This is a genomic window from Pedobacter sp. Leaf170 (assembly GCF_920984665.1).
In the GTDB taxonomy this organism is placed as follows: domain Bacteria; phylum Bacteroidota; class Bacteroidia; order Sphingobacteriales; family Sphingobacteriaceae; genus Pedobacter.
The window spans coordinates 57,672-115,342 of sequence record NZ_CAKLBP010000006.1; the positions used below are offsets into that span (position 1 = coordinate 57,672).

Below are 57,671 nucleotides of genomic sequence, written 5' to 3' on the forward strand. Positions count from 1 at the left end.
CCGAAACGGATTGACGATAAGCGACATCTGATAAATTTGCGTATTCCTCGCCTCCAGCGGCAATATTGTCTTTATGAAATTGAGCATCAAATTTATCGCATTGCGATACAATATTTTTATACTTAGCATTTGCAATATCCAGCTGTTTTTCAATGTTTTGATTGCCATCATTATTCCACCACGATTTTAAATTTTTTCCAAAATACTGAATGGCATCGCCTTGGTCGTAAGCCAGTAAAATATTATTTTCTGTTGAAGTATTGCTAATGTTTTTAAAGGTTAATATTGTAGCTAAACTTAATTTTTTACCCCTTTGATTCGTTGCTGTCGAAGTCTTTCCGTTTATAAAAGATTTTATGGCCTCTTGCTCATTCGCAATAAATTGATTGGCATTTGTTTTATTAGCTGCCACATAAACATGACCCCAATCTATCCGTAAATCATCTCCGCTTTTTTTAAGAACAGGTTGCTCAACGGTACCAGCTTTTAGAACGCTAAGATTCCCACTGACCATTTTTTCGGCTTTAACTTCCTGAGCGCTTGTATTTACAGCCAAATCAGTAGAAGTTCCGAAGAAGACTTCTGCTTTATGTTGTTTGCCATCATTACTTTTTAGCTTAAAGGTAACGTAAGAAACCGGCCTCGAAAGTAAGTCTAAATCGTTCATCAATAACGGAGAAAGGAAATCTACATCAAGATTTACCGGACCACACTGAAATTTATATTTGGTTTGCGTAGCCGTTATATCTACAGTAGTTTGCTTTGCCGGAAGGATTCCCTGAAACTCAGTAATTTGTTTTTCGTTTACTAAACCTGCATCTAACCATTGGCCACCGACAGTATTTTTAACATGGATTGCTAATACGTTTTTGCCTTTATTTAATTTAATTTTTGAATTGTTTAAAGGAATGTAAATGTATTTGCCGGTCCAGCATTGGCAAGCATACACCTGAACACCATTTAAATACACCTCTACATTATCATCATGATTAAGTTTTAAATTTAAATTCTGAAACTGAGTTTGCTCCAGATTAAAAGTTCTTCTCACCCATAAATCTTTACTTTTCCATTTGGTTTTCGCCTCACCATCTCCAAATGCGCCTTTACCAGATTTCCAGCCCTTATCGTTAAAATTATTTAATTGCCAGCCATTTGAAGGGCTTTCTTCGGTGTATTGAGCATCATATTCTTTTTCATCAGCAGCTGGTAAAATGGTTTCGAAACTTTTATCAGGGCTACCTAAAAAACGATAGACTTTACCATCAATTTTGGCAAAACCAGTTAACGATTGGCTGGTTCCGGTCCAATGTTTTGTTGGCGATGTATTCAACTCATCCGTAAAAGACCAGATACTGAAATAAGGGTCTTGAGTAATTAAAGGATACGCAGGCGCTTTTCTGGTTTGAGCAAAACCATTTACAAGGGCAAAAGATAGAAATAAAAAGGACAGGACTTTTTTCATAAAATGTGTTTAATTGGGAAAAAGCCATCCGGATATTTGATTATTTCGCAACCGCTAAATCTGCAAAATACCCGTAATACCGGATGGCCTAAAGAGGAAAACTAATAGGTTAATTTAGAGACGGGTGTAAATATTAAATCTTCTACGCCTGCAATTTTTACACCTATGCGGGCAAAAACGTAATTCTGTGTAGGCACAATGCTTGGTATATTAACAACCATATTTAGGTTATTTAAATCGGCTATTGCAGCGCCACTAATAGTTTGTGTTGCAAGGTTATTAGAACCATCTACAAACTGCGTTTTATTTACATAAAGGCTAACACTTTCAATATTTTTAGCGTTTGCATCAGTAATAATTTTCTCGAGTTTGCAACTTGCATTTACTTTACCGGCAGCAGCAGTTATAACGCCATTTCTAATCATATAATAAGGTACAATTTCAATATCCATTGTTTTACTACCGTTCAAATTTAGCTGTATGGTATCTTGTCTGCCAGCTACATTTTTAGGCCATAAAAAAGGACCTTGATTTGCGGAAAAAACAAGTTTGTAATTACCATTAAACAATTTTGCAGAGAAACCACCTTCCTGATTTACATTTACGTTAATTGCTCCGTTATTACCAAAACCTGGTTGCCACAATTCAAAATTAACGTTACCATATTGTACATTGATGGATTCGCCTTTATACACAAGCCTGCCATTAAAATCAACCTCAGGTGCATCGTAATTATCCTTTTTGCAAGAGCTAACAAACACTGCAACCATTAGTGCTATGGCTAAAAAATATCTGGTTTTCATATCTATATATCTTGTTAACATATTATTGATTTGGGTTTCTAACAATCTTTGGATTTCTGTTGATAATATCCTGATTGATAAATGAATAGTAATTGCCTAAACGGAAACGGTGAGCTGCCGTAACACGACTAGGTTTTACGACTTTAAAAATGTATTTATTGTGATTCGGATCGCCTGGATTATAATATTTGTAAGGCCATAAGCCATAAACCTGTGTGCTCTGTTTTGTTGATGAACCGATATTTGATGCATTGGTAAAATCGGCAGTGCTCATCGAATTTCCATTCCAAACTTTATCGGCTAATCTCCATCTTTTCATATCCCAAAGCTCATGTCCTTCAAAAGCCAATTCAACTTTGCGCTCATGTACAATACGATCGAAAGTAATTTGAGTTCCTGTAAGCGCTGTGGTTAAACCAGCACGATCTCTAACCGGTTTTAAATATGAAGCTGCACCTGCGGCATCGCCCATTTCAAAACTTGCCTCTGCAGCGTTTAATAAAACTTCCGCATAGCGATAACGCACCCACCAAACTTCACTTCGTGTACCTATCTGACCCGAACCTGCTGCAGGATCTAAAAATTTACGAATGTAAAAACCAGATTGAGCGCTAAACTCAAGTCCATCAACCGGACCATCGCCACCAACAACCTGTACCGCACCTGTATTACCGGGTAAAACATTAGTTTTAATCTGGCCGAAATTATCGCCAGTAACTGTGGCACCACCGGCAAGCTGGTAACCTGCCCAAATATCAACTGTTTTACCCTTAAATTGCGAACCAGGCAAAATAACCGTTCCAGCTAATCTTGCATCTCTCCCGGTAAAAATATCGCCGATATTGGTATAATAAAGTGTATTTCCGGCAGCATCAACATTAGGTAAAGAAGCGAAAGTATTATCTAATTTTTCAAAAGATTGAACCAGATTTAAAGATGGGTTTAACCTTCCACCCTGTTGCTCCTCTGCTGATGAGCGTGGTTGATTTTCAATGGTAAAACCATGCGCCTTATTGGTTTTAAGTTTAAAATCTTTCACAAAAATCATTTCAGTATTATTGCCTTTATCCGTAAATAATGAGGCAAAATTTTCGGATAAATTAGGGTTTTTGTTATACAAAGTGTATTTACCATCTGCAATAATTTCTTTCGCAGCATCAAGAGATTTTTTATAATAAGCCTGCGCCATTGTTGCCGGTATGCCTACCTCGCCACCCGCTAAAGATACTGATGGTGTTGAAGCGCCATACTTTGCAATAGATGCTGCATAAAGTGCTGCTCTTGATTCCATTGCTAATGCGGCGGCTTTACTTGCACGACTTTGTACATTCGCTGCATTTGGCAATATGCCTTTAACAGCTTCCAGCTCAGAAATTATAAAATCATAAACTTCTGATTCTTTTGCACGGGCACGTTGTAAATAGGTTGGGTCGCCACTATAATCATATTCTAAAACCTCAGTTATAATGGGTACACCACCCATTCTTTTAACCATTTCAAAATAAACACCAGCACGGATAAACCTTGCTTCGGCAATAAATCTGTTTTTATCGGCAGCCGATAAACTGGTTGATTCTTCACCACGTTTAATAAATAAATTGATATCTCGGATGTAACCATAATCCCAATAATTCCACGAATCATAATTATACTCTATGTTTTGATGGCGAAAATAATCGCCTCCGGCAGATGCAAAACCCTCATCAAAATCGGTATACAACCACCATGATTCTACCCTTTGGAAATCTGGAAAACGATCATATAAATCGCCCATTACCGAAAGCACCAGATTGGCATCTTTCCAGGTTGCATCTACACTTAAGGTATTTGTAGGTTGCTTATTTAAAAATTCTGAGTCTTTTTTACACGATTGCGAAAAGGATAACAGCGCAACTGCAGATAATGTATATATAAATTTTTTCATTGTATTCGATTTGAAGTTTATAGCGATAATTTAAAACCCACGTTAACAAACTTATTCTGTGGATATTGCAAACCATTATCATCAGCAATTTCAGGATCTACACCATAACTTTTTAGATTATCTAAAGAGAACAGGTTATATCCGTTTACATAAACTCTGGCATTTTGAATTTTAATTTTCTCCGACCATTTCTTTGGAATAGTGTAACCCAATTCGATGGTACGAGCCCTTAAATAGGTTACATTGTGCAACCAAAACGTAGAGTTTTTATTGTAGTTACTCAATGAGTTATCGTTATATCGCATGGCCGGATATTTTCCAGGAAGCCATTGACTGTTTAAATCGTAAGGATTTGCCCTGTGCCAGCTATCATCGGCAAAGTTTTGCAGCAATGCACCACCATTTTGGAATGGCCATCTTTGCTCCCAGTTTTGGTTCCATGAGTACATCGAACCACCAGAAAAATCTGCAACAAAATCAAATCCCTTGTAAGATAAACCGATAGAGAAACCAAACATTAAATTCGGCTGACCGGTTGTTGTGTAACCAATTGGCCTTTCATCCAAGCCATCTATTACACCATCACCATTCTGATCTTTGTAAATCAAATCTCCCGAAAGCAACGTACGGTTACCACGTCCATCCATATTTATTTTGGAATTATTAATTTCCTCAACACTTTGAAATTGGCCCGTAACTTCATAACCCCAGAAAATGCTATTATATCTGTTTTCTCTAGAATTACGATACTGATCTATAGAGTTATTGAAACGTGGTTTATATGAATCTAAAAATTTACTTCTAGAAAGTGATGCGTTACCGCTAACATTATAATTAAGCTCACCAACCTTATTTCGATAGCTAAGCATAAACTCACCCCCATATTGTGCATCGCTGTTTATGTTTTCATCGCTTAAATTATAACCAAGTTCTGCAGGAACTAAAATATCATTTTTAGTACCTCTTAAACCAGTACGTTTACGATAGAAATAATCTGCAGAACCACTTAGTTTTCCATCGAATAAAGAGAAATCTGCACCTATATCAGCGATTTTACTTTTAAACCAGCTTAAATTGTTAATAATTGGTCCTTTATCTCTAGAGGTAACGATAGTTTGCCCATCCAGAATAGCAGTACCAACATTATAAGTATAGCCTGGTAAATAGGCAAATGGATCGATATTAATGTTATCATCACCCAAAACACCATAAGAACCTCTGAATTTGAAATCAGTTAAGATGCTGTTTTCACCAAGCAATTTCTTCATAAAGCCTTCCTGGCTAATTCTCCAGCCAACAGATGCCGAAGGGAAATAGCCTACGCGACGATCGGGAGAAAATTTCCATGATGCATCTCTTCTTCCAGAAAATTCGAAATAATATTTATTGTCGAAATTATAATTTAAACGCGTTACGTAACCAATACGGGCTTCTTCCTGCTGTTGGTCGGTGTAGTCTTGTCCATCTAAATCTGCAAATTGCAATACAGGTAAAACATTTGTTTTTGGTACCGCATGTTGGAAGGTATAAGTACGGAAACGATCTAACCTTTCTGCCAACAACAATGCACCAAGCGTATGCTTACCAAATGTACGGTTGTAATTAGCATGTAACTGGTAAGTATTGGTAATAACTTTTTCGTTTCTTCTTTCGCGATAAGGATTCGAACTACCAACTTTCTTTTCGTAAATCCCGGTTTCAGGGCGATACGTATAAACATCATAAGTATACTCGTGGCCGTTGATTACGTTATCTGCGATGTAGTAAGAGTATAAACCTTTTAAACTTAAACCTTTAATAGGCGTATCATAATCGGCAGTTAAATTGGTTTGTAAAACTCTCCAGTCCGAGCGCCAATAGCCGGTTAAGGCTTTGCTTTGTACAGCAAAATTTTCGGTATTGTGCCCAATATCATTTGGATAAAGTGGATTACCATTTGCATAGGCTTGCTCTGTTGGGCGGTTACGTAGCAGCGCAAATCTTGCAGCAAAATAATCATCTCCACCCGGTACACCCGGTTGGTCGCGGGTTTCAATCCTACCGTTTAATAACATGCTTACCTTAAAGCGGTCGGTAATTTTTGCAGAAACATTACTTTGAATATTGGTTCTGTTAAATTCAAATTCTCTTGCTGTACCGTAAACGCCTTTTTGGTCTAAACGCGTTGCCGAGATGTAATACGTTAATTTATCTGTACCACCAGATGCATTTAGGTTAACAGAATACTGTGGTGCGTTTGGTGCAATAATTAAATCTCTCCAATTTTGGCTTTGATAACCATACTCAGTGCCGGCCCTCCATTTATCAAGCTCTGCCTGGGTAATCGCGGTTGTTCCGGTTCCGTTTAATTCTGCCGTTGCTTTACCTAACATGTAAGTGTAAGCATCGGTAGTTTCAGGAAAACGAACCCAATTTTGCCAGCCTGTGTAAGCATCAACACTAAAAGTATTCCTGGTGCTGTTGGCACCACGTTTTGTGGTTACAATGATAACACCATTTGCCGAGCGACTACCATAAATGGCCGCTGAAGCATCTTTTAATACGGTTATACTTTCGATGTCATTAGGCGAAATGTTATTAAACTGACCAGCATCCTGCTGAATACCATCAATAACATAAAGCGGATCGCCCATGTTTCTGATTTGAATATTTGCGCTAGCACCTGGTCTGCCATCAGGCATACGGAAAGAAACACCTGGAAGCTTACCCGCCAAACCTGTACTTACCGTTGCACCACCGTGTACACGCTCAAAATCTTTACTAGTGATGGTTGCAACCGCCCCGGTGATGGATTCTCTCTTTTGTGTACCATAACCCACAACAATTACATCATTTAAATCGCTTGTAGATGGGACCAATCTGATTCGAATATTTGACGAACCATTTAAAGGATATTCTAACGAGTTATAACCCACAAAAGCAACAACTAAAGTTGCATTTTTATCTTGAACGGTAATTTTAAAATCTCCTGAATCGTTTGTGCTGGTAATAGTTGTAGCACCTTTTACCTTAACGCTAGCGCCTGCAATTTTCTCCCCTTTTTCATCAGCTACAGTTCCGGTAATAACGGTTTGGGCAAATGCTTGAAAATTTGTAGATAACAATAAAAATAAGAGGCAACTTCCAATAAGGGAAAAATTATACTTCTTAAAACCGTTTTTTTGAGGCGAAAGCCACGAGTAATTCATAGCCCCTCCTCCGGAAGAGGATAAAGTTTTTTTCATAAAATAGTTTATTTTGGTTAGTTACTAATCGGGAAGTTTTTTACCGCCCGAATTATTATATTTCAAATATGAACGATTTCAGGTGTGACTATTCTATCAATTTGTATCAATATTTCTTCAATTTGTTTCTATTTCTCAGTAAAATATTATCTATCTTCACTCAGATACTAAAACGTTTTAAAATGTTCCAAATCAATTATTATTAAAATTGTATCATCAATTCTACATATAATTTCAAAAATGATTTCGTATTATTAATAAGCCTTGTGCAGTATCTTAATTAGCCAAATGTTTACCACTTGAAAAAGTTATTTTTTTTTACCCTGATATTGCTTCTGGCGGAAATTTCTTCTGCTCAGCCTTACTATTTCCGGCACTACCAGGTTGAGAATGGCTTATCAAACAATACTGTTTTTTGTACTGCGCAAGATGAAAATGGCTTTATGTGGTTTGGTACTAAAGATGGCCTAAACAGGTTTGATGGTTATCAATTTAAAACTTACCGACATGATGAAGATCAGGCAGGTAGCCTGGGTAACGATTTAGTTTACGATTTGCACAAAGATTCGGATAACAGACTCTGGATAGGTACAAATAATGGTGTTTACCAATTCATCCCACAAACCGAACAATTTGTAATTATAAAGGGTACAGAAAATTTCAGGATAAATGATTTAAACTCCGATAAGCAAGGTAATCTGTGGATTATTTCTTTATCACGAGTGTACATTTACAATACCAGGCTAAAAAAATTGTATGCTTTTGGCAAAAACGCTCCATTTGATGCAAATTCTGTTTCGGTGATGCATGATGGTGGTATTTGGATTAGTACCATGCAAGGCACTATTGAAGAGTATAATCCAGCGAAAAAGGATTTTAAATCTCACTTTGTGATGAGTAAAACAAACCCTCAGGAAAGTAGTTGGGCAAACCGAACACTTGATGTTGGTAACCAGAAAATTCTAATTGGAACGGCAAACCAAGGGATTAAATTATTTGATAGAACAACCGGTTTAATTAAAGATATTTTAACTTTTAATGATGACAAAACATCTATCTATGTTAGAGATATTATACAAGCCGGCCCGGACGAATTCTGGGTGGCGACCGAATCGGGCATCTACATTTACTCAAGTAAAAAAGTTATCCGATTAAAAAAACAGTACAGCAACCTGTATTCGCTTACAGATAACGCCATTTACACCGTTTTTAAAGATCGCGAAAACGGCATTTGGGCAGGCACCTATTTTGGCGGTGTAAATTATTATTCAAGTCAGTATTCAATATTTACAAAGTATTTTCCGCAAAGAGATAACAAAGCCATCAGCGGTAGCGATGTTAGGGAAATCTGTAAAGATGCTAACGGTAATTTATGGATTGGTACTGAAGACGCCGGACTAAATATGCTCGATGTGAAAACCGGATTATTCTCAAATTTTCTTCCGAATGGAAAGCCAACAAGTATTTCTTATTATAACATCCATGGCTTATTGGTTGATGGAAATAAGCTCTGGATTGGAACTTTTGAACATGGACTGGATATCTTAGACATTAAAACAAAGAAAGTTATCAAACATTATTCTGCTGGTAAAGGCAATAAATTACGTACAAATTTTATCGTTAGTTTTTATAAAACCCGCAAAGGCGAAATTCTGGTTGCAACCATTTCCGGATTGTACCGCTACGACAGGAAAAATGATGATTTTGAGTTGGTGGACAATATACCGGTTGTATTTTATGAGGTTATAACCGAAGATAGCGATGGGCATATTTGGGCCGGAACTTTTAACGATGGAATAATTTGTTTTAGATTGGATAGAAATGATGTTTCCCAATATAAAAACGACCCGAAAAACATCAAAAGCCTAAGCCACAACACCATAAACGGCGTTTTACAAGATAGCAAGAAGAACATTTGGATAAGCACAGATGGTGGTGGACTAAATCTTTATAATCCAAAAGAAAATAACTTTACCCGCATTACCAGCAAGGATGGGTTGCCAAGTAATTTTCTTTTCAGAATTATTGAAGATGAATATAAAAAATTGTGGATTGGTAGCACACGAGGCTTAATAAATTATAATCCGGCAGATAAATCGGTAAAAGTTTATTCCCGTTCAAACGGTTTGCTTACCGATCAGTTTAATTATAACTCAGGTTTTAAAGATGATGACGGACGAATTTATTTTGGTAGTGTAAGGGGTTTAATCAGTTTCAAACCAGAAGATTTAAAAAATTATGCAGTTACGCCATCAATTAAGTTAACCGGTTTCCAGATTGACAATGAAGAAAGTAAAATTTCCAGCCAGGATTCGGTACTAAATAAATCAATTTTATATACAGATAATATAAAGCTTAATGATTCACAATCTTCATTCAGTATTGATTTTGCAGCCTTAAGTTACGTATCGCCAGATATGACCCAGTATGCTTACCGAATGGAAGGTTTGAGCAATAAATGGATTTATTTAAAAACCAACAGGAAAGTATATTTCACAAAATTAGCTGCCGGAAACTATGTTTTTGAAGTTAAAGCTTTAATAAATGGCGCCGGAAACTGGAGTGAGCACAACCCCCGGGTTGCAATAACAATCCTCCCACCCTTTTACGAAAGTAATTTAGCTTATTTAATTTACGCTATACTATTAATCGGCATTGCTTATTTTACCATTCGGGGCTACCATTTAAAAATGGAAGCCAGAACAAACCGAAGGATAGAACTTTTTGAGAACAAAAAGGAAAAAGAAATATATCAGGCTAAAATAGAATTTTTTACCAACATTGCCCACGAGATAAGAACGCCATTAACCTTAATTAAAGGGCCAATGGAAAAAGTAATTAAGCAAGCCGCAACCGTTCCTTTCATTGAGAAAAACCTAAGGGTTATGAATCGGAATACCGACCGATTGTTGAAGCTGACTAATCAGTTATTAGATTTTAGAAAAACAGAAGTAAACGGCTTCTCGCTAAACTTTGTAAAGGCAAACATTTCAGAATTTCTGAAAGAAATAAACCTGATTTTTCAGCCAATGGCTGAAGAAAAAAATCTTATCTTTTTACTTACAATGCCCGAAGCGCCATTTTTTGCTTATGTTGATACCGAGGCATTTTACAAAATTATTAGTAACCTAACGGATAATGCAATTAAATACGGCGAAAAACTGACAGAAATAAAATTGGTGATTGAGGATGAAAATGCAGATTTATTTAAAATTGAAGTCGTAAACGATGGGCCAACCATTGCGGCAGATTTAAGAAATAAAATATTTGAACCTTTTTTCAGGGCAACCGAACAGCAAATTAAGCAAGGCACAGGAATAGGCCTTTCAATTTCAAAATCACTGGCAGAATTGCATGACGGGAATTTATTTGCTACAACAAATAAGCTCGGTCAAAACATATTCGTGCTCGAACTCCCGATACATCAACTTATCGAATTTAACTTGAAAGGACAATGGAAAAAACAATAGCGAACAACCTAATCAGCAAAGAAGATAAAGCAGAAAAATTTGTGGTTTTACTGGTTGATGATGAAGAAGAAATTCTGAATTTTATAGCTGATGATTTAAGAGAAAAATATCAGGTTTTAACGGCAAGAAACGGTAATGAAGCTTTACAGATTTTAAGCCAGGAAATTGTACAGTTAGTAATTAGCGATGTAATGATGCCCGAAATGGACGGTTATCAGCTTTGCGAAAGAATGAAATCCAGCCTTGAATTTAGCCACATCCCTGTAATTTTACTCACTGCAAAAAACAGTTTACAAGCCAAAATTGAAGGTTTGGAATTAGGCGCCGATGCTTACGTTGAAAAACCTTTTTCGCCTGAATTTTTGCAGGTTCAGGTTGCATCTTTAATTAAAAACAGAAATAAAATCAAAGCATACTTTGCGAGTTCTCCTTTAATCCATATTAAAACAATGGCTTATTCTAAAAGCGATGAACATTTCTTAGAAAAGCTTCATAACCTAATTAACAACCAATTAGATAACCCTGAGTTGGATGTAGAACACCTGGCAGAGCACATGAACATGAGCCGCCCGACATTGTACCGAAAAATAAAATCTATTTCAAACTTAAGTCCGAATGAATTAATAAACATTGCCCGCCTAAAAAAAGCTGCAGAGTTACTAAATGATGGCGATTTGAAGATTTATGAAATATCTGAAAAGGTTGGTTACAGCTCTCAAACGCATTTTGGACGTAATTTCTCTAAACAATTCGGCATGTCTCCATCAGAATATATTCAATCGAAAAACATCAAAAAATAACAATTACCTGCTATCTGATTTTTTAAAGGAAGCAAATATTTTCTTGATTCCTAAAGCAACAGGAACCATTAATAAACCAGCAATTAAACCTAAAGCCAACTCTTTAATAAAGGTTAGCATCGTTGGAAAAATATGATGAATGTAATCGATATTATGATTGAAAATACCACCGGCAACCAAAATTAACGCAATAGTGCCAATAACGCCCAAAGCTTTAATAATTAATGGAAGGGCTTTAACTAAAATATGTCCTAAACCCGATAAAAAACCTTTATCATTAGATTTTTTTATCAATTTAAAACCAGCATCATCCATTCTAACAATTAGTGCAACAATGCCGTAAACGCCTACTGTTGCTAAAATTGCTACCACAGAAACGGTTAAAATCTGCATGGTTAAACTTTTATCCAAAACAGTTCCCAAAGCAATAATTACTATCTCTACAGAAAGTATAAAATCTGTTGTAATTGCCGATTTTACCTTCGCTTTTTCGGCCTCATCATCACGTTCAAGCACTTTTTTTACAACCTTTTCAGTTGGTTTAGGCCGATGGAAAAGAAATTCTATAATTTTCTCTACGCCTTCATAAGCCAGGTATAAACCACCTAAAATTAAGATGTACTTTATCGCAATCGGAAAAAATACGTTGAGCAACAAGGCAATAGGTACAATAATAATTTTGTTAATAAGAGAGCCTTTGGTAATTGCCCACAATACAGGTATTTCTCTTGAAGATAAAAAACCCGTAGCCTTTTCGGCATTTACAGCCAAATCATCGCCTAAAATACCAGCTGTTTTTTTTGTTGCAATTTTGGCGGTAACCGCCACATCATCCATTAACGCTGCTATATCATCTAAAATTGCAAAAAAACCCGAAGCCATAAATTGTACCTTTTTATCTGCTGCAAATTATACATTCAAATTTAAATTAGAGGCATTTTTAATGGATTAATTTGCAGAATTAAAGCTTTTACAATACCTGATGGATAAATTATAATTATCTTTAGTCAGGCATCAATAATAAACCCTATGCATTTGAGGGAAATCAAACCCGGTAATTCTTTAAGCGCTTTTGTAAGGTATTATCGAATTATTGATTTTGAATTTGATGGAAAAATTATTATCCCTCCTAAAATTTACACGCCTAGGCCAGAACAATGCTTTAATGGAGCTTACTGCTGGCGACACCATTTTTCTGCCCCGAAACATACCGCACACCTGGATACAATTAAGCGATAAAGGTAAATTAGTATATTTTGTACAACCGGCTGGCAAAGCCGAAGCGTTTTTTCGTGCAATGAATAATTTAGACCATAAGCCATCAAAAGAAGAAGTGGATAAATTACATGAAGCCTGTGGAATGAAAGTTATCGGCCCAGGATTAAGCCTTTAACCAAAAATGATGCTATGTCACATGCAGGAGCTCATGAATGATTAAAATAAATTTGCTGTCTCGTTACTCCCTCGATTGCGGGAATTGTAAATCATATAAATTACGATGTGACTCGCCTTATGATGCCTGGTCAAGCGGAGTAATATGTACACTCAAAATAGTTAAATTTTAAAATAAAAGCCTTCAGAACAGTTATTCTGAAGGCTTTTAAAAATTTATAAAGAATTCTTTTTAAACTTAAAATTTATAAGAAAGCGTTGTTAAAAATTGACGAGGTGCAATCGGATTGACGCTGTAATTTTCGTGTACAAAATAGTTTAATTCGTTAGTGATGTTAGACATTTTTGCCAGCAAAGCGAATTTTTTCCAGGTGTAACCTGCTGAAAAATCAAGCGTTGTAAATGCTGATAAAGGAATTAACCTGATTGTAGCCGCATTTTTTGCATCATTCCAACCACCATTACGTTTACCTGTGTAAAATGCAGAAGCACCAAGCTTTAAACCTTTAACAGCTCCATCCTGAAAAGTGTAAAATAGTGTGGCGTTTGCTGTATTCTTGGTCGTTCCAACTAAACGAACATCCTCAATCATACCGGTAACATCGGCTGTGTTAGTGTAACGCATGTAGTTATAAGCGTAACCCATTAAAAAGTTCAAACCCTTTGCTAAATTTCCACTAATATCAGCTTCAAAACCATCACTTGTGGTTTCGCCATTTAGCTGTCTGAATAATGCACTTGTACTGCCATCGGGCATAATTGCCGCCTGAGAAATATTGCTGTTGATGATTTTATAATAGGTTAAATTTGCAGTTAATTTACCACCGAAAAAGTCGTTTTTTACACCAGCTTCGTACTGATCAACCATTGATGGAGGAAGTGCCTGGCTATTAACATCGATACCAGAATTTGGAATGAAGTTATTTGCGTAGCTAACATACATCGATGTTGTTTTTAAAGGCTGATAAATCAACCCGAATTTTGGAGAAAAAGCATCATCAAATTTTGTGGCACCGTTTGTAACTGCTCCGGTTTCTAAATTTAAAGCTCTAGAGCTTGAAGTTTTCTGGTCGGTATAACGAATGCCCGCCAGCACTTTAAACTGGCTTGTAACTTCAATTAAATCCTGTACAAATGCACCGTATCTGTAAATTGGAGCAAGTGTTTGCGTAATGGCGAAAGCCTCAGGCATTACTCCAGAACCATAGTAAGTGTTAGGGTCGAACAAATTTACATTACCATAATTGAAGGTTGTAATATTTGCACCTGCCGCAGTTTTTCCATAAGCAAAAGCATTACTGGTTACCCGGGATTGATCTGCATCTACACCAACCAATAAAGTATGTTTTAAACGGCCGGTTTTAAAATTACCATTTAAGTTAATTTGCTGGTTGTAAGTATATTCCTGACTAATTTGTCGGGCTAAATTTCTTGTTGCGACACCACTTGCATTGGCTTGAATACGCTCAGAACCATAATAATTACGGTTATAAGATTGAAAAGATCCTATTGCATTTAATTTCCAGTTCTCACTAAACTGATGGCTAACATTAGCCTGAGCGGTTGCTGTATTGGTTTTATTATATGCCCATGGCGTGTTAATAAATTTTTCGCGACCATAATCTACAATCACACTATTTACTGAGCCTACACCAAAATCGGGCGTATAATCGCTTTTTAAGTAATCACCCTGAACCAAGACTTCAGTTTTATCACTTATTTTGTAAAGTAATGATGGATTGATGTAAAAACGGTTTGATTTTACATAATCTCTAAAACTGCCGGCATTTTCATAGGTACCAATCGCTCTGAAAGCTAATTTTTTAGATATTGGCCCATAAAGATCTACGGTTGGTTTGTATTGGCTATAGCTACCAGTTCTCATTAAAACTTCGCCACCGTTTTCAAATTTAGGTTTTTTGGTAACCATGTTAACAACCGCACCGCCAGTAACACCGCCGTAAAGTAAAGCAGCACTACCTTTTAAGACCTCAACAGATTCTAAAGTACTCGCCTCCGGGCTACCACCTATTGCAGTACGTGCGGCGTTTTTGAAAATGTTGTTCGAACCAAGGCTATATCCTCTTGAATAAAAGTTCTCGCCTACTCCACCTCTGTTCGCACCAAGTGCTACACCATTAACGTTTTTCATCACATCTCCAAGGCTGTTTGCCTGCTGATCTGCAATTACCTGAGTGCCGATAATCTGTACTGCCTGAGGTAAATCTCGTGGTGCTATTGCAATTTTACCCAAGTTAACTGGTTTTGTATTTGGAGTTCTGTAACCGGTAATGGCTACTTCATCTAACTGTGAGGAAGATTCTGCAATAGAGAATGAGAGACTTAATATTTCTCCATCTTTTACGGCGATTTCTTTTTCCTGAGATGATACACCAATGGCAGATAACTTTAAAGTATAATTTCCTGCTGTAACGTTCTTTAATTCAAAGTTTCCCTTTTCATCACTTTGTGTGGTTTTATTGGTGTTTTTTAAACCAACGCTAACGTAAGCTGCAGGATTTCCGTCGCTGGTTTTAATTTTTCCCGAAATGGAACCATACCTGGATTGCGCAAAAACGCTATTGGAAAGGACAATAAATAATATAACGAGTTTAAAAATAGGGGTAATTTTTCTATCCATCTTATTTAGATTAATTCTTATTTAGCGCAAAAAAAGAAAATATAAACGAGATAAAAAAATTATTTTTAATTATTCTAAATAAAAACAGTGATTTTTAATAAGATAAATTTGAGTAGGGATATAGGCTTAAACAAGCAAAATAGATTTAAATAAAAAATTCAGGCATTGGCCTGAATTAATTTCATTTATGAAGATTTTTTCTCTTCAAATAATTTATAAATGTAAATGGTTTGGTCGCTTTGCAAAAGGGCTGCTTACCTGTAAATCAAGCCTTTCTTAAAATCTTTTCCATCTTCTTACCTTTTGCCAACTCATCAATCAGCTTATCTAAATATCTGGTTTTTTTGGTCAGTAGGTTTTCAATTTCTTCGATTCTGTATCCACAAATAACACCGGTAATTAATGCTGCATTTGTATTTAATTGGGCTTGGGCAAAAAAATCTTCAAAAGTAACCTTGGCATCAATAAGCTCAATAATTTTCCGGGTATCAAATCCGGTTAGCCATTCTATAACTTCATGAAGCTCTTCCTTAGTTCTGCCCTTGCTCTCTACCTTTTTAACATAATGCGGATACACCGATGCGAAAGTCATTTTTGCGATACGTAAATCATGTTCTGCCGTAGTTTTCATCTGATTATATCTTAAGTTTATGGATAAATATGCGACTGTCCGAATGGCCAACTTTAAATCATCCAATAATTAAAATTATAAATAAATATTCTATAAAAGCCTTAACATGGTCCGTTCTGCTCATCAATTTTTTTAAGCAATAAGGAAAGTACTTTTGCAAAGGCCACATAGGCTACAAAAATAAAGAAACCCATCTGCAAGGCCGAGTTATTGGCTGTAACCGTTTTAAGCGTTTCATTTTCAATATTTAGCCCAGATAATTGACTCTTTAAAATTCCGTTTAAACCGATGTAAGTCATTGCGATACCCACAACCATAACATCTGCCATATCCCATTTACCTAAATCAAAAGCCAGAAACCTAAGCACTTTAGGGTTATTAAAAAGATGATTGCATGAAATGTGTATGCCTCTGGCAATAAGTCGGAGTAAAGGCAAAACAACTACAAAAATTAAAAGTAAAACACCTACTAAAACGGCGTCGGGCTTAGGTTGCTCTACCAAAGTGCTAATAATGCCTAAAATACTTTTACTCTGGAAAAATAAAACCTGATTGTTAAAGGCAATTTTATCGCCCATCAATGCGAATGTTAAGGTATCAATGCGGGCATCAACTTCTATAATAGGAGAAATTACGCCAACCGTTAGCAAAACCACAGCAAACAAAAGCGACATTATAAACAGCGAAACATGCAATTTCTGGCTTTTTCTCAATATTAACCACAACAGCAATACAATAGCCACACAAACCATCATTATTAAAGCAAATTGATTACTCAGTTTTTTAATACCAGCAAGTTTTGTCTTAACTACGTTATCAAATTCGGTTGAATTTTTAACTTTATACTTGTCGAAAATTGTATGTTCTACGGTGGTAATGGTTGTATCAGAATTATCGTAAGTCTGTTCTTCAAGTTCATTAACTTTGCTAACGGCAATACCTTTAATTTTCTTTAACGTAGCCGGACTCGTAATTTTCAAAACAATTGTACGTGCAAAAGAAGGCACCTGTGCATGCAATTCATCAACTTCTACAAAACTATCAAACGCAAACTTTTTAAGTTTTGCCCCCAAACCCTTTTTTGGTTTGGTAAAATCTGCAACGGCTTTGTTTATCAGTCCATGCAACTCCTTCTCTACTTCCTGTTGCATTTCGGCTTTTTGGTTTTTGGTTAGCTTAAAACCTTTAACCCGCCTGTCTACCACAACAGAAATTTTTTCGCCCCATCTATCTACAGAAAAAATACCAAAGGTGATGTTGTTCGATAAGCTGTAATCTTCTTTAATTTGCTTTTGCTCAATAGAAAGCTGATAGAACCGATAGCCTGAAAAAACAGCAACAAGCAACAGCAGAGATAAACCAATAATCAGCGCAGCTGAGGTCCAGATGCTCTTTTTCTGCTGAATATTTTGAGATGAATTAGTATTCGTTGCCATATAATTATTTAATAACGCTTAGCATAAATGGGTTAGTGAGCATCATGCGGTGTAATAAATTTTAATATTGTAGAAAGGATTAAACCATAAAGCACAAAACTTATAAAAATGATGTAACCCGGCTGTAAAGCAGTGTTATTTGTGGTTAAAATCGTTAACGAATCATTCTTAATATTTAAGGCTTGCAGCTGTCCTTCCAGCAAACCATTTAAGCCAATGTATGCCATCAAAATTGCGATAACGATAACATCAGCCATGCTCCATTTGCCAGATTGAAAAGCAAAATATTTTACCACTCTGTTTTCAGCTAGTTTTTTTCTACCTAAGAGATGGACGCCCGTAGAACTTAATTTCACCACTGGAAACAGAATACTGAAAACCAATATTAACACGCCAACCAAAACAGAATCTATACCAGATTGACTGATTAATACTTTTACCACATCCATAATGCTCTTACTTTGGAAAAACAAAACCTGATCCTTAAACATTACATGTTCGCCAAGCAGCACAAAATCGAGCGAACGGATTCTGGCATCAACCTCAATCATAGATGCCGTTAAACCTACTGCGAGTAATATAAACGCAAATAGTAACGACATAATGAATAGCATTACATGCAAATCTCTGCGCTTACGCAAACCCCACCAAAGCAGCACTACAAAGGTTACGCAACCGAGCATGATAAAAGAGTAACTGTAAGTTTTTGTACGGATGCTGGCTAAAGATTCATTTAGTTTTTGATTTAGTGCATCGGTAGATGAAACATGGTATTTAGCATAAAGCGTTTTAACGGCCTTATCATTGGCAACATAAGCGCTATCAGAGCTTTCTTCCTCTGCGAGATTGTTAAATTCGCCGATAGCCATTTTACTCAGCTGTTTCTTGTTCTTCGGATTATCTACTTCAGCAATAATATTTCTTGCAAAACCAGGTACCTGGGCTTTAATACTATCTGAGTTTACAAAGTTTTTAATCGCAAATTTCTGGATTTTACCACTGATGGTTTTTTTCGGCTTGTTAACCAAAGCCTCAGCCTTATCAATCAGTGCAACCAGTACCTTCTCAATTTCGCCTTGCAAAACCTTTTTCTGTGTTTTGGTCATTTTAAGGTTGCGCACTTGCTTATGCACTATCCTGGCAACATTGTTTTTCCATTGTTGCACTGAAAATAAACCATAGGTGATGTTATTAATGCCCGAAAAGTCTTCTTTAATTTGCTCTTGCTGCTCAGAAAGTTGATGCAGTTTGTAGCCGAAATATCCCTCTACGCCAAGCAGAATAGCCAGTACAAAAATGAGAAGAAGTTTAGGTTTTAAAGATTTTTGCGCTTTCGTATCTTTTGTTTGTGTTTCCAAGCCGTTCAGTTTAAGGTTGCTACCAAACCGGTTTGCTTAAAAAGCTTTTAATTGGTTAGGTATTGGCAATTACAACCATCAACCCTAAAAAAGGTTTTAATAAAAATATCAATTTTATAAAAAACTAATTTTCAGCTTCTTGCGGATTATCAATTATCTTATTTAAGCCAATAATGTGGGTTGCTTTTCCATTTTCATCATAAACAGGTTTACCAAAACCTCGTATCCAATGTGTGCTTCCGTCCTTCCACTTCACCTCGTATTCTGCGCTGTATATACTATTATTATCCAAAGCGTATTTAACGGCATCTTTAATCCGCTGTTTATACTTTGGTAAAATGGTGTTGAGCAGATCGGGATAGTTAAAATCTTCGTCCGCTTTGTAGCCATAATTATTTTTTAGCTGATCGTTAGAAGTCATGTTGCCCGTAGCAAAATGCACCACTGTATAACCCATTCCGGTTGCCTCAATCGCATTCATCAGCACTGTGTTTGCCTCCTGAATCAACAATTTAGAAACAGTTTCTTCACTAACATCGGCAATAATGAACATGATGTTATCTGGTTCATCGCCCATTCTGGCAACAGGTTGCAGAGATAAATTGGCGTAAAGCGTTTTCTGATTTCCATCAATCAAAACCCGTAGTTTTACAGCAACAGCATGGTAAGGTTTTCGGCTAAGAAATACCTCATCCAACAAACCAACAAAGTCATTCCCATTTGCGTCGATAATAACATCGTTCAGCGCTTTACCAATTAACACACCTTCATCTACACCGAATAATTGATGCAAGGCATTATTGCCTTGCCAAATTTGTTTATCAGCTCCAGAACAAATTCCGATAGGAATTGGTGCAGATTTAAATAGCCGTTCATAACTATCTAAAACACTTTCCAATAAATTGTTGGCTTCTAAAACTTGCTCATGATAGGCCAATAACTCCGAATTATGCTCAAAAATTTGTGGATTGACCGGTGTTATAGTTTGCTTTTGTTTTGGTATGCCCGCAACATTTAAATTTTGCAATCTTAATTCTACCCTATCCATCACAATTTTACCAAAGCTTTTTAAAATATCTTTTTGGCGGGCATCAAGTTGTCTTGGTTGGTAATCCATTAAACAAAATGTGCCTATAGTAAAGCCGTTAATTGTGGTTATTGGAGCAGAAGCATAGAATCTAATTTTTTCCGTACCATCTGGCGATGCTTGTTTATCTGCCCAAAAATCTTCAGTAACGGTAACATCAGTTATGTTTACAGCACGATTAAAAGGGATACTAGTACTAAGTTCAGCATTGATATTATCTAAACCAAAAGTAGATTTGTAATGTAAAGTATCTTTAGTGATAAAGCATATCGCGGCTATCGGAACATTAAAAACATCAGCAGCTAATTTTGTAAGTTCATCAAATGCCGGTTCAGGCGGTGTTCCTGTAATTTTGAAGTGTTCCAAAGCAACAATTCTGGCCATTTCAGACGCATCGGAAATACCATTTTGCTCATTATTAATCATGCTTTCATTAGGGATAGTAATTTGTACAGCTGTTTAACACCAAATAGCTCTACTTGTTTCACTACAGCAGAATATAGCATTAAACTGTAGATCCAATTTAATAAATTTTGCAACACAAATTTAATTATCTGCAAATATATCTACCGCAAAACGCCTTTCAGCCGTATATCTATCTTCAGAATTGCTTCAGAATTAAATTTTATTTTTGGCGCTGACCAAATAAAACATGCAAAAATTGGAGAACAGTAAATTTAATAAAACAATCGGTGCTAGGTTTTCGCCAATTTTAATAGCAATAGCTATGCTTTGTAGCATCTCCTTATTAACAAGATTGGCTTTGAGCATCGCATCTTTCCGTAAAGTAGATTGGTCTGTAATTAATATCATCAAAATTTTCGCAATTGGCTTGTTCTATGATTTAGCCGCTGCATCCTTCGCAATTATCCCGCTGGTAATTTATTTGTGGTTAGTTCCAACTCGGTTTTACAGAAGCAAGACGAATAAAATACTACTTTTCATCTATTTCTTTATCGTAATCATTACCCTGATATTTAATGCCGTTTCTGAATGGTTTTTTTGGGATGAATTTTCTGTTAGATATAATTTTATCGCTGTAGATTATTTGGTTTACACCACCGAAGTGATAGGAAACATTCGCCAGTCTTATCCAATAAACACCATTATTTTAGTAATGGTTGCGATAACTGCAGGTCTGTTATTTTTGCTTAGGAAGCTGATTTGGCCCACACAATTTGCAGATACACATTTTAAAAAGCGCAGCCTGTATGCATTGCTGCTTTTACTAATTCCATTAACAGTATATTTTGGCGTTAGCCATAAGTGGAAATTCTTTAGCAACAACCAATATACCAACGAACTAAGTGGAAACGGAATGTACGATTTTGGTTTTGCCTTCTGGAATAATCAACTCGATTACAATACTTTTTACAAAACCTTACCAATTTTACAGGTAGAAAATATAATTAGAAACATATTTAAAGATACAACTGGCAAAGGATTAGCAACTGATAGATATACATCCAAAATGATTCTGCATACTCAAGCAGAAAAAAGAATGAATGTGGTGTTGATAAGTGTAGAAAGTTTAAGCGCAGATTTTTTAGAATCATTTGGTAATCAGCAACACATAACACCTGAATTAGATTCTCTTGCAAAGAAAGGCTTGTTATTCACCAACCTTTACGCATCCGGAACTCGTACAGTAAGGGGCTTAGAAGCCCTATCGCTTTGCATACCGCCTACACCCGGACAATCAATTGTAAAGCGACCTGATAATAAAAACCTATTCACTTTAGGGAGCGTTTTTCGCTCAAAAGGATACTCTAGCAGATTTATATATGGAGGCTACGGATACTTTGATAATATGACAGAATTTTTCTCTAACAATGGCTACACCGTAACCGATAGAAGTGCATTAAAGGATGCAGAAATTCATTATTCTAATATTTGGGGCGTAGCTGATGAAGATTTATTTACCCTTTCTATGCAAGAATTGGATAAAGATTACCAGAATAAAAAGCCATTCTTCGCTCAAATCATGACAGTTTCCAATCATCGGCCTTACACTTATCCCGAAGGTAGAATTGATATTCCTTCAAAAACGAGCCGCGAAGGGGCTGTTAAATACACCGATTACGCCATTGGTAAATTTTTAAAAGAAGCCCGTAAAAAGCTATGGTTCTCGAATACGCTGTTTGTTGTTGTGGCAGATCACTGCGCATCAAGCGCAGGAAAAGTAGAACTCCCGGTAGATAGATATCACATACCAATGATTTTTTATTCGCCAGGCCATATTGTTCCTTCAAAATTTGAAAAACTAACAGCACAATTAGACATCGGACCAACGATATTATCGTACCTGAATATGGGTTATAAAAGTAAGTTTTTCGGCCATGATGTTTTTACAATGCAAGATAGTGCACAAAGAGCATTTATAAGTACCTATCAAAGTTTGGGCTACATCAGAAACAATAAATTAGTGATTTTAAACCCAAACAAAAAGGTATGCACTTATAAACCCGATTTTAAAACCGGCAATTCGGTTAAAGTAGCCAACGATAATAAATTAACCAACGAGGCAATTTCATATTACCAGCTTGCTTCCTACCTATACCAAAAGAAACTGTACCAGCAAATACAATAAGCTTTTGATTGGATAAACATATAGCCAATCAACTCATTTAGAAACACATTTTTTTGTACCTTTATGCAAATAATCCGGATTATCTACTGCATTTATGAAAAATTAAATTTTCGTATTTACTAAAGGATTATGTAAAGCGTTTGTGAATAAATTTGTGCAATGATGTTTGACAGCAAAAATCTCCTTTTCGGAACCGGAAAGTACCTTTTGGGATTTACAGCCATTTTATTTATCACAGCCATCTGTTTAGCGTTTAGCGTAAATTATAATGATGATTTCGCTAACTCGAGAAGAGAGGTTTTAATGCGTAGAATTGGACATGAATTGCTTCTTCAAAACGGAGATAAAGTGTCTCGTGTAATGCCTGTAAATAAAATTGCCGAAAACGAATATCAAATCGATTTTGAAAATAAGCTAACTTTTCAGGCAGACTCTTTAGTTAAAACTACTCAAAGAATATTAGCTAAAGACCCTTTGGTATCAGAATATGTGGTGAATGTTTTAAACCCTGCAAACGCCAGTATTGCTTATAGTTTTGCGATTTCAAATACCAAAAAAGATGATATTGTAGCCTGCATCGGCAGGAAACAGCCAACAGCGAATTATACAATAAATATTAAATTTAAACCTAAAGGCTTACAAATAGAAAAGAACCGATATTTATTAGGTAGCCTGCCCTTCCTGGCATTTATTGGCTTCATCTTTTTCCAATCGGCTAAACCAAAAAAAACCTTAACTGCTGCCGCTCAGGATGCAAACTTAATTAGCCTGGGCAACGTTTTATTCGATGCAAAAAACCGAAAGCTTACCTTAAATGAAAACACTATAGACTTAACAGCAACTGAAACCCGGGTATTGCTGATATTTGCTATGGCACCAAACGAAATTATTGAAAGAAGCAGGCTGCAAAAAGAAATCTGGGAAGATGAAGGCGTAATTGTTGGTCGCAGTTTGGATATGTTCATATCAAAACTTAGAAAAAAACTGGAAATTGCCCCAAACATTAATATCGTGGTAATACGAAGTAAGGGCTATAAATTGGAGATAAACGCTTAGCATTCACTTGAAAGGCATCTTGTCGAACTTGTACTAAGCGCTTACAGACTTTCTTTAAATCCCTTTCAGCATACAAATTTCTAAATCAAAAAACCTATTCGATCTGCAAATCTATCTTAAAAGAAATGCAGAGATACATCCATATCCCTGCATTTTGAACTAATTAAAGGTTAATAATGATAGAAATATAACCTATACAATAATACATTAAAATAAAATTAAAGTTTAAATTATTCTTAAAAGCTATCTTCACATCTATCTAAACAAGCCAAAAAATTGTGTTTGCTTACCCTTTAAGCTCAAAAGAAATAGGGTATTTTTTTTATGATGATGACCAATCCTGCTAACTGAAATGCATTTTTTTAGGCATTTAATTTTTTAAAACATTTCTGTATTCTAATGGTTGTAATAGGCAACAACAAAAAAATTATACTATGAAAAAATTAATCTATGCAATGGCTATCCCTGTCATTGCTTTCAGCATGCAGGCTTGCAGCGGAAACAAAGATGCCAAAGAAACAGCAGATAGTTTAAACATGGCAAAAGACACCACAACTAATGTAGCAGAAACCGGTGGCATTGCTGTAGCAGAAGAAGATTCTAAATTTGCAACAACAGCAGCGGCTGGTGGAATGGCTGAGGTTGAAATGGGCAAAATGGCATTGGAAAAAAGCACAAATGCCCAGGTAAAAGAATTTGCTACAATGATGGTTGAAGACCACGGAAAAGCAAATACCGAATTAATGTCGATTGCAGGTATGAAAAACATTACATTACCTACAACTGTTGATGAAGATCATCAGAAAAAAATGGACGATTTAAGCAAGAAAACAGGTGCTGATTTCGATAAAGCTTACGCTAGCGCAATGGTAGACGGACATAAATCTACACTTGATTTAATGGAAGATGAAGCAAAAGATGGTAAAGATGCTGATTTAAAAGCATTCGCATCTAAAACTGCTCCTATCGTTAAAGCGCATTTAGATAAAATCGAAATGATTAAAAAATCTTTAAAATAGATTAAATTCGATTTCATAAATTTTAAAACCCGGCCCCAGGCCGGGTTTTTTGTTTTAGCACTAGCTATCTGAATAATCTACGTTCACAACGTTGAGATAAATACAATTCATATCCTTAGTATTAATTCTATAAAACGGGTACTAATACACCAAACCTTTAGCGGCTTGCAATGGTTTTTTTAATACAATCACCCTAAAAAACATAAACATGGCAACAACTAAAAAAGCTGCAACAGCATCAAAAAGTACAGCAGCAAATACCACAAAAAAAACGACCACAAAAGCTCAGAACCAATCGGCTACAAAAAATGCAAAAATGGAAGACAATGAATTTCATGAATTCTTTGTCGACGAATTAAAAGACATCTATTGGGCAGAAAAACATTTGGTTAAAGCTTTACCGAAAATGAAAAAAGCAGCAACCAGTCCTGAATTAGCTGCAGCTTTTGATAAACATACTGCAGAAACACAACAGCACATTGAAACATTAGAGCAGGTTTTTGAATTGTTGGATGAAAAAGCAGCCGCAAAGAAATGCGATGCTATGGCCGGCCTGTTAGAAGAAGCAGAAGGAATTATAGCTGATACCGAGCAAGGTACAATGATACGTGATGCGGGATTAATTTTGGCTGCGCAAAAGGTAGAACATTATGAAATTGCAACTTACGGAACGCTAAGAGTTTTTGCTCATAATATGAACCGCCAGGATGTGGCAGATTTGTTAAGCCAGACTTTGGAAAACGAAAAGGCTACAGACGTTGCTTTAACAGAGATTGCAGAAGGTGCTATTAATGCCGCAGCAGCTGATGAATAATCTATGCATTAAATAAAAACGAACGCATTATTACAAGCTACACATCTATCAATAAAATTAAAATTATGGAAAATAATACCGAAAACCAACACGAAGAGGAAATCATCAATCCGGAGCAGTTTCAGGTTGGCCGTGCGCCACAAGATGAAAAAGAAGATTTGGAAAGTGACGAACCATTAACCGACGACACTGAATATACTGAAGAAGAAACAGAATATGCGGATGGCAAAGGAACACTTTTGGATAATACACTTGGCGAGGATCAGGAACTGGATAATGAAGAAAGTTCGGATGATACATTTGAAGATCAGGATTTTGGAAATGATGAAGGCAAACAGTCCGAATAGAAGATAATAAACAATAATTAAGATTGTAAAAAGCTCCCTGATAGGAGCTTTTTGCATTTGTAGTAATCATAAATACCGCTAACCACGCAAACGATACTTTCCATTTTTGTATTTATACTTGAACTTAAGCTAAAAAATACGCCAAATATCAAACACCTGATTTTTTATCACCGCATTATTTAATTTCGGCGAATTATTCATATTTAGAATAAATTTGTAATTTAATAAAAGCTAAAAATCATCTCCCTAATTAGCTCAAGCTGAAAATTTTAAAATGTATTGCCCAGAGGATATTTTAAATTCGCTGCCTTTAAACTATTATTACATTAGCTTTAAGGCAAAAATCATCTGTACAAACCAGTCGGGCATTGCAGTAGGCGAGCATATAAACCAAATATTCGATGCTTCTGCCAGTAAATGGATAATAAATCAATTAAAATCCCTTTCTAATAAAGTACAAAAAGCTGACGAAAATAATATTCAGCGTTACAGTGCTCCATACCTCATCCTTACCATAAAACCTTATGCACAGGGTGCATTGATTTGCAGGATTAATGAAGAATTAACAACCAATAAGGATAAATTCAACCATCAGGAAACCGAACGGCTCCACAAAAATCAAAGATTTATATACGCTGCATTAGATGCCCTTAACGATTACGTTTATGCATTTGACCGGAATAAAAGATTTATCTACGTTAACGAATCGATGAAGGTATTGTATGGTGCTGATTTGAACCCGATAGGGAAAACCCTGGAAGAATTAGATTATCCGGCAAACCTAGCCCATAAATTAAATAATGAGATAGAATCCATCTTTCAAACCGGTGTAGCGGTTAAAGATGAAGTTCATTTTGTTAGCCGCACAGGTTTCGCGGCTTATTTTGATTACATCTATGCGCCGGTTTTTGATGAAAAAGGTACTGTAGATTATGTAATTGGTTTATCCAGAGATAGCACCAGGCGAAAAACTCTGGAGCAAATGTTATCAGAAAACGAAAAAAGACTTTCTGCAATCTTTAAAATTCTACCGGTCGGTCTTGCAGTTATGGATAAGCATGGCAACGTTTCATTACATAACGAACATTGGAAAAAAATGGCTTCAGCCATCCCAAATTTACTACAAAACCCGGAGGCCTTTACGTTTCAAAATGATGAACATGCGCAAGATGCTTTTGAAGGGGAAGCGTCATATCTTGATAAAAATAATGCACAGCAGTGGATAAAATATTATCGCACTCAACTGTCAGATTCGGATGGCAAGCCAAATGAACAGGTTATGGTGGTACAGGATATCAGTCAGCTCAAAAATACCTTGAATGCTACCTTCGATAGTGTTAGTGAAATGATTCAGGTGTTCAGAGCAGTAAGAAACAAGGAAGGTAATATCATAGATTTTGAATGGATTTTAAATAATCAAAGCTCAGAAAAAATTTATGGCGATGTTATTGGCAAATCCTTGCTTCAAAATAACCCTAATGTTATTCAAACCGGCATTTTTCAAAATTTTATTAAGGTTATAGAAACAGGTGAGGCTTTGCAATACGATGTAAAATATACCGGAGAACAATTCAATGGTTGGTTTCATCAGTCGGTTGTTAAACTCGGCGATGGTGTAGCCACATCAACAACAGATATTACGGAAAGAAAAAAACAACAGGAGCAACTGGAAAGTAGCCACAAATTATTAACGCAATCAGAATCTACCGCACAAACAGGTGGCTGGGAATTTGACGTTCAAAATGATTTATTTGTGTGCTCACCAGGGTTTTACGCTTTATTTGATGTAACACCAGACACTAAATTAGCACTTGATTTTTTTGTAGAAAAATCGACAAAAAGTTGTAGAAAAAAAGCTGCCGAATTTTTGAAGAATTTAATAACTAACCAGCAAGCGCAGGAAATATCGCTTGTTTTTAATATCAATGGAGAAAGAAGAAGGCATTTAATAAAAACAATTATCGAGAAAAGTACGGATGCTAATGCAAAAACGCTATCCAAAATTTTAGGGGTAAATATGGATATATCCAAAATGCATGCCCTCGAACAAAAGAATAAACAACTAACTAAGGCCAGTTACAACCTTAAAGAAAAGCAACGGCTAGAGCGTATAACGCATACCTTAAACATACAGGAAGAAGAGCGGGCCCGATTAGCCGAAAACCTGCACCATAGTTTTTCACAATCCCTTTTTGCCATACTATTAAAATTGGATGAACTTAAAAACCCAGACGATTTAAACAGCTTAGCCGATTTTGAACAAATTCGCAGTCAGGCGCAAAATATGTTAAAAGAAACGATTAGCGAAAGCCGTCGGATTTCGCATTTATTAAGCCCGGCCATATTGCAGGAGCATGGTTTAAAAATAGCCCTGGAAGATATGAGTCAAAATTTAACTGGTAAGATATCTGTTGAAACAAATATTGCAGAAATACCTGCAGATACTAAACTCCTACACCAGACTTTTATTTACAGAACGGCGCAGGAATTAATTACAAATGCCATTAAACATGCTAACCCGGGTTTTATTAACCTTAGCCTATCGCAAGAAAAAAGGATAATATTGATTAAAGTAACTAACGATGGAACGCCATTCAGGCATGAGTCCAGACAAATAGGTTTAGGTTTATCGTCTATCCGGGCTAATCTTAAATTATTAGGTGGCAATTTTAATGTCACTACAAAAACAAACAAAACTGTAATTACCATCACCTTACCGGTATAATAAATCGATAAAGAAATTCTATTTTAAATTTAATATTGAATAGGATTTTTGACTAATATATTCCCCTTGCCAGAAAAGGCTGCAACCCTCGCAGCTTTACCTTAAAACCAACTTCATTTTACGCTGAAATTTTACCATCGCCAACAACCCAGATGGCGCTCTGCCAGTCCATGTCAATTTTTTCTGATAGAGCTTAGAAATCTAAATTTCTTAAAATTTTATAAAACAATCTCAAAGAGACAATGTTCTACTATCAAAATTTATACTAATTGCATAATTAATAATACAGAAAATAAACATAAATGATGATGACAGGTAAGGTACTCACATATAATAAAGTGACAGGGGTTGGCGTATTATTAGACACCAAAAATCAAACGATTCGCTTTCATGCCGATGATTCAAAAAAAATCCCTAACCGTGGTTCTATCGTATCTTTTGAAATGACGCTTAGAGAAAGGCACGAAGTTGCCATAAACTTGAAAATGATTGAAAGCGTGATATAATCAGTAAAAGGTGTTAGATTTGATGGGAAAAATGAATAAATTAATAATACTGCTAGTCTTAGTCAGTATCTTAACTTCATCTTGTAAAAAGAAGATTTGTGGCGTAATACAGGTTATCAGTACTGAAACCTCTCCCGCCACTGGCGAGCCGCTATACAAATTTTACCTGCAAAGCGGAGAGGTTATTCCTTCAAAATCACGTGGAGGTTACCAGGTTGGGCAAGCTTATTGCAACGATTAATATATCGGTTCTGTAGTTCGAGCCGATATATTACATCACCCGAAAATTTATTTTAGTTTAACTTTTCCATTTTTCTCAATTGAGCATTTATAGCACTCAGCTGTTTCTTAGAAAAACTTTTTATCATCTTATCAGATGATGCAGCACCATCACTCAAAAGCGCCGATAGTTTTTGCTGAACTGATACAGCAGAGGCTAAATAAGCCTTATTAAAATCAGCAGCACTTAATGCCTTAAGTCGGTTTACCTCTTCAGTTACGCTCGCCTCATTAACGCCATTCATACGGCCAAGCTTTTTATCTCCTTCAGCTTCGCTGGTAGCTTTTTGTGTTCTGGTGGTATCCCGTAAATTTTCAGGTGCCGAGTCTACCCTACCATCAGGTCTTTGCCCTCCATCCGGTAAACTCATCGGTAAATCAACTTTCTTATCCTTCGCCAATAACCTTATGGCTTCATTAAATTGAATGTGCCTGTCTACAAGTTCAGCACTCTGTTTTTTTAACAACGCATCACTCGATTTATCTGCTGCCAATTTTGCACTCAGCATCGCCTGGTTACTATATAAATAAAGCTGACCCAGCAATTGTGCTGTAGTAATACTTTCTTGTTTAGCAGGGTTATTAATGCGGGCAGACATGGTAGATGCACTGGCAAAAACAGCCGTCAACATTAAAAATAAAAAACCGGCGATATAGAATAAATTGAAATACTTTTTCATAGCAGAAAATTTTGAAGCCAAACACATAATCTACTATTAAAACCCTATCCGGCTGATAAAGTTTCAATGATTTTTCTTTCATAAATAAATCCCAGTATCATGTTTTAAATAATACGTTAAACAACGTATTAATAACATTTCTACGCTGTTTATTACTCAAATTAGCCCATATAGTAGATCCGTACCTAACAATGTACTAGCTTCATTTGTATAAAGCTTACCTTAAAAACATACTTATGAATCAAACAGAATTTGCAATTGCTGCACAGGAAGCAAGTGATAAACTCTTTAGCCATGCTTTAAAATTCACAAAAGATGTTGATGATGCAAGAGATTTAGTGCAGGATACGTTAGTGAAAGCCATACGTTTTAGCGATAAATTTGAAAGCAATACCAACCTTAAAAGTTGGCTGTATGTAATCATGCGAAACACCTTTGTAAATAAATACAGGCTTGATAAACGCAAACAGGAAATTATCACCACCGAAGAGGAAATTTCTTACGACCATTTAATGATAAGCGCCACACAAAATGCTTCAATATCAAGTTTCGCTTTAGGCGACATCGGTAAAGCACTTAAAAAATTACCCGATGCCTATCGAATTCCATTTATTAAGTATTTTGAAGGTTATAAGTACGAGGAAATAGCAGTAGAATTTAATATTCCGCTTGGTACAGTTAAAACCCGTATCCACGCCGCCAGAGAATTGCTTAAAAAGAACTTAAAAGCACACCGCTAATAATGAAGCTATATAAGGCTAAACGCAGACTATGCTTGCGTTTAGCCTGCTTATAGAATCTGTCTGCTAATAAATGAAAGGAATCAAAGAAACGTTTTGCTAATCAGCAGAAACAACATACTTTGTAGAAATTTGCAAGAAAAGTATACGGTCTGCCTTTGCTTCCTGGTAATTCTCATTCAGCAATTTTACCACCTGCTTATCCGATAATTTTGCCGCCGCCATTTGCAATATCTGAAAGGATGACATCTCCACGCTTTTAATATTCTGAAGGTAAAATATAATCGATAAATCACACAACTCGTCCTGGTCTGCAAGCTTTTCAATCGAATAAAAAGCATCTTCAATTAAACCACTCAAACCTTTTATTGGCTTTTTAGATATCTTACGATCCATAAGCGCATAAATCAGCTCCATCCTGGCAAGTTGTTTTTCTACATCTTCTACCGTTTCAACAATGGCACTTTCTAAAACCGAAAACTGCACATGCTTAAGCAACATAGGCAACCGGTTGGTTAAATGCAACTTAGCAGAATAAATCCGGTTTAAATGGCTGATTATAAATTTGCGTAACTGTGCTTTTTCTAATGGAATCTGTAACCACGCACCCAATTGCCCTGAATTTGAATTCATATTTTAAAATTCACTAAAAATACCTGTTTACGGTCGACAGTACATAATCGATATCAAAAGGCTTGGCAATATATGCGTCGGCCATGCTATCTGCTGCTAGCTTTGGTAATTCATATTCTGCAGAAATTAATATCACCGGAAAAGATAGGGTTTCCGAATGTTCTTTAAGCTCCTTACAAAGTTCAGCACCGGTTTTTTCATAACCACTGATGCGTACATCGGTCATAATCAAAGCCGGGTTAATGGCCGCAACTTCTTCAATAGGCAATCCCGTTCTGGATAGATATGGCTGGAAACCGGCCAATTGTAATAAAATATCCAAAACGCAAAGTATATCCTCATCGTCGTCTATTACGAGTATCGTTTTGTTTATTTTATTTGATAGATTTAATCCAGACATATCAACACATATTTATAATAACTCCGAAACTTCTATTCCATAAACCTCCAGAAAAATTCGCTGGAAATAAGCCCTGGATGGGTAACCCGCAACATGGGCAATTTCCGTAACTGTCCTGTATTTGCCCGTTGCAATGGCTTCCCATGCCATTTGTAAACGGATAATCCTAACCAGCATATTCGGTGTGGTATTCAAGGTCTTCTTCACCAAACGATACAGCTGGCGCTCTGTAATGGCAAGCTCCGAGCTAACCATGCTCAGCGTTAAGGGCTCCTTTTTTTGATGATGACGCACAACAGATTCAAACTTTTCAAACCATACACTTTCACGTTGAGACAAATTTTCAAACTGCTGTAAATCTGGTTTTAAGGCACTCATGCCGGCATTTTTCCGAAGGGTTTCAGGCGATACCTTTAACCGCTCAATCTGCTCTGGCTTTAAACCAGATAATATGTTGTCAATACGGCTCTGTTCCGACTGCTGGTTAATAAGCGTAACATCTTTCGCAATGCAGAATAAAGCATTGTACCGCTCCGCATAAACAATCGTCCAGAATAAAAATACAACCTTCCCCTGCTTCGTCAAAAACCTGTTCTCATATTTCTGGCTCTCCCCTCCACCAAACAAGGCATCGCAAAGTGTTAAATGGGCACTCAAATCATCAGGATGAATGAAATGCGTAACCGGGTAGCGCATCAATTCCTGACTGCTGTAACCTAATGTTTCAGGTAATGAATTATTAAACTTTTTAAAACATCCATCCGCTCCAATTACACACACCAGGTCCGGAATAATTTGTACCAAGTAATCCATCTCAAAAACATCCTGTGCCATTACATTTGCCATTTCAATATTTTCATCAATTAGCTGATAAATCCTAATGCCAGAGGTGGCATTTTGATTAAGGAACACAATCAAGGGAATTATGTTTGACCAAGCAATCCCGAATCGCGACTTTGTCGGATATGGGTATAAATACGTCAGAATTATATACCTAACAAGCGCTTTTCAAAATGCCGGCACTACAATTTAATGATGAAATTTCTTCTCTGAAGACGATTTACACTGTTGAGGGAAGATTAGATAAACGTATCAACCAAAAAGATGCAGCATCCGGTCAGACGCTGAAACTATCTCAGCTTAGAAGCCAGAAATTACCTATGTAACGATTGCAAAGGTATACGCAGGTATTTATACGCGAAAAACGAAAGCATTGAGATTAGGATGCTTTCGTTTTTGAAAAATATTGTTTGCTTGAATGAATCTCTATTGTTTTACGATTTTGAATTCTGTACGTCGATTAGCCTGCTGTGCTTGTTCATCACATTGAATTCCATTTTTGCAATTGTTAAGCAGTTTAGATTCTCCGTAGCCTTTAGCCGAGATACGGTTAACATCAATTCCTTTGGAAACGATATATTTTACCGCAGCATCAGCTCTTTTTTGAGATAAAATTAAATTATAAGCATCTTTTCCCCTGCTATCTGTATGCGAACCAAATTCGATCCAAATGGTAGGATTTTCTAACATAACTTTAACCAGTTTATCTAATTCAACTGCGGCATCGGCCCTAATGCTCCATTTATCAAAATCATAAAAAATGTTCTCAATTTTGATTGGCTTATCAAGCTCTACAGTTTCTAAATATAAATTTTTGGTTAGTACCGAATCAGCAGATAAAGCCTTTGTTGTTAGTTGGGCAAAACCTGAACGGTAATTTGTTTTTACACCGGTTAATTCATAATCGGAGTTTTGCTCAAGGTTAAATTTAAAATTCCCATCATTATCAGATTCGACTTTAATTGGTGTAGAATTTATTTTTGTAAGCGTTACAACGGCCTTACTAATTACCTGATTTGTTTTTTTATCGAATACTTTCCCATTTAATTTTATTGCATAATTCAGGTTAGTATTTAAACTGTAAATATCATCATTACCTAAACCCCCAAAACGGTTTGATGAAAGATAAGCCTTATTCGTTTTATCATCCATATTAAAGGCAAAGTCATCTTGTGGAGAATTAGTCGGATAGCCTAAATTTGTTACCATTGATGTTCCTGATAAACTTTTAGAAACCCGGAAAATATCTAAGCCGCCCATACCTACTTGCCCATCGCTTGAGAAATAAAACACATTATTATTGTCTAAATATGGCGTTCGTTCATTGCCTTGTGAATTTAATTCCCCTAAATTTTTTGCTTCGCCCCAAGCTCCGGAGCTAAGTTTTTCGACTACATAAATATCTGTTCCACCTAAACCGCCATGCATATCAGAAAGGAAATAAAGTTTATTCCCGTTTCCTAAGATAAATGGATCGCCAACAGAATAAGCTTTTACATCATTATATTTAAAAGGTATTGCCGCTCCCCAGGTTCCATCACTATTTTTTGTATTGCTGAAAATTTCTACATTAATGGTTCTGGTTTTCTCTTTTATTTTATTGAGATTTTCGGGAATACGCGTTAAAGTAAAATATACAGTTTTTCCATCGGCTGTAAAACTTGCGGCTCCAATATGGTAGTTTGTTACGGCGTTTACCGAGAATGTTTTTACACTATCATTACCTTGTTTTGTATATAACTTAAGGTAACCGTTTCCCGTCCAGCCATAGATTTTTTTATCTGGAAGTTTGCTTCCATCAAATTTTAAAAACGGCTTATTTTTATCTGTTTCCGCTGATGTTTTTCTGTCAGAAGTAAATACCAAAGCATTTTGGTAAAGTGTGCTTCCCCAATCAGATTGAGGGCCATTGATAGTATTAAGGTTATTTACTTGAGTTTTTGATGGATTTTTCATCCATTTTACCGCCGAATCGCAAGAAGCAATAAGTTTACTTTTATCATTAGATGAAAGTATGGTGTCTTTCTCAAAAAAACTTAAATACTGGGTTTTAGCTTCGCTATATTTAGCATTTTGCTGTAACGTTTTAGCATAGTTTAATATATTCTCATTCTTACTTCCGGGCATTTTAGAAGCAATTGCATACCAACTTTCGGCTTGCGGATAATTATTTATAAACTGATAGGATTGAGCCAAACGTTCGGCAGCATGCAAAGTCTGCTTTTTTTTGTAGGCTTGTTCGTATAAATTTATCGCCTTATTATAATTAAACAAATCAAAGGCTTTGTCGGCTTCTTTTAAAACATATTGCGCCTTTACCGCTGATAAATTAATCAACAGCGCAATCAGGATAAATATCGTTTGTAAACTTTTCTTCATTCGTTGTTTTTTTTTTCGATTCGTTTAATAAAATGTGAACCTGATATTTTGATGATTACAGCTTAAAAATATCGTGGACTAAGCATTCTGGTATTTTTCCTGTTGAAGAAATAACCAAATGATATTTCATGCGTACCACTGCTATAGCCCTGCAAAGGACCAATTGAAAAATCGTAAGCATAACCAATTCTTAAATTTGAATTCGGGAAAATCTGGATGGCTGCCACCGCCGAATTCAAGTTCGATAAATCTTTTTGCAGATAAGACTTATCATAAAGCTTTACACCGGTACGGTAAGAACCACCTAACCAGAATTTATCAGCAAGAATAAAAAAAGCATTTAAATCTAAACTTGTTGGTCCGCCTCTATCATCTTTGATTAAAAATGATGGCTTTAATAAAATATCTGTTGATAGAGGTAAAAGCATTCCGGCCGTTAGGTAATAGTGCGGTTTAGGCTGTGGAATAAATGCATACCTATCAATATCAATGTATTGAGAAACTAAATTATCGACACTAAATCCGGCATAAAAACGATTATCAGCATAATAAACTCCAGCTCTTGCATCGGGCACAACAGAACTCTGTAAACCAACAGGCTGGAAAGGTTCAGGATCATTAGGATTTAGCAAAGCGCCATCAATACCCAATTGTACAGCCCCTGCGCCCACACCAAAAGATAAACGTGAACTTCCATCGGCATTCATACGTATGCGATAAGCGTAACTTGCGTATGCAGATAAATTTCGTTGCGCTCCTAGCCTATCATTTGATACTTGAAACGCCAAACCCACATTCCCGTCATTTGCAATTGCATCTACCGCGAGCGACATGGTTTGCGGAGCACCTTCAATACCAGTCCACTGGCTACGGTAAAATGCATGGAGGTTAAGCTGTTCGCGATAGCCGGCGTAAGCTGGGTTTATATAAATACCATTAAACATGTATTGACTAAACTGTGCATCTTGCTGCGCTGATACCGTTTTTAAAAAAAACAGAATTAAACCCGTTAATAAAAGTATTAGTTTCTTCATCTTATATCTGTTTGCGTAAAAGTGGGGTTTACAAAACCCCACCCAAACCATCTCTTAATTTTTGAAAGCCCTGATTAAGGTTACATATCCCTTAAATACTTCGTATTCATTACTTCCTATACGTTTTACCCTAAGCAGATAGTAGTAAGTTCCTTCATTTAAGCCTTCTCCACTCCATGTATTCTGATAGCCTTTTTGCCTGAATACTTCATTGCCCCATCTATTTACAATGGTTAATTCGTTATCCTGATATTGATTCAATCCTCTGATTTCAAACACATCATTAATTCCATCTCCGTTAGGTGTAAATAAAGTTGGAATTTTTATATCCACAAAATTGGCATTTATGGTAGCTATTGCTACGTTAGTGTAATATCCGAATGCATCTTTAACCCTGTAAGAAAAAGAATCGGCTCCGGTATAGCCAGGTTTTGGTGTGTAAGTAATGGTTCCATCAGGATTTACACGAACGGTTCCGTTTCGTGGCTGTACCATAATTTCTACCGTCAACTGGTCTAAAGTAGAATTACCAGGGTCATCGTTAGCCAATACATTAATCACCACCGGACTATTAGCCTTCGTTTCTGCTTTATCATCAAAAGCAATCGGTGATTTCGGCACTGTAATAACAGTTGGTGTATTATTGCCTTCACCAGTACCTGAAATATCCGTAATTAGCAATCCTCCTGGCGTTACAGCACTTACCGAAGCACTATTGCTTACGCTTCCCAAATCCTTATCGGCTTGTACTAAAATATAAACCTCGGTTTGTGTAATCGATGCTCCAGGGGCTAAGCCTCCGGCTACATTTACAACTTTATTAATAATTCCAAGCTTCGCATCTGATAATAAAATATTGGTTAATGTAACACTGCCTGTATTTTTAATAGTGAAGCTATAGGTAATTACATTGCCAGTAAATGAAGCGCCTTTGGTTAAAGAGATTGCTCCAACAGGCCTAATAACGGTAATTGTAGCATCGTTTGCTGCAGCCGTAGCCGGATCATCTGAAACCATAGCCACATTATTGCCTTTAGCATCTTTAGCAGTGGCAAGGGCTTGATTACTAATTTGACCAACATTAACATCACTTTGTGTTAAAATATGTGTTGCAGTTAAGGTAACAGAAGCACCCGGTAATAATTCGCCAATTGGCGAGCCTGCAACTATTGCATTTACATCTGTAACTACGATATCCGTTAATCGAGCAGTTCCGGTATTAGTAATGATTAAATTATAGTTTAGTACGCCGCCTGCTGAGGTAGGTACGGCACCGTTTACAACTTTATTAAAGGTATATCCCGCAGAATAAACATTAATATTTACAACAATTTCATCTGATAGAACACCATCTACAGTTCTTAATCTGTATGTGTATGAATCTGCACCGGTGAAATTAGCGTTTGGTGTATATAAAACGGTTCCATCTGCATTAACAACAACATTTCCATTTGATGGATTTCGAGCAATAACAACACTTGAAGCCGCAGATGCAGGACCATCGTTAGCTTTAACATTTGTAACTATCTGCAACATCTGCGTTTACAGCATAACTACTTCCATTGTTAACTATGCGTAATGTGTAATTGGAATTTGTTCCTGCAGTAAGACCTGATGAACCGGTTTTAACAATGCTTAGAACAGGTTTTGAATCAATAATTGTATTGATGCTCGATGTATTATTTGTAGTATTTGGATCAGTTATGCCTGTTGGCGCAGTAAGTGTTACAGTATTGGTTAAGCTACCTGTTGCCGCAGCAGAAACACTTCCGCTAATGGCAAGGCTTACACTTTGTCCGCTGGCTATTGTTAAACCCGTCCAGTTTCCAGTTGCACCGTCGTAAACACCCGCAGATGCATTATAACTGTTCGCTGTAAAACCTGATGGCAAAACATCAACTACCCTTAAAACATCAGAAGATAACATCTTCGCCGTTCCATTATTAGTTACAGTGATGTTGTACACTAAACTATTTCCGGCAACAGCTCTTAATGGTGTAGAGGTTTTAGCAATACTAAAATCAATCGTTCTGTTTACCGTTACGGCATCCGTTGCAGTATTGTTAGCTGATGATGGATCAGTTGTACCTTGTGGTGCAATAACTGATGCTGAATTATTTAATGTCCCGGCTGCATCCTGGGCCACATTACCAGATATGGTTAATGTTGTAGATTGACCGGGGGCCAAGGTTAAACCTGTCCAGTTGCCAGTTGTATTGCTATAGGTTCCGGTTGCCGGCGTAAATGCCGTGGCAGAAAATCCAGCTGGTAGGTTATCAGTAAGATTAACAACATCACTTGCAACCAAACTACTCGGACCATTATTAACCAAAGTAATTGTGTAGGTTAAAGAAGCCGCAGCTTGTACAGGTTTTGGTGTAGAAGTTTTGCTTATACCCAAATCAATCAACCTGGTAATATTGGTATTATCAGTAGCAGAATTATTTGTTAAATCCGGATCAACCGTACCAGTTGGTGCAACAACGCTGGCAGTATTTGAAATTGTTCCGCTGGCTTGGGCAGATAAGTTTCCATTAATGGTTAAGGTTGCGGTTTGCCCCGTTGCAAGCGTTAGCCCGGTCCAGTTTCCATTTGTAGATGTATAACTTCCAGCAGATGCTGAATAATTAGTTACAATAAATCCCGCTGGTAAATTATCTGTAATACTCGCCACATCTGAGGCAAGCAAAGTACTCGGACCATTATTTGTAAGTGTTAAAACATAGCTGAAAGGATTTCCTGCAACGCCTGGCTTAGGATTAGCGATTTTCGCAAGCGAGAAATCAATTTTCCTGACAGGTACTATGTTGGTAATATTTGCAGTATTATTTGCTCCCGTTGGATCGTTTTCATTACCATATATAGTTGCATTGTTTTCATAATCTGCCGACGTAGCATTTGCATTAACAGTTGCTACAATTGTAAGCGTTTGTGTGGCATTCGGCAATAAGGTTCCAATGGTCCAAACCCCGTTTAAATAAGTACCAACGCTTGGATTAGATGACACTAAAGTGTAACCGGCTTTTAAAACATCGTTTATTATCACTCCCGATGCATTACTTGGCCCGAGATTATTTGCAGAAATTGTAAAAGTTATATTTTCGCCAACAGTTGGATTGGTTTTATTTACTGATTTAGTAACGCGAAGGTCTGTTTGCTCAGTGTAGGTAATAATCACCTCATCGCTTGAGGCAAGACAAGGTGCGTTTGTAATAGTCCAGGCTAATGTTGCACTTGTATTTTTTGCAATGGTAACAGTAGTATTTCTGTCTGCCGGATTTGCAATTGTCGCAGTTCCGCTTATAACTGTCCACGTGCCTATGCCTACAATTGGAGCATTACCCTGTAGGGTAAATACGCCAGAATTGTATTGCGTTTGATCAACACCTGCATTTGCAACAGATGGCGACTGATTTACAGTTATTACTACCGGATTGGTTGGCTGAGATTCGCAAACAGAATTTGGCGAAGTTGTTGTCGATATTGTAATTCTTCTATAATAAGTTGTTTGGTTTAATGCAGCAGGCTGATAGGTTGCTCCAGATTGGCCCGACACAGCGGTCCATGTGCTGTTATTTAAAGAACTTTCCCATCTGTAACTAATTACACCAGAACCCGAACCAGCAGTTGTTGAAGTGATTAATGCCGGAGTTGAGCCGACACAAATTGTTTGGTTAGCTGCAATAGCCCCTGCAATTGTAGCACTTTGTACAGTTACATCGAAAGTGAAGGCATTGCCGGTACATCCATTCACGGTAGGCGTAACAGTGTACCTAACTACTCCGGTTGTACCACTGGTATTTGTAAGTATTTGACTAATTGGCCCAGAAACTAAATTATCCTGATTGCTGAAACCACTAACCACACCCCCAGAAAGTTGAGCGGCTGTCCAGGTGTATTGTGTATTCGTAACATTACTGGTTGGGCTTACACTAAATGCCGTATTAGAACAAATTGCTGCTGGGTTAACTGCCGAAGCAGTTATCGTAGGCACCATATTTACAATAATGGTAAATGATGCACCAACACATCCGTTATATGATGGTGTTACCGTATAAGTTAATGTTCCGGGATTTGCTCCGGTAATTGTTAAGTTTTGAATGATGGCAGTCTGGTTCGTCCCCGCTGTGGCGCCGGTTATACTTGCCGAGCCGGTTGGAAGCGACCAATTATAAACTGTTCCTGATGGTGCAGCTGTTGGCTGAATGTTAAAACTTCCTGTAGAACCACACAATGGCACCGTTTGATTAGATACTTGTGGTCTTGGATTTACAGTTACCAGCGCCTGATTTGCATACGAAGGTACAGAAGGACAACCATTTAAAGATAATACCGCTCTGAATGAGGTCGTTTGCGTTAGGTTAGCGTAAGCTAAAGATGTTGTTGTATTGGCAATTGCAGTCCAGTTGTTTCCATCCAATGAGGATTCCCAACGGGTAACTGTACTACCCGGAGAATTGCCGGATAAGGTTAATGTTCCGCTTCCGCCTGAGCAAATAGTGGTTGAGCCACCTACACTGCCTGCAGACTCCACAGTTACAACAAAATTTGAAGAAACCGGACCTGAACAACCTGTCGCCGTAGCCGTAATGGTTGCATTCCCACTAAAACCGGTAGCCCAGGTAAGTTCGCCTGTAATAGCATTAATCACACCAGATGTGGATGGGCTTAAAGAATAGCTAATCGCGTTACTGTTGGTTGCGGTTGCGGTGTAGGTATTAACACTATATCCCTGGCAACGGGTATTACTTAAACCCGAAGCAAAAACAGGACTTGCTACAGTACCATTTACCGTAATTTTTCCTGTTGTAGATGTTACAGAACCCGTTGTAGTTATCGTGTAAATTTGTGCGCCAGTAGTTTGCACCGTTGGCGTGCCGCTGATGGTAAGCGTTTTATTTGCATTGTTATAATTTTGGCCCAAACCAGCAGGAAGATTTGTTACCGAAGCACCAGTTACTGAGCCTCCAAGCTGATATACAATCGGTGTTATCGGTGTATTTATACAAACAACCTGAGCATCGGTACCACTTGCAGATGTAAGTGATATTGATGCTGATGGCGTTGTGGCTGCCGTACTTGTGTTATTAGCTATGTTGAAATCCTGCTGACTGCTGGTTACACTCGCAGTATTTGAATAATTACCTGTTGCTAAAACTCTTGCCGATATTCTTAATAAAGCAGTACCACCTTTAGCCAATTGTCCAATCGTCCATTTTCCTGTCGGTTGGTCATATATCGTTCCGGCAGATGGAGTATTAGAAATATAGCTGTAACCAGTTGGTAGTAAATCTGTAGCAGATACTCCCACGGCATTACCCGGACCAGAATTGGTAACATTAAGACTAAAAACAACTGTTGAACCTACAGAGGGGGTAGCATTATCTACCGATTTCACCATAGAAAGATCGATATTACAAAGGGCTACACTAACCGGAAGGGATTGCGCACTAAGCCCGCAATTAAGCATAGATGTAACCGTGTAACTTCCAGAAATGGTTGCCACGATACTTGATGAGGTAGCTCCGGAAATAGGATTCCCATCAAAATACCATTGGTAAGGTGCTGTACTACTGGGGTCTGCTTTTAATGTGGCAGAGGCACAATCTGTTTGACTAAATGTTGGTTTCAGCGCTTTCTCCGGAAAGGGAGATAGAAAATTCGACATCGAGAAACCCCCGCCCTGTTGAACCACAGCTACTGATAATCTTGCATTACTGGTTAGTACGAATGAAGCAGGCGCTCCGATATTAGCATCGCTGTAATCAACAATATACACGCCCGAGCTGCCAAGCTGGCGCCTAACCCCCACACCAGAAATGGTTTCAATATCTCTGTTGGTGTAATTCGTTGTTCCGCTTCCTTTTGTAGTTAAAAATATTTTTTCTGTCGGGCTCTTTATAGAGATATAGGCAAAATATGGTAAGTCTTGATTTAAATTGTAATTTCTGAATTTATAGGTTTCAATCTTATTTGAACCACCACATGAGGCTATTGGCGTAAGTGTTGCAATATCTACCTCACAACTTACCGCAGTTCCAGAATAGGCTACAACATTTTTGTTTGCAACAATCCTTGAAGATGAATATTGAGTTGTGCCAACACCGTGAGTGAACTGAACAAAACTGCCACCAGCAATAAGGTTATAGGTATTTGTACTTTGAATAACGCCGTTTGCGTCAAAATTCGAAACAGTTACCGTTGTATTAGGCTCAGAAGCTATAACAATGGTTTGCTCGGCAGTAGCATTTCCGGCACCACGCACAACTACATATTCATTACCTAAGGATGCAACCGGAGGAACAGGATTATAAGCGCCATCTCCACACCCTCCAGGAGCATCAACTCTGGCAGAAGTATTCATTACAGCCGGACCAGATGCTTCAACCAATGCACCGATATTGGTTCTGAATAAATAACTCTGACCAGCATTTAAAGTTGTTAATGCCGTTCCGTTTAACTTAAAAACGGTATTATTTTCAATAGCGAGCACACTATAAATCGGCAATTCTCCCGGACCTAAATTGCCATCCCTTTAATAACCTACCCGAAAAGATGTGCCAATAGCTGCATCACCAAAACTGAATAATGATGCGTTTCCTTTGATAAAAGCATCACTCCCTTCACCAACGCCACTTAATTGATCTGAAGCAACGTTCCTAACATTTACTGCTATGGGCGAACTTCCGGTAACAATCATGCCGGCCCCATTCAAAACAGTATTTAAAGAACTGCTTAAGGCTGGTAATGTGTTAGGTAGCGCCGTAAAACGATAAACAGCAGGAGAACCGCTTGTGCAGGTAAAACTTGCCATAAATGTACCATCACTTTTAGTAATCGTTACATTTACAGGCGTTGAACTATTAGTGGTTACAACTACCTCATTTGCTTTACTCCAATATTGCCACGGTGCAGGTGCAATGTAATGCTTAGTGTAAGTTTGAGCAAAAGATTTTGAAATTAAGATGAAAACCATGAATAACATGGTGATTAGTAGCCGTTTAATCATAGAGTGCGATAGAGGTTCGAGATAATTTATTCGCCCCACCAAATGAATTAGAATTTAATACGGCCTTACTAACGTATTAATATTATCAATACGAATAAACAATTTGTAGTATAAAACATACCCCTTAAAGTTGTAATTAGTCGAAATCAAGCTTGGCAATGTCTTAAAGCATGTTTTTTACAAAGACAGACAATAACATATTTTAAACGTAAAAAGTCCAAAATATCTAATGAATAAAATTTAGCAGTGATAATTCAACATATCAACAACAACCTCAATTCATTGGCTTTTTCGAGCGGTGCCCGGTGTACGCAAGGCAATACAGCCTGCCCGGGATAATCTACCGCCAGTTTCCACAAATGCCCTACGCCAAGGTTAACAATTGCGCCACCCGCTTTGGGCTGATAATGTAAATCAAAAAAATAATCCGTTAAAAAAGCTTCAAAATCCCCTTCATCACCATCATATATTTCGGTTAATTTTTGGCGGATTTCAGGCACGAGCACCTTTTGCTCCACATCTTCATTGGCAATAATATCACTGGCAGCCCCGTAATAGGTGCATAAAAAAGTATCCGCAGCTACGGGCGAGCGGTCAACATGGAAAGAATAAACATCTGTAGAAATAAAATCGAAAGTATCATCCCGTGGATAAGCCCTAAGCAGATTAAGCGTGGGTTGTGCACCAAAATCCTTTAGGCATTTCAGGTCCTTTAAAATTGTGTTCCTCGCCGCACTACCCGCTGCCGATAAATTTAACTTTAATAAATCTTCAGCAGACACTTCCGTAACATCATCTTTAAGCTGTAATTGATGCACCAGCGCTTCAAAATCCCCTTCCGGCTGCCTGGCCCAGCAAACAGCATTTTGCTGGCCTTCGAAAGGGCTTTCAGCCAGTTCAGTAAAGCTCGAAACAACCTTCACCTGGCGGCTGTCAGAAAATTCATGCATGGCTCAATATAAACATTTACCACAAAATTAAAAGAGGATTTTCAAAAAAACCAGCCAGAAAAAAACCGGAACAACAGCCTTTGTTTAAGCCATCATTCCGGTTGTAAAATCTGATAGAAAATTTAAAATCTACACTTAGCGGTTATAGTCTCGATTGGGCTTCACGCACCAGGTTTCCACGGTCAAAATGATGGTGTCTGTAAAAATTTTCACGATCAATTTCTACAATTTCATCCTCCATCCGTAAAGCGGCCGGGCTGCCAATAACCCTCCTGATTTCATCCTCCATTTCATAACTCACCTCATCCATAATATACCTTGGCATGGCAGCATACTGGTCTAAATGGAAATCAGGCACAATAATGGTTTTCGAATCATCAGCAAGGTCGGCTACACCAATAGGGATAAGCACCATTTTTTCTTCGTTAAGCAATGCCAAATCCAGTTCCACAATGATGTAACGGATGGCATTATTAGCAGGGTCGAAAAGCAGGTCATTCACTTTTCCAATAACCGCACCTGCTTCATTCTGTACCGGCCAGCCCGTAATGTCTGCGCCATCATTGGCAAGGCGGTAGTCTGAAGTAGAAAGCGTTTCTAAATTGCTGTAATTTATACTGTTCGTATGCATATCAATTAGGTTTTAAATAGGTAAATAGATATAAACAAGAACAGCACCACTTAAAAATAGTTTCATTTTTTAATCAAAGGCAGGCCAGCCACAGCAGGCAAACCGATTAAAAAACATGAAATATGGCTTAAAGTATTAAAACAAATCTGGCAAATGCCTTAATAAACACGAACCATAAATTCATCCGTAAAATCGGCATTATAAACCTTAAAGGTAATTTCCCATTCATCCTCTACCAGCTGACCAATAAAAGCACTGAAAACACTTTTAAACCGAAAGAAATCAGTATTTGCCCGGCAGATAACAAGGTATGCACTGTCATTTTCCATAACCACTTCCTGAACCCAGTCGGCCCAGTGGCTTTTAATTTTCCCCGGCAAAAAATTAAAATGCTGTTTATCAATAAAAGAACCAATATGGTTCAATCTCGAAACATCAAGGCTCGAATCGCCAACAGCCGCCCAACGGCCGTCTGTTTTATCCAGCGTAGCCAGCAACTCGTCATCATCAAGCACCAGCCACACCGCTCCGCTCCCCTGGCGAATCAGCTGGTAAGCCTTTAATCCGGTTTGGTCTTCAAATAAATAATCCAGCACCACCATTTTACCTGGGCTGCTCGGGTTGGTTCGGTTAGCGTTCGAAGCGGGTTCCATGTTGATCCACAAAATTAATCTGAATGTCTTTTATCTTAATTTCGCTATCCTCATGTATCAGTTCCGCCATATTGCGGATAGATTTGGCATCTTCCTTCGTCGATACAATAATATCGAGCGTTCTTCCGCCACTTTGCACAATGTCGATAACGGGATAATCCTTTAAAGTACTTTTTAAAATATTAATGAGTTTTTCCATGGGCTTGCGCTATATAACCATCAATGGCCTAGAATGTTTTCACACACAATTTATGGCTGTAGATCAGAAAAAGGGGCTCATAAATGAACCCCTTTTTTACTGTAAGATGTGTATCAACTATAATGCTTTATGAGCATCTCTTAATGCCTTAATGGTATCATGGCTGGCATTGATACCTTGCTGCTGATCCAGTAAAAGATTTCTAACTTCTTCACCCAGTTCATTTTCCTGTAAAGCATCTCTGTAAGCTTTTTTAATAGCATCCTCGCCTCTTTCGCATTCCTCTAAAATACTGGTGCGGTCATCACCACCAAAGCTTGATTTAATGTCAATCCAGGCACGGTGTAAACTACCTAAAATGGTATTGCCCGTATCCGGGTTATCACCATGTCTGCCCACTAAACCTGCAAGCTCAGTTACGTTTTTACGGCTTTGAGAAGATAACTGCTCAAATGTTGCTTTCAAATCTATGTTCTCCTCACTGATATCTTTAGCAGCTTTATCAAAGCCATCAGCACGGTCATTATTAATTTCAATTAAGTCATTTAAGACTTCAACGGTTTTTTCTTGATTTTCCATATTTTTATTTTGATAGATTGTATGTAAAACAGCCGTTAATTCGAGATTGTTTTAAAAATAAAAATTCTCAAAAGGTTTATTTTTCTCGCATCCACCTAACATGTCAAAACTTTTATCCACAAATCTGCAATTTTGAAAACATATAGGAATAGATATGGTTTCATGATTATGGACAAAACAATGCAGGAAATATTTGATGATTTCGAAAACAAATCAATCCAGGTAGAAGAAGCTAAAAAAGTACTCGATTCGGCTACCCTTCCCGATTTAAAAGATAAGGATTATATTAGTGCAGAAGAGGCCGATGCCCATTTAATCGCAGCAATGGAACGCGAAAGGGCCGAAAAAATATTGGAAGATTTAAGTGCAGAATGGGGAGAAATACAGGATGTATTAGTTGGCAAACTTTGTAAAATTAACACCAAAGTAATGGTAAAAGATAAGCGTGACGGTAGCGATGTGCTTATTCATTGCGAAGGGGGTTATATAATTATCGAAGAAGCAGAAAAATAGATGAGTACATTAACCATACAAGAACAGTTTAACGATTATATATCGCTGCTCAGCGAAGTACACGATATCGACCAGCAACTGGAAGAACAAATTAATGAAGTGGAAATATTTAATCTTCGTGAAAAACGGATGTATCGTAAAAACAGGTTAAAGCTTTTGAAAGCACAGCTGATAGAATCTTTATCAAAACTGGGCACTAGATACCCAATACACAATTACCTGGCCAGCAAAACCACCTACATTTGGGTAGAAGACAAGAAATTGCAGATAGCATATTACTAAAACTCAGGCTCTTCAGCACCAGCTTCATTTGCTGAGGAGTCCTGTCCCTCAGTCCACTCACCTATACCCATTCTTTTGGTGAGCAGGGTAAACACACCCATAGGCAAAATATAACCCGGGGTATGGGTCCAGCCCTCCTCAGTAAGTTCTAAAATACCTTTATAGGCACCGTCTATATAAATTCTAAATTGTTTTTTATCAGGAGCTATTCTATTGACAACGATGGTGCGACTTTTAAAGACGATAATGCGTGTCCCGGTTTGCGGGTTACTGAACATGAGGGCGTGTATCTGGTTAATTGGGTGATAAATATATTGAATAATTCCAGTAACAATTACGATATTCCTATTGGTGCTGTGATTAAGAAAACTAGGCCAATGCTTATCCCCTTTTTGTTCGATTGCTAATCAGCCAGATGCAATTTATTACGTACAAATACGCAGTAAATTAGCACTTTCCTCAACGTGGCCAAAGGCGATTTATTTGTACTTTTGCCACTAAGATAATGAATAGCGAAGGTTTAAGCAGGTACTTGGTTGCCCAAAACGAAACATACATGAGGGCGGTAGACGAACTCAAGAACGGCAGAAAAGAAAGCCATTGGATGTGGTACATTTTCCCGCAGTTAAAAGGTTTGGGTAAAAGTGAAACAGCACAGTTCTACGGGCTCAACGATTTGGCAGAAGCACAGGCTTTTCTCCAGCATCCCGTACTCGGCGAAAACCTTTTGGAGATAACTAAAATTACCCTGAACATTAAGGATAAATCTGCCCTCGATATTTTTGGAAACCCCGATAACCTTAAACTCCGCTCCTGCATGTCCTTGTTTGCACAACTGGAAGAAGCAAATCCGCTTTTTCAACAGGTGTTGGATAAGTATTTTAATGGCGAAGCCGACCAACAGACTTTATCTATACTTCAGAATCAAGCTTAAAACACTAGCCTAAATCCTCCGTATTTAAATCATCTAAACTCGTGTGGGTACTGGGTAATGATTTTTTAACAACCGTAAAAGTTCCGTTAAGCTCCATAACAACAGCCTGCACGTCTTCCATACGGTAGAGCCTGTACTTCCGGATTTCGGCATAAACCTCCTCTTCTGTAATCACCTCCTTGTCCATCGCATCCCTTATAAATTGCCCGTTGTAAAAAAGAAGGGTTGGAGAAGAATTAATAATCGCTTCAGCTGCCGCAGATTTTCTGGCTGTCCAGGCAAGCGCATATTGCAGAAAAATAATAATGAGCAAAGCAACCAAACCCTCCGCTATCGTAACTTTGGCTAATATCATCGAAGATAAAGTAGAACCCAAAGTAACCGTCACTACGAAATCAAATGCATTAAGCTTAGCAAGCGTTCGCTTACCGGAGATGCGGATGAAAATAAAAAGTGTGATATAACCTATAAAAGCACAAAGCGCAATGTTTGCCAAACTCTGCCAATCTTTAAAAAGTAATTTTTCCATATTTACACATTGTGGATTTACCAAAAAAAAACAGGCAGTGAGCAAAGCCTACTGCCTGTTGAAATCAAATTGCATTTACGGACGCTTATCTCCTGCCTATAAATAACCTGAAGCCTGCACTTTAGTTTTCCCTAATTCACAACCTGCAGCACTTTTCCTTTTTAAATTTTAGCCTTAAACCACCTAATGTTTAAACTAAATTTTTATTCTTAATAAGTGTAAAAATTTGCGAACTATTAATATAGGGAAAGGTTATCTAAGAAACTTTGCTATGAAAGAAATCTTGGAAGGATTAAAGCTATTGCTTGGAGATAAGGTGAAAGACATTTATCAATACAACCAAATGGAGATAAATTTAATGCTCTTTAAACCCGAAGACTTGGATAGCATTTACAGCCAGACAGAAACTTTCATACAGCGGTTAAATCCTACTTACACCTTCACAAAAATTAACTTTATAAATTATAAAGAAGAAGTTTTAAAGTCGTTTTCCCTTTTACAATAATCAGGGTTTAACCTTCTGATTTTACCAGACTGCACAGGCATTGCAGGTTTTCGAGCGCCGAACCCATCGTATTATTAAAATAAGCATATACCTTTTTGCCCTGAGCCATCCAGTCGATGATATAACTTGCATATTCTGCTAAAATAGTTTCATCATAACTGCTGCGGTAGTTACCATCCGGCCCGTGGAAACGTAAATAAACAAAATCTGGATGTGTATCCAACAACGGACTTGGAGCAACTTGCTTATCATGGAGAACCATACCGGCATCATGTTCTGCCAGGAGTGTGTAAACTTCAGGCCGGTAAAGCACATTGTTCCTAAATTCTACCGCTACTTTCCACCGCTTTCCAAGGTTATGTTCCTGCACAATCGATAACAAGGCATGTATTTTATCAAGCTGATGCCCAACACTCGGCGGAAACTGAATGAGCAAACAGCCCTTTTTATCTCCAACACCATTCAATGCCGACATAAAATCTGCAACAACCTGCGGCTCAAAATCTAAACCTTTACTATGGCTGATGCCCTTAAAAAGCTTAAAGCTAAACTCAAAATCTTCGGGAACCAATGCTGCCCATTTTTGCAAAGTAACAGCCCTTGGTATTTTATAAAAACTGCTGTTTACCTCAATCGAATTATACAGAGCGCCATAATACACCATCCTCGGTTTGTCTTGAAACGCTTCAGGATAGTGCAGTTTATTTGGCACCGGCAATAGCAATCCACTGCTACCGCTGTAATAATTTGAAACCATATCGGAAATTACATCACCCATATTGCAAACTGGTAAATGCTGTTTTATAACATCAAAAGAAATACATAAGGCAACACAACTTTTATGTTCAGCTACCTTTCATTATCTGAACCTTTTTTAAGATGATTTGTTCAGGTGTTAAATCATAAAAGTAAAATGATAAGGGACAATTGTTTTCAGTGGATACCGCATTTCATTATTGCACCAATCTTTACAAACAAAGGCCTGCTGTGTCATTATTTTCTAATAGACCTATTTTTTGTAAACCTTTATTCCTAAAAGCTTGTTGTTTCAGAGAAGATACCATGCAAATAAACATTAATCAAAGAACAATTGGTCTGAATTTTAAAGACGGCGTTGCCGGGCTTTTGGTTTGGGCGCCTAAAGCTGAAGCAGTTAACCTTAAGGTTCCATCCAAAAGCCTTACTTTGCCACTGGAAGAAAAGGATTTGGGTTATTGGACACTTTCCACAAACGCAGTTACGGAAGGAGATGATTATCTGATAGAACTTTTTGGCAATGAAACTAAAGAATCTGAAATTTTCCCCGACCCGGCATCTCTTTTTCAACCGGATGGCGTTCAAGGAAAATCAAAAGCATATAACCAGCAAACCTACAAATGGCAGCATCTAAACTGGAAAGGAATACCTCTAACAAACTACATTATTTATGAATTGCATGTTGGCACTTTTAGCACCAGCGGCGATTTTAAAGGTCTGGAAGATAACTTAGATCATCTAGTTGATTTGGGCATAACCGCAATTGAACTGATGCCCCTGGCACAGTTCTCCGGAGAACGAAATTGGGGTTATGATGGCGTATTTCCTTTCGCAGTTCAAAACAGTTATGGCGGCCCCGATGGTTTAAAACAATTGGTTGATGCCTGTCACGCAAAAGGAATTGCCGTGATTTTGGATGTGGTGTATAACCATTTCGGCCCGGAAGGAAATCATGCACCTAACTTTGGCTTTTATTTTACAGATAAATACAAAACGCCCTGGGGTTCTGCAGTAAATTTCGATGATGCCTGGAGTGATGGAGTAAGAGATTTTTTCATAGAGAACGTATTAATGTGGTTTCGCGATTTCCACATTGATGCCTTGCGGCTGGATGCGGTACATGCCATCAAAGATTTCGGTCCGAAACACATTCTGGCCACCATTAGTGAACACGTAGCGCAGTTTTCCGCACAATCTGGAAAAGCACATTACCTGCTCGCCGAACTCGACCTTAACGATAAGCGCTTCATTAATCCGGTAGAAAAAGATGGTTATGGCATGCATGGGCAATGGGTTGATGAATTTCACCATGCACTAAGGGTTGCCGCCGGGCAAAAGCCAATTGGTTATTATTCAGATTTTAATGGTATCGAAGATTTAGCAAAAGCCTACAACGATGCTTATGTGTATACGGGCGCCTATTCTCCTCACCGCAAGAAAAAATTTGGTGTTCCAAATGATAATCCCGGAGAGCAATTTATCATATTTTCTCAAAATCACGACCAGGTAGGCAACCGCATGCTTGGAGAGCGAAGCAGCCAGTTAATTGGTTTTGACTTAGCTAAGGTATTGGCCGGAGCAGTTTTTTGTGCTCCTTTTCTTCCATTAATATTTATGGGAGAAGAATGGGCGAGCGAAAAACCCTTTCAGTATTTCGTTAGCCATACAAACCCCGAACTAAATGAAGCTGTTCGAAAAGGCAGAAAAGAAGAGTTTAAAGATTTCCACCATCCGGAAGAACTGCCCGACCCAGCCGCTGAGGAAACCTTTCTGAATTCTAAATTGGATTGGGAAAACCTGCCAAAAGAAAAACACCGGCAGATGTTAAACTATTATAAAGCGCTTATCGCCTTAAAAAAATCAAACCCTGCCTTAGGTTCAAATCGTAAAAATACGCTGGCAAAGGCTTATACCGATAAAAACCTGCTAACACTTCATAGAGAAACTGCCGGGCAACATGCAGTCTGTATATTAAATTTTTCAGAGGCTAACCACGACCTTGGCTTTATACCCAATCTGCAAGGCTTTAGGATTGCGTTAAACTCCGCATCCATCCCATACGGAGGGTCATTACCAATGGTTAATGCGCTAACAATCCCTAAAATTATTCAAGCACAATCGATATTAATTTTTATAAAATAAATGATCATCCCTGCATCTACTTACCGTATTCAGTTCCACAAAGAATTTACTTTTAAAGATTTTGAAGAAATTCTCCCGTACCTACATAAACTTGGTGTCGATACCATATACGCCTCCCCTATTTTCAAAGCTTTTCCAGGTTCAACGCATGGTTACGATGTAATTTGCCCCTTGGAAATTAATCCCGAAATCGGGACAGAGAAAGAACTTTTAGATTTATCAGCCAGGCTTAAAAAACTAAAAATGAATTGGATACAGGATATTGTACCCAATCACATGGCCTTTCATCCAAACAACAGCTGGCTGATGGATGTGCTTAAAAATGGTCAGAAAAGTATTCATTCAAGCTATTTTGATATCGATTTTAAATCAGGAGATGGCAAAATAATGGTGCCTTTTTTAGGTAAATCACTTCAGGAGGCCATCGAAGATAAATCCATACAAATTAAAACCCGTGATAAAGATTTCTATATCGCAAGCGGTGATGATTATTGGCCGGTGAACATGGCGACCGCAAGAGCCTTATCCAAATCAAACCTGACAACGATAAACACCTCTGCAGAATCAATTCTAAGGATTGCCGAAAGCCAGCATTATCGGCTTTGTAACTGGCAGGAAACCAATGAACGCATTAATTACAGACGATTTTTTACCGTAAACAGTTTAATCTGTCTCAATATTCAGCATCCGGATGTTTTTGAGCATTACCATCGCTACATTCTTGCGCTTTGCAAACAAGGCGTATTTCAAGGACTAAGGATTGACCACATTGATGGGCTTTTTGATGTAGAAGCTTACCTGAAAAGATTGCGTACAGAGGTTGGCAAAGATGCCTATATCGTTGTAGAAAAAATCCTGGAGTTAGGCGAAGAATTACCAGAAACCTGGCCTGTGGCCGGTACAACAGGCTATGAATTTCTGGCGCAGTTAAATAATTTATTTACCAATCGCGATGCAGAGAAAACACTTGATGATACTTATGCAAAATTTACCGGAAAGCAGCATGTACCAGAAGTGTTAATGGAGGAAAAGAAGAGGGCAATTTTAACAAAAAGCATGCAGGGTGAACTGGAAAACCTTTGTAAACTATTTTACGATTTAAACCTTGATGAAGGTTTATCATTTGACCGAGATGCCTTTAAAGCCGCTATGGCAGAAATGCTGATTGCAATGCCTGTATATCGCTATTATACTTATGATTTTCCGATGGAAGGTGAAAACCTTGAGCAATTGGAATCATTAATAGCAGGTTTGAAAGCGACTAAAGAACATGCAAATGCAGCCGATATCCTTAACGAAGTATTTATTACCCGACCATCAAATTCAGATAAAAAGATTAACCAGCATCTTAGCGCATTTTATCAGCGCTGCATGCAATTTAGTGGCCCGCTAATGGCTAAAGGTGTTGAAGATACCTTGATGTTTACTTACAATCGTTTCACCGGACACAATGAAGTTGGAGATTCTCCCCTTCATTTCGGTACAGACGTTGCCGCTTTTCATAAATTAATGCAGCAGCGACTGAAAACATGGCCGCATAGCCAAAGCGCAAGCACAACTCACGATACAAAAAGAGGGGAAGATTTCAGAGCAAGATTGAATGTGCTTAGCGATGTTCCGAAAGCCTGGTCTGCTTTTGTAATGGAATTAAAAACAGTCATGGAGCAAGATAAAAAAAGCTTCCCAACCTTAACCACTGTCCACCCAAACGACCTTTACTTATTAATTCAAACGCTTGTAGGCGCTTTACCTTATGAAGATTTTGAAGCTGAAGCTTTCGCTTCAAGAATGGATGCATTTTTAGAAAAAGCGGTTCGCGAGGCAAAAAAGAGATCAGACTGGGCTTCGCCTGATGAAGAATACGAACAAGCTTTGCAAGCATTAAGTAAAGCAATGCTCGACCCTGCAAATACAATCTACAGCAAAATCAGAGCATTTATTAGTGAGATTCAGGATTATGCCATTCTTAACAGTTTAGCGCAGCTTTTAATCAAATGCACCGCTCCAGGTGTTCCCGATTTTTATCAGGGCAGCGAATGCTGGGATTTATCACTGGTCGATCCGGATAACCGCCGCCCTGTAGATTATGATAGCAGAATTTCAGTATTCGAATCGATAAACGAAACAATGCCAATAGCATCACTATGGGCAGAAAGAGCAAGCGGAAAAGCAAAAATCGGGCTTTCCTCACGCTTATTAAACATCAGGAAAAAGCATCCGAAGGTATTTAGCCAGGGCGATTACATCCCCTTAAAAACTACCGGAAAATATGCTGCACAGCTTTTTGCTTTTGCCCGCAAATGGAAAAATAACTGGATAATAACTGCAGTACCATTAGGCCTCGCGAAACTAGCTGAAACTTCAGAATTTAAGGCAGAAGATTTCGATTGGAGCGATACACAAATCATTTTACCCGCTGGTGCACCACTTGGCTGGACAGATTTATTAAATGGCACAGATGGCCACAAAGATATTTTAAATGAAGGCATTTTAGCTGCGCAATTATTTAAGAAATTGCCGTTGGCGATGCTTAATTTGGTTGATAGACAACCGGCAAGAGCAGCCGGTGTATTGTTACACATCAGCTCGCTGAATACAGATTTTGGTATCGGTGATATGGGCAGCTCCGCTCGCGATTTTGTTGATTTCCTGCAGAAGGCTAAACAATGTTACTGGCAAATTTTACCTTTAAATCCAACTAAGTCTGCAAACGGAAATTCGCCTTATTCCAGTGCATCGGCAATGGCGGGTAATGTGTTGCTAATAGACCCTAGGATGCTTGGTGAAGCAGGATTATTAAGCAAGGAAGATTTGGAGACAGCGAAGATATCCAGAGCAGGTGATGTTGATTTTGATGGTTCAGAAAAAACGAAATCAGCTTTGCTAAAAAAAGCTTTTAAGGCATTTGATAAGGCGGCAAACAGCGATTTGAAAATTGAATTTAAAACTTTTTTGAAGGAAGAACATCATTGGTTGCCCGATTATGCATTATATGCGGCAATTAAGAATCACCAGCAAGGACAAGAATGGATTAACTGGGAGCATGATTATAAATTTAAAGACAAAGCAGCTTTAACAAAATTTAAAAAAGATTATGCAAAAGAAATAGAGGAAATCTGTTGGCAGCAATTTATCTTTTACAAGCAATGGCTGGAGCTAAAATCTTACGCAAACGAAAAGGGCATACACATTATTGGAGATTTACCTTTTTATGTTGATGAAGATTCTGTCGAGGTATGGACAAACCCGCAACATTTTTTGTTGGATAATGATTTGAACAAATTGCAGATGGCAGGCGTTCCACCTGATTATTTTAATGCTTCGGGGCAACTTTGGGGCATGCCGATATTTGATTGGGCAGCATTAAAAAAAGACAACTACCAATGGTGGGTAAACCTCCTGAAACAAAACCTAAAACTTTACGACCTATTAAGATTAGATCATTTTAGAGCTTTTGCAGCCTATTGGCAGGTTCCGGCTGGCTCAAAAGATGCAACTAGTGGCGAATGGGTTAAAGGTCCGGGGACTGCCTTTTTCGAAATATTAGAAAAAGAACTTGGCGAACTTCCTTTTATTGCAGAAGATTTAGGGGAAAGCGCACCAGAGGTGGAAGCACTTATGGATGATTTTAATTTACCGGGTATGAAGGTTTTACAATTTGCCTTTAGCGAACAACTTCCATCATCTCCACACGCACCCCATAATTTTAGTTCGTCAAATACCATTGTGTATTCTGGTACGCACGACAATAACACGGTTAAAGGCTGGTTTGATAAAGAGGCTGATGAAAATATGCACAACCGAATATCTGATTATACTGGAATTAAAGTATCTGAAAGCAATATAAATCAGGTAATGATTAGGCTGTGTTATAGCTCTGTTGCCAAACTAGCGATTTTGCCTATTCAGGATATTTTAGCCCTCGATGAAAAAGCCCGTATGAATGTACCCGGAACAGGAACTGGAAATTGGGACTGGCGTTTACAAAAAAACGCCTTAAACGAATCAATTAGTAAAGCTTTGGCATTGGAAGCGGAGCGTTACGGAAGAGTTTAACCCGACAAAGGCTAAATTGGTTCGGTTCTGACTTATTTCTAAGTCAAAACTGAACAAAACTGCCCCGAAGATGTTATGATGAAATATTAATTTTAAATGAAGAAAACTATATATGTACTCGAAGATAATGAAGACATCTTAGAGGTAATCAGCGAAACTTTGAAATCTGAGGGCCATGAAGTAAACGGCTACACCAATACGGTAAGTTTTAAAACAGCTATTAGGGAAACAAAACCCGACTTATGCCTAATTGATGTGGTGCTACCGGATGGCCATGGCATTAATATTTGCGAAGAAATAAAGTTAGACCGGACGATGAAAAACCTACCGGTAATTTTATTAACAGCTAATGCAGAGATTGGAAAAATGAAGTTGCGCAGCAGAGCGGATGATTTTATTGCAAAACCTTTCGATTTATCTGATTTGATAAAAAGAGTAAATGCACAACTTCAAAGCAACTAAAAATAAATTCCATAAAACCTATTCCAATATCTTTCTCTTCGATTTTTACAAAGCAAGCAGAAGGATATTGGGAAATAAAATCTTATTTGGGAAGGCTAAAATGAAATACGGAGCCTTTTGATACTTCACTATCTACACCAATTTCCCCGCCATGGCGGCTGATGATTTCTGCGCAAAGATATAGTCCAACACCAAATCCTCTAAAGCCTTTATGGGCACTATCGGTGCGATAAAAACGCCTAAATACATGCGGCATTTCTTCTTTCTTAATTCCTACGCCGAAATCGCGAACACTGGTTACTATTTTACCATCTTTATGTGTAACAGATACTTCAATTTTAGGTGAGCGAGGGGCATACTTTACTGCATTTACGAAAAGGTTTGTTAATACCTGAGCAATTTTTTCCCTGTCGGCAATAACATGATGGCTTTCTCTGTGCTCAAAACTAAACTCATGTTCTGGTGAAGTAGATTGTACATCGCCAATGGTTTCTTTAATCAGCGCTGTCATGTCAAACGATTCAGGATTTAACCTTAACATACCTTCATCAAGTTTACTTACGTCAAGTAAGTCATCAACCAGTTTAGCCATTTTAGTTACCTGATACCTTGCCCGTTCAGCTGCATGAACGAGTGCTGGCTCGTTTAATTTAACTGATTTCATGCCAATAATTTGTGCATAACCGGAAAGCGCTGTTAAAGGGGTTTTCAGCTCGTGGGTTGCAACCGCAATAAAATCTCGCATACGTTGCTCATTATGTAAGCGTACCCGATGTATTTTAATTTGCGCCCTAACTTTGCTTAATAACTCCTGACCAGAAAATGGCTTAACCAAATAATCATCAGCGCCTGCTTCCAAACCATCAATTCTAGCCTCCTGACCAGCCCTTGCAGATAGAAAAATCAGTGGAATCCAATGTTTTTCTTCCTTTTCTCTCAGTTTCTTTAATAAGCCTTTGCCATCCAATACCGGCATCATAATATCGCTTAATATTAAATCCGGAGTAATGTGTTTTAACTGTTCCAAAGCATCAGCACCATTGGTTGCAGTATAAATAACATATTCTTGCGCCAGAAGACGTTGCAAATAATCACGCATATCTGCGTTATCATCAACAATAAGAACTTTAGCATCTGCAGTGTTCACTTTCAGTTCCGTATCTACATGTTGGGTTTCAGTAGATTTTGTATCTGCATCTAC

The 57,671-nt window shown here is 37.6% G+C and carries 48 protein-coding genes (2 of these 48 cut by a window edge); 20 read left to right on the forward strand and 28 right to left on the reverse strand.

What is annotated here, in order from left to right:
• From LUA90_RS14515 to LUA90_RS14530, 4 genes are all read right to left on the reverse strand, one after another.
• Positions 1-1,462: the 5' portion of a glutaminase family protein gene (locus LUA90_RS14515; protein ID WP_231491362.1), read on the reverse strand. It extends 989 nt beyond the left edge of the window; 1,462 of the gene's 2,451 nt are visible here — the first part of the coding sequence; it begins with the start codon at positions 1,460-1,462; its stop codon lies off the left edge, out of view.
• Positions 1,463-1,563: 101 nt separating this feature from the next.
• On the reverse strand, positions 1,564-2,286 hold the full coding sequence (locus tag LUA90_RS14520; RefSeq protein ID WP_231491363.1) for a DUF3823 domain-containing protein: 723 nt from the start codon (positions 2,284-2,286) through the stop codon (positions 1,564-1,566).
• Between the two features lies 1 nt (position 2,287).
• Positions 2,288-4,189, reverse strand: coding sequence for a RagB/SusD family nutrient uptake outer membrane protein (locus LUA90_RS14525; RefSeq protein WP_231491364.1), 1,902 nt, complete (start codon positions 4,187-4,189; stop codon positions 2,288-2,290).
• A gap of 17 nt (positions 4,190-4,206) precedes the next feature.
• Entirely contained in the window at positions 4,207-7,413 is a 3,207-nt protein-coding gene (locus LUA90_RS14530; RefSeq protein ID WP_231491365.1) for a TonB-dependent receptor, read from the reverse strand.
• A 299-nt stretch (positions 7,414-7,712) separates the two neighbouring features.
• Here LUA90_RS14530 and LUA90_RS14535 point away from each other — a divergent pair, with 299 nt between their 5' ends.
• Together LUA90_RS14535 and LUA90_RS14540 are read left to right on the forward strand one after the other, a co-directional pair.
• Entirely contained in the window at positions 7,713-10,883 is a 3,171-nt protein-coding gene (locus LUA90_RS14535) for a two-component regulator propeller domain-containing protein (protein ID WP_231491367.1), read from the forward strand.
• Positions 10,868-11,683, forward strand: coding sequence for a response regulator (locus LUA90_RS14540; RefSeq protein ID WP_231491369.1), 816 nt, complete (start codon positions 10,868-10,870; stop codon positions 11,681-11,683). The genes LUA90_RS14535 and LUA90_RS14540 overlap by 16 nt, the downstream gene beginning before the upstream one ends.
• 3 nt (positions 11,684-11,686) lie before the next feature.
• Here the strand turns inward: LUA90_RS14540 and LUA90_RS14545 are convergent, their stop codons facing one another.
• Positions 11,687-12,565, reverse strand: coding sequence for a DUF808 domain-containing protein (locus LUA90_RS14545; protein ID WP_231491370.1), 879 nt, complete (start codon positions 12,563-12,565; stop codon positions 11,687-11,689).
• Positions 12,566-12,791: 226 nt separating this feature from the next.
• Between LUA90_RS14545 and LUA90_RS14550 the strand changes: the two genes are divergently transcribed.
• Complete coding sequence (locus LUA90_RS14550; RefSeq protein ID WP_231491372.1) at positions 12,792-13,076, forward strand: hypothetical protein; 285 nt, start codon at positions 12,792-12,794, stop codon at positions 13,074-13,076.
• A 237-nt stretch (positions 13,077-13,313) separates the two neighbouring features.
• Here LUA90_RS14550 and LUA90_RS14555 read toward each other — a convergent pair whose 3' ends face one another.
• From LUA90_RS14555 to LUA90_RS14575, 5 genes are all read right to left on the reverse strand, one after another.
• Positions 13,314-15,716, reverse strand: a complete 2,403-nt coding sequence (locus LUA90_RS14555; protein ID WP_231491374.1) for a TonB-dependent receptor — start codon at positions 15,714-15,716, stop codon at positions 13,314-13,316.
• Between the two features lie 265 nt (positions 15,717-15,981).
• Positions 15,982-16,347, reverse strand: coding sequence for a DUF2200 domain-containing protein (locus LUA90_RS14560; protein WP_231491376.1), 366 nt, complete (start codon positions 16,345-16,347; stop codon positions 15,982-15,984).
• A gap of 101 nt (positions 16,348-16,448) precedes the next feature.
• Positions 16,449-17,783, reverse strand: coding sequence for a paraquat-inducible protein A (locus tag LUA90_RS14565; protein WP_231463556.1), 1,335 nt, complete (start codon positions 17,781-17,783; stop codon positions 16,449-16,451).
• A gap of 32 nt (positions 17,784-17,815) precedes the next feature.
• Positions 17,816-19,141 carry a paraquat-inducible protein A gene (locus LUA90_RS14570; protein ID WP_231491378.1) on the reverse strand — a complete coding sequence of 442 codons (1,326 nt, stop codon included), beginning with the start codon at positions 19,139-19,141 and terminating at the stop codon, positions 17,816-17,818.
• Between the two features lie 124 nt (positions 19,142-19,265).
• The gene (locus LUA90_RS14575) at positions 19,266-20,654 is read right to left on the reverse strand and encodes a PAS domain-containing protein (RefSeq protein WP_231491379.1); all 1,389 of its coding nucleotides are present in this window, start codon (positions 20,652-20,654) and stop codon (positions 19,266-19,268) included.
• Between the two features lie 226 nt (positions 20,655-20,880).
• Here LUA90_RS14575 and LUA90_RS14580 point away from each other — a divergent pair, with 226 nt between their 5' ends.
• The 8 genes from LUA90_RS14580 to LUA90_RS14615 all read left to right on the forward strand — a co-directional run bounded on the left by LUA90_RS14580 (position 20,881) and on the right by LUA90_RS14615 (position 29,526).
• Positions 20,881-22,818: an LTA synthase family protein gene (locus LUA90_RS14580; RefSeq protein ID WP_231491381.1), complete on the forward strand. Its 1,938-nt coding sequence runs from the start codon at positions 20,881-20,883 to the stop codon at positions 22,816-22,818.
• 159 nt (positions 22,819-22,977) lie between these two features.
• The gene (locus LUA90_RS14585; protein WP_231491382.1) at positions 22,978-23,874 is read left to right on the forward strand and encodes a winged helix-turn-helix domain-containing protein; all 897 of its coding nucleotides are present in this window, start codon (positions 22,978-22,980) and stop codon (positions 23,872-23,874) included.
• Between the two features lie 434 nt (positions 23,875-24,308).
• Positions 24,309-24,893 (forward strand): DUF4142 domain-containing protein, encoded by a 585-nt coding sequence (locus LUA90_RS14590; RefSeq protein ID WP_231491383.1) that lies wholly within the window; start codon positions 24,309-24,311, stop codon positions 24,891-24,893.
• 208 nt (positions 24,894-25,101) lie between these two features.
• Entirely contained in the window at positions 25,102-25,707 is a 606-nt protein-coding gene (locus LUA90_RS14595; RefSeq protein ID WP_231491384.1) for a ferritin-like domain-containing protein, read from the forward strand.
• Positions 25,708-25,772: 65 nt separating this feature from the next.
• Positions 25,773-26,054, forward strand: a complete 282-nt coding sequence (locus tag LUA90_RS14600) for a hypothetical protein (protein ID WP_231491385.1) — start codon at positions 25,773-25,775, stop codon at positions 26,052-26,054.
• A gap of 274 nt (positions 26,055-26,328) precedes the next feature.
• The gene (locus LUA90_RS14605; protein WP_231491386.1) at positions 26,329-28,779 is read left to right on the forward strand and encodes a PAS domain-containing protein; all 2,451 of its coding nucleotides are present in this window, start codon (positions 26,329-26,331) and stop codon (positions 28,777-28,779) included.
• Between the two features lie 302 nt (positions 28,780-29,081).
• A complete protein-coding gene (locus tag LUA90_RS14610) occupies positions 29,082-29,285 on the forward strand; it encodes a hypothetical protein (protein ID WP_231463537.1) in 204 nt (67 codons plus the stop codon).
• A gap of 31 nt (positions 29,286-29,316) precedes the next feature.
• Positions 29,317-29,526: a hypothetical protein gene (locus tag LUA90_RS14615; RefSeq protein ID WP_231491387.1), complete on the forward strand. Its 210-nt coding sequence runs from the start codon at positions 29,317-29,319 to the stop codon at positions 29,524-29,526.
• Positions 29,527-29,578: 52 nt separating this feature from the next.
• Here the strand turns inward: LUA90_RS14615 and LUA90_RS14620 are convergent, their stop codons facing one another.
• Positions 29,579-30,244, reverse strand: a complete 666-nt coding sequence (locus tag LUA90_RS14620) for a DUF4142 domain-containing protein (protein ID WP_231491388.1) — start codon at positions 30,242-30,244, stop codon at positions 29,579-29,581.
• A gap of 236 nt (positions 30,245-30,480) precedes the next feature.
• Between LUA90_RS14620 and LUA90_RS14625 the strand changes: the two genes are divergently transcribed.
• Entirely contained in the window at positions 30,481-30,984 is a 504-nt protein-coding gene (locus tag LUA90_RS14625; RefSeq protein ID WP_231463529.1) for an RNA polymerase sigma factor, read from the forward strand.
• A 99-nt stretch (positions 30,985-31,083) separates the two neighbouring features.
• Here LUA90_RS14625 and LUA90_RS14630 read toward each other — a convergent pair whose 3' ends face one another.
• Genes LUA90_RS14630 through LUA90_RS14640 form a run of 3 tightly spaced genes read right to left on the reverse strand, consistent with a single transcriptional unit; the run spans position 31,084 to position 32,929 of the window.
• Positions 31,084-31,617 carry a DUF892 family protein gene (locus LUA90_RS14630; RefSeq protein WP_231491390.1) on the reverse strand — a complete coding sequence of 178 codons (534 nt, stop codon included), beginning with the start codon at positions 31,615-31,617 and terminating at the stop codon, positions 31,084-31,086.
• A gap of 13 nt (positions 31,618-31,630) precedes the next feature.
• Positions 31,631-32,017: a response regulator gene (locus LUA90_RS14635; protein ID WP_231463525.1), complete on the reverse strand. Its 387-nt coding sequence runs from the start codon at positions 32,015-32,017 to the stop codon at positions 31,631-31,633.
• A gap of 12 nt (positions 32,018-32,029) precedes the next feature.
• A complete protein-coding gene (locus tag LUA90_RS14640) occupies positions 32,030-32,929 on the reverse strand; it encodes a helix-turn-helix domain-containing protein (RefSeq protein ID WP_231491613.1) in 900 nt (299 codons plus the stop codon).
• Positions 32,930-33,030: 101 nt separating this feature from the next.
• On the opposite strand from LUA90_RS14640, the gene LUA90_RS14645 reads away from it, so the two are divergent.
• Complete coding sequence (locus tag LUA90_RS14645; protein WP_231491392.1) at positions 33,031-33,183, forward strand: hypothetical protein; 153 nt, start codon at positions 33,031-33,033, stop codon at positions 33,181-33,183.
• 100 nt (positions 33,184-33,283) lie between these two features.
• Here the strand turns inward: LUA90_RS14645 and LUA90_RS14650 are convergent, their stop codons facing one another.
• The 10 genes from LUA90_RS14650 to LUA90_RS14695 all read right to left on the reverse strand — a co-directional run bounded on the left by LUA90_RS14650 (position 33,284) and on the right by LUA90_RS14695 (position 46,291).
• Positions 33,284-35,236: an OmpA family protein gene (locus LUA90_RS14650; RefSeq protein WP_231491395.1), complete on the reverse strand. Its 1,953-nt coding sequence runs from the start codon at positions 35,234-35,236 to the stop codon at positions 33,284-33,286.
• Positions 35,237-35,298: 62 nt separating this feature from the next.
• Positions 35,299-36,270 carry a type IX secretion system membrane protein PorP/SprF gene (locus LUA90_RS14655; protein ID WP_231491396.1) on the reverse strand — a complete coding sequence of 324 codons (972 nt, stop codon included), beginning with the start codon at positions 36,268-36,270 and terminating at the stop codon, positions 35,299-35,301.
• A gap of 54 nt (positions 36,271-36,324) precedes the next feature.
• Positions 36,325-37,806, reverse strand: a complete 1,482-nt coding sequence (locus LUA90_RS14660) for an Ig-like domain-containing protein (RefSeq protein ID WP_231491398.1) — start codon at positions 37,804-37,806, stop codon at positions 36,325-36,327.
• Entirely contained in the window at positions 37,781-42,763 is a 4,983-nt protein-coding gene (locus LUA90_RS14665) for a DUF11 domain-containing protein (protein WP_231491401.1), read from the reverse strand. The genes LUA90_RS14660 and LUA90_RS14665 overlap by 26 nt, the downstream gene beginning before the upstream one ends.
• A 42-nt stretch (positions 42,764-42,805) precedes the next feature.
• Complete coding sequence (locus LUA90_RS14670) at positions 42,806-43,246, reverse strand: hypothetical protein (RefSeq protein ID WP_231491402.1); 441 nt, start codon at positions 43,244-43,246, stop codon at positions 42,806-42,808.
• Between the two features lie 287 nt (positions 43,247-43,533).
• The gene (locus LUA90_RS14675; RefSeq protein WP_231491403.1) at positions 43,534-44,229 is read right to left on the reverse strand and encodes a DUF1826 domain-containing protein; all 696 of its coding nucleotides are present in this window, start codon (positions 44,227-44,229) and stop codon (positions 43,534-43,536) included.
• 142 nt (positions 44,230-44,371) lie between these two features.
• Complete coding sequence (locus tag LUA90_RS14680) at positions 44,372-44,860, reverse strand: PRC-barrel domain-containing protein (protein ID WP_231491405.1); 489 nt, start codon at positions 44,858-44,860, stop codon at positions 44,372-44,374.
• A 158-nt stretch (positions 44,861-45,018) separates the two neighbouring features.
• Entirely contained in the window at positions 45,019-45,513 is a 495-nt protein-coding gene (locus LUA90_RS14685) for a hypothetical protein (protein WP_231491406.1), read from the reverse strand.
• The gene (locus LUA90_RS14690) at positions 45,491-45,712 is read right to left on the reverse strand and encodes a hypothetical protein (RefSeq protein WP_231491408.1); all 222 of its coding nucleotides are present in this window, start codon (positions 45,710-45,712) and stop codon (positions 45,491-45,493) included. The genes LUA90_RS14685 and LUA90_RS14690 overlap by 23 nt, the downstream gene beginning before the upstream one ends.
• Positions 45,713-45,829: 117 nt before the next feature.
• Complete coding sequence (locus LUA90_RS14695; RefSeq protein WP_231465107.1) at positions 45,830-46,291, reverse strand: PA2169 family four-helix-bundle protein; 462 nt, start codon at positions 46,289-46,291, stop codon at positions 45,830-45,832.
• Between the two features lie 132 nt (positions 46,292-46,423).
• Between LUA90_RS14695 and LUA90_RS14700 the strand changes: the two genes are divergently transcribed.
• Positions 46,424-46,804 carry a hypothetical protein gene (locus LUA90_RS14700; protein ID WP_231491410.1) on the forward strand — a complete coding sequence of 127 codons (381 nt, stop codon included), beginning with the start codon at positions 46,424-46,426 and terminating at the stop codon, positions 46,802-46,804.
• Complete coding sequence (locus tag LUA90_RS14705) at positions 46,805-47,086, forward strand: hypothetical protein (protein ID WP_231491412.1); 282 nt, start codon at positions 46,805-46,807, stop codon at positions 47,084-47,086. It begins immediately after the preceding gene.
• Here LUA90_RS14705 and LUA90_RS14710 read toward each other — a convergent pair.
• Entirely contained in the window at positions 47,083-47,364 is a 282-nt protein-coding gene (locus LUA90_RS14710; protein ID WP_231491413.1) for a hypothetical protein, read from the reverse strand. The genes LUA90_RS14705 and LUA90_RS14710 overlap by 4 nt on opposite strands.
• A 227-nt stretch (positions 47,365-47,591) precedes the next feature.
• Here LUA90_RS14710 and LUA90_RS14715 point away from each other — a divergent pair, with 227 nt between their 5' ends.
• Complete coding sequence (locus tag LUA90_RS14715; protein ID WP_231491415.1) at positions 47,592-48,020, forward strand: DUF1810 domain-containing protein; 429 nt, start codon at positions 47,592-47,594, stop codon at positions 48,018-48,020.
• Positions 48,021-48,024: 4 nt separating this feature from the next.
• On the opposite strand, the gene LUA90_RS14720 is transcribed toward LUA90_RS14715, so the two are convergent.
• Complete coding sequence (locus LUA90_RS14720) at positions 48,025-48,549, reverse strand: DUF421 domain-containing protein (protein WP_231491417.1); 525 nt, start codon at positions 48,547-48,549, stop codon at positions 48,025-48,027.
• Positions 48,550-48,820: 271 nt separating this feature from the next.
• Here LUA90_RS14720 and LUA90_RS14725 point away from each other — a divergent pair, with 271 nt between their 5' ends.
• Positions 48,821-49,054: a hypothetical protein gene (locus tag LUA90_RS14725; protein ID WP_231491419.1), complete on the forward strand. Its 234-nt coding sequence runs from the start codon at positions 48,821-48,823 to the stop codon at positions 49,052-49,054.
• Positions 49,055-49,061: 7 nt separating this feature from the next.
• Here LUA90_RS14725 and LUA90_RS14730 read toward each other — a convergent pair whose 3' ends face one another.
• The gene (locus LUA90_RS14730; RefSeq protein ID WP_231491420.1) at positions 49,062-49,832 is read right to left on the reverse strand and encodes a DUF72 domain-containing protein; all 771 of its coding nucleotides are present in this window, start codon (positions 49,830-49,832) and stop codon (positions 49,062-49,064) included.
• Between the two features lie 284 nt (positions 49,833-50,116).
• Here LUA90_RS14730 and treZ point away from each other — a divergent pair, with 284 nt between their 5' ends.
• The 3 genes from treZ to LUA90_RS14745 all read left to right on the forward strand — a co-directional run bounded on the left by treZ (position 50,117) and on the right by LUA90_RS14745 (position 56,470).
• Complete coding sequence (gene treZ, locus LUA90_RS14735) at positions 50,117-51,952, forward strand: malto-oligosyltrehalose trehalohydrolase (RefSeq protein WP_231491421.1); 1,836 nt, start codon at positions 50,117-50,119, stop codon at positions 51,950-51,952.
• A complete protein-coding gene (gene treY / locus LUA90_RS14740; RefSeq protein WP_231491422.1) occupies positions 51,953-56,008 on the forward strand; it encodes a malto-oligosyltrehalose synthase in 4,056 nt (1,351 codons plus the stop codon).
• 96 nt (positions 56,009-56,104) lie between these two features.
• Complete coding sequence (locus LUA90_RS14745; RefSeq protein ID WP_231491423.1) at positions 56,105-56,470, forward strand: response regulator transcription factor; 366 nt, start codon at positions 56,105-56,107, stop codon at positions 56,468-56,470.
• Between the two features lie 82 nt (positions 56,471-56,552).
• On the opposite strand, the gene LUA90_RS14750 is transcribed toward LUA90_RS14745, so the two are convergent.
• Positions 56,553-57,671, reverse strand: partial view of a cell wall metabolism sensor histidine kinase WalK gene (locus LUA90_RS14750; protein WP_231491424.1) — the end only. Its footprint extends 1,803 nt past the window's final position; the window shows 1,119 of its 2,922 coding nt (coding positions 1,804-2,922); its start codon lies off the right edge, out of view — the gene reads right to left on this strand; its stop codon occupies positions 56,553-56,555.

Coding starts and splice junctions, on each gene's coding strand:
- LUA90_RS14600 (WP_231491385.1), top strand. CDS start 25,773: ATGGAAAATAATACCGAAAACCAACACGAAGAGGAAATCATCAATCCG.
- LUA90_RS14625 (WP_231463529.1), top strand. CDS start 30,481: ATGAATCAAACAGAATTTGCAATTGCTGCACAGGAAGCAAGTGATAAA.
- treZ (WP_231491421.1), top strand. CDS start 50,117: ATGCAAATAAACATTAATCAAAGAACAATTGGTCTGAATTTTAAAGAC.
- LUA90_RS14565 (WP_231463556.1), bottom strand. CDS start 17,783: ATGGCAACGAATACTAATTCATCTCAAAATATTCAGCAGAAAAAGAGC.
- LUA90_RS14690 (WP_231491408.1), bottom strand. CDS start 45,712: ATGGAAAAACTCATTAATATTTTAAAAAGTACTTTAAAGGATTATCCC.
- LUA90_RS14545 (WP_231491370.1), bottom strand. CDS start 12,565: ATGGCTTCGGGTTTTTTTGCAATTTTAGATGATATAGCAGCGTTAATG.
- LUA90_RS14520 (WP_231491363.1), bottom strand. CDS start 2,286: ATGTTAACAAGATATATAGATATGAAAACCAGATATTTTTTAGCCATA.
- LUA90_RS14660 (WP_231491398.1), bottom strand. CDS start 37,806: ATGTTGCAGATAGTTACAAATGTTAAAGCTAACGATGGTCCTGCATCT.
- LUA90_RS14685 (WP_231491406.1), bottom strand. CDS start 45,513: ATGGAACCCGCTTCGAACGCTAACCGAACCAACCCGAGCAGCCCAGGT.
- LUA90_RS14710 (WP_231491413.1), bottom strand. CDS start 47,364: ATGTTCAGTAACCCGCAAACCGGGACACGCATTATCGTCTTTAAAAGT.
- LUA90_RS14585 (WP_231491382.1), top strand. CDS start 22,978: ATGATGTTTGACAGCAAAAATCTCCTTTTCGGAACCGGAAAGTACCTT.
- LUA90_RS14610 (WP_231463537.1), top strand. CDS start 29,082: ATGATGATGACAGGTAAGGTACTCACATATAATAAAGTGACAGGGGTT.
- LUA90_RS14655 (WP_231491396.1), bottom strand. CDS start 36,270: ATGAAGAAACTAATACTTTTATTAACGGGTTTAATTCTGTTTTTTTTA.
- LUA90_RS14695 (WP_231465107.1), bottom strand. CDS start 46,291: ATGGAAAATCAAGAAAAAACCGTTGAAGTCTTAAATGACTTAATTGAA.
- LUA90_RS14730 (WP_231491420.1), bottom strand. CDS start 49,832: ATGGGTGATGTAATTTCCGATATGGTTTCAAATTATTACAGCGGTAGC.
- LUA90_RS14530 (WP_231491365.1), bottom strand. CDS start 7,413: ATGAAAAAAACTTTATCCTCTTCCGGAGGAGGGGCTATGAATTACTCG.
- LUA90_RS14650 (WP_231491395.1), bottom strand. CDS start 35,236: ATGAAGAAAAGTTTACAAACGATATTTATCCTGATTGCGCTGTTGATT.
- LUA90_RS14605 (WP_231491386.1), top strand. CDS start 26,329: ATGTATTGCCCAGAGGATATTTTAAATTCGCTGCCTTTAAACTATTAT.
- LUA90_RS14525 (WP_231491364.1), bottom strand. CDS start 4,189: ATGAAAAAATTTATATATACATTATCTGCAGTTGCGCTGTTATCCTTT.
- treY (WP_231491422.1), top strand. CDS start 51,953: ATGATCATCCCTGCATCTACTTACCGTATTCAGTTCCACAAAGAATTT.
- LUA90_RS14645 (WP_231491392.1), top strand. CDS start 33,031: ATGCCGGCACTACAATTTAATGATGAAATTTCTTCTCTGAAGACGATT.
- LUA90_RS14670 (WP_231491402.1), bottom strand. CDS start 43,246: ATGGTTTTCATCTTAATTTCAAAATCTTTTGCTCAAACTTACACTAAG.
- LUA90_RS14675 (WP_231491403.1), bottom strand. CDS start 44,229: ATGCATGAATTTTCTGACAGCCGCCAGGTGAAGGTTGTTTCGAGCTTT.
- LUA90_RS14635 (WP_231463525.1), bottom strand. CDS start 32,017: ATGTCTGGATTAAATCTATCAAATAAAATAAACAAAACGATACTCGTA.
- LUA90_RS14630 (WP_231491390.1), bottom strand. CDS start 31,617: ATGAATTCAAATTCAGGGCAATTGGGTGCGTGGTTACAGATTCCATTA.
- LUA90_RS14595 (WP_231491384.1), top strand. CDS start 25,102: ATGGCAACAACTAAAAAAGCTGCAACAGCATCAAAAAGTACAGCAGCA.
- LUA90_RS14745 (WP_231491423.1), top strand. CDS start 56,105: ATGAAGAAAACTATATATGTACTCGAAGATAATGAAGACATCTTAGAG.
- LUA90_RS14715 (WP_231491415.1), top strand. CDS start 47,592: ATGAATAGCGAAGGTTTAAGCAGGTACTTGGTTGCCCAAAACGAAACA.
- LUA90_RS14575 (WP_231491379.1), bottom strand. CDS start 20,654: ATGATTAATAATGAGCAAAATGGTATTTCCGATGCGTCTGAAATGGCC.
- LUA90_RS14590 (WP_231491383.1), top strand. CDS start 24,309: ATGAAAAAATTAATCTATGCAATGGCTATCCCTGTCATTGCTTTCAGC.
- LUA90_RS14540 (WP_231491369.1), top strand. CDS start 10,868: ATGGAAAAAACAATAGCGAACAACCTAATCAGCAAAGAAGATAAAGCA.
- LUA90_RS14620 (WP_231491388.1), bottom strand. CDS start 30,244: ATGAAAAAGTATTTCAATTTATTCTATATCGCCGGTTTTTTATTTTTA.
- LUA90_RS14615 (WP_231491387.1), top strand. CDS start 29,317: ATGAATAAATTAATAATACTGCTAGTCTTAGTCAGTATCTTAACTTCA.
- LUA90_RS14725 (WP_231491419.1), top strand. CDS start 48,821: ATGAAAGAAATCTTGGAAGGATTAAAGCTATTGCTTGGAGATAAGGTG.
- LUA90_RS14680 (WP_231491405.1), bottom strand. CDS start 44,860: ATGCATACGAACAGTATAAATTACAGCAATTTAGAAACGCTTTCTACT.
- LUA90_RS14560 (WP_231491376.1), bottom strand. CDS start 16,347: ATGAAAACTACGGCAGAACATGATTTACGTATCGCAAAAATGACTTTC.
- LUA90_RS14555 (WP_231491374.1), bottom strand. CDS start 15,716: ATGGATAGAAAAATTACCCCTATTTTTAAACTCGTTATATTATTTATT.
- LUA90_RS14720 (WP_231491417.1), bottom strand. CDS start 48,549: ATGGAAAAATTACTTTTTAAAGATTGGCAGAGTTTGGCAAACATTGCG.
- LUA90_RS14705 (WP_231491412.1), top strand. CDS start 46,805: ATGAGTACATTAACCATACAAGAACAGTTTAACGATTATATATCGCTG.
- LUA90_RS14550 (WP_231491372.1), top strand. CDS start 12,792: ATGGAAAAATTATTATCCCTCCTAAAATTTACACGCCTAGGCCAGAAC.
- LUA90_RS14580 (WP_231491381.1), top strand. CDS start 20,881: ATGCAAAAATTGGAGAACAGTAAATTTAATAAAACAATCGGTGCTAGG.